This is a genomic window from Myxococcus sp. CA040A (assembly GCF_013336725.1).
Taxonomy (GTDB): Bacteria; Myxococcota; Myxococcia; order Myxococcales; family Myxococcaceae; genus Myxococcus; species Myxococcus llanfairpwllgwyngyllgogerychwyrndrobwllllantysiliogogogochensis.
Map to the genome: position 1 here is coordinate 115,344 of NZ_JABUMR010000001.1, position 55,593 is coordinate 170,936.

53 protein-coding genes (2 of these 53 running past the window's edge) are annotated in these 55,593 nt (G+C 68.7%); 12 read left to right on the forward strand and 41 right to left on the reverse strand.

Translation table 11 applies throughout. The features are described 5' to 3' along the window. Nucleotides 1-170 carry the 5' end (the start) of a right-handed parallel beta-helix repeat-containing protein gene (locus HUA75_RS00455; protein WP_174485260.1) on the reverse strand. The gene continues 1,426 nt to the left of window position 1, outside the view, so only the first 170 of its 1,596 coding nucleotides appear in the window; the start codon lies at nt 168-170; its stop codon lies beyond the left edge, outside the window. A gap of 138 nt (nt 171-308) precedes the next feature. On the opposite strand from HUA75_RS00455, the gene HUA75_RS00460 reads away from it, so the two are divergent. Further along, entirely contained in the window at nt 309-713 is a 405-nt protein-coding gene (locus HUA75_RS00460) for a hypothetical protein (protein WP_141645991.1), read from the forward strand. Between the two features lie 14 nt (nt 714-727). Here the strand turns inward: HUA75_RS00460 and HUA75_RS00465 are convergent, their stop codons facing one another. The 3 genes from HUA75_RS00465 to HUA75_RS00475 form a co-directional block, all read right to left on the reverse strand. Continuing rightward, complete coding sequence (locus HUA75_RS00465) at nt 728-1,906, reverse strand: winged helix DNA-binding domain-containing protein (protein WP_174463161.1); 1,179 nt, start codon at nt 1,904-1,906, stop codon at nt 728-730. 29 nt (nt 1,907-1,935) lie between these two features. After that, nucleotides 1,936-2,244, reverse strand: coding sequence for a hypothetical protein (locus HUA75_RS00470; RefSeq protein WP_174477564.1), 309 nt, complete (start codon nt 2,242-2,244; stop codon nt 1,936-1,938). Nucleotides 2,245-2,369: 125 nt separating this feature from the next. Beyond that, nucleotides 2,370-3,347, reverse strand: coding sequence for an NADPH:quinone oxidoreductase family protein (locus HUA75_RS00475; RefSeq protein WP_174485261.1), 978 nt, complete (start codon nt 3,345-3,347; stop codon nt 2,370-2,372). Between the two features lie 583 nt (nt 3,348-3,930). Between HUA75_RS00475 and HUA75_RS00480 the strand changes: the two genes are divergently transcribed. Beyond that, nucleotides 3,931-6,147 (forward strand): M4 family metallopeptidase, encoded by a 2,217-nt coding sequence (locus HUA75_RS00480; protein WP_174485262.1) that lies wholly within the window; start codon nt 3,931-3,933, stop codon nt 6,145-6,147. 100 nt (nt 6,148-6,247) lie between these two features. Here HUA75_RS00480 and HUA75_RS00485 read toward each other — a convergent pair whose 3' ends face one another. Together HUA75_RS00485 and HUA75_RS00490 are read right to left on the reverse strand one after the other, a co-directional pair. Then, nucleotides 6,248-7,081, reverse strand: coding sequence for a metallophosphoesterase (locus HUA75_RS00485; RefSeq protein ID WP_141645996.1), 834 nt, complete (start codon nt 7,079-7,081; stop codon nt 6,248-6,250). A 64-nt stretch (nt 7,082-7,145) separates the two neighbouring features. Continuing rightward, nucleotides 7,146-7,541, reverse strand: coding sequence for a response regulator (locus HUA75_RS00490; RefSeq protein ID WP_246137506.1), 396 nt, complete (start codon nt 7,539-7,541; stop codon nt 7,146-7,148). Nucleotides 7,542-7,649: 108 nt separating this feature from the next. On the opposite strand from HUA75_RS00490, the gene HUA75_RS00495 reads away from it, so the two are divergent. Further along, nucleotides 7,650-8,021, forward strand: a complete 372-nt coding sequence (locus tag HUA75_RS00495) for a helix-turn-helix transcriptional regulator (RefSeq protein WP_141645997.1) — start codon at nt 7,650-7,652, stop codon at nt 8,019-8,021. A 14-nt stretch (nt 8,022-8,035) separates the two neighbouring features. On the opposite strand, the gene HUA75_RS00500 is transcribed toward HUA75_RS00495, so the two are convergent. Both HUA75_RS00500 and HUA75_RS00505 read right to left on the reverse strand, forming a co-directional pair. Further along, complete coding sequence (locus HUA75_RS00500) at nt 8,036-9,253, reverse strand: DUF790 family protein (protein WP_174485263.1); 1,218 nt, start codon at nt 9,251-9,253, stop codon at nt 8,036-8,038. A 447-nt stretch (nt 9,254-9,700) separates the two neighbouring features. Continuing rightward, nucleotides 9,701-11,080, reverse strand: coding sequence for a DEAD/DEAH box helicase family protein (locus HUA75_RS00505; protein ID WP_174485264.1), 1,380 nt, complete (start codon nt 11,078-11,080; stop codon nt 9,701-9,703). Between the two features lie 126 nt (nt 11,081-11,206). Between HUA75_RS00505 and HUA75_RS00510 the strand changes: the two genes are divergently transcribed. Together HUA75_RS00510 and HUA75_RS00515 are read left to right on the forward strand one after the other, a co-directional pair. Then, nucleotides 11,207-11,653 (forward strand): DMT family transporter, encoded by a 447-nt coding sequence (locus HUA75_RS00510; RefSeq protein ID WP_141646000.1) that lies wholly within the window; start codon nt 11,207-11,209, stop codon nt 11,651-11,653. Between the two features lie 12 nt (nt 11,654-11,665). Then, complete coding sequence (locus HUA75_RS00515) at nt 11,666-12,079, forward strand: DNA-binding response regulator (RefSeq protein WP_141646001.1); 414 nt, start codon at nt 11,666-11,668, stop codon at nt 12,077-12,079. 4 nt (nt 12,080-12,083) lie between these two features. Here HUA75_RS00515 and HUA75_RS00520 read toward each other — a convergent pair whose 3' ends face one another. Then, nucleotides 12,084-12,710, reverse strand: coding sequence for a hypothetical protein (locus HUA75_RS00520; RefSeq protein ID WP_141646002.1), 627 nt, complete (start codon nt 12,708-12,710; stop codon nt 12,084-12,086). Beyond that, a complete protein-coding gene (locus tag HUA75_RS00525; protein WP_174485265.1) occupies nt 12,707-13,861 on the reverse strand; it encodes a hypothetical protein in 1,155 nt (384 codons plus the stop codon). The genes HUA75_RS00520 and HUA75_RS00525 overlap by 4 nt, the downstream gene beginning before the upstream one ends. Before the next feature lie 647 nt (nt 13,862-14,508). Between HUA75_RS00525 and HUA75_RS00530 the strand changes: the two genes are divergently transcribed. After that, on the forward strand, nt 14,509-15,123 hold the full coding sequence (locus HUA75_RS00530) for a hypothetical protein (RefSeq protein ID WP_141646873.1): 615 nt from the start codon (nt 14,509-14,511) through the stop codon (nt 15,121-15,123). 28 nt (nt 15,124-15,151) lie between these two features. Here the strand turns inward: HUA75_RS00530 and HUA75_RS00535 are convergent, their stop codons facing one another. From HUA75_RS00535 to HUA75_RS00560, 6 genes are all read right to left on the reverse strand, one after another. After that, nucleotides 15,152-17,371 (reverse strand): Bd3614 family nucleic acid deaminase, encoded by a 2,220-nt coding sequence (locus tag HUA75_RS00535; protein ID WP_174485266.1) that lies wholly within the window; start codon nt 17,369-17,371, stop codon nt 15,152-15,154. 221 nt (nt 17,372-17,592) lie between these two features. Then, nucleotides 17,593-18,561 carry a hydrolase gene (locus HUA75_RS00540; protein ID WP_141646875.1) on the reverse strand — a complete coding sequence of 323 codons (969 nt, stop codon included), beginning with the start codon at nt 18,559-18,561 and terminating at the stop codon, nt 17,593-17,595. A 52-nt stretch (nt 18,562-18,613) separates the two neighbouring features. Then, nucleotides 18,614-18,961 (reverse strand): YkgJ family cysteine cluster protein, encoded by a 348-nt coding sequence (locus tag HUA75_RS00545; RefSeq protein WP_141646871.1) that lies wholly within the window; start codon nt 18,959-18,961, stop codon nt 18,614-18,616. Nucleotides 18,962-18,981: 20 nt separating this feature from the next. After that, the gene (locus HUA75_RS00550) at nt 18,982-20,130 is read right to left on the reverse strand and encodes a hypothetical protein (protein WP_174485267.1); all 1,149 of its coding nucleotides are present in this window, start codon (nt 20,128-20,130) and stop codon (nt 18,982-18,984) included. Between the two features lie 20 nt (nt 20,131-20,150). After that, the gene (locus HUA75_RS00555) at nt 20,151-21,107 is read right to left on the reverse strand and encodes a GNAT family N-acetyltransferase (RefSeq protein WP_174485268.1); all 957 of its coding nucleotides are present in this window, start codon (nt 21,105-21,107) and stop codon (nt 20,151-20,153) included. A 51-nt stretch (nt 21,108-21,158) separates the two neighbouring features. Next, on the reverse strand, nt 21,159-21,824 hold the full coding sequence (locus HUA75_RS00560) for a hypothetical protein (RefSeq protein ID WP_174485269.1): 666 nt from the start codon (nt 21,822-21,824) through the stop codon (nt 21,159-21,161). Nucleotides 21,825-22,009: 185 nt separating this feature from the next. Between HUA75_RS00560 and HUA75_RS00565 the strand changes: the two genes are divergently transcribed. After that, on the forward strand, nt 22,010-23,014 hold the full coding sequence (locus HUA75_RS00565) for a DUF481 domain-containing protein (protein ID WP_174485270.1): 1,005 nt from the start codon (nt 22,010-22,012) through the stop codon (nt 23,012-23,014). Between the two features lie 84 nt (nt 23,015-23,098). Here the strand turns inward: HUA75_RS00565 and HUA75_RS00570 are convergent, their stop codons facing one another. From HUA75_RS00570 to HUA75_RS00650, 17 genes are all read right to left on the reverse strand, one after another. After that, complete coding sequence (locus HUA75_RS00570; RefSeq protein ID WP_141646866.1) at nt 23,099-23,557, reverse strand: cytochrome C oxidase subunit IV family protein; 459 nt, start codon at nt 23,555-23,557, stop codon at nt 23,099-23,101. 13 nt (nt 23,558-23,570) lie between these two features. Further along, entirely contained in the window at nt 23,571-24,236 is a 666-nt protein-coding gene (locus tag HUA75_RS00575) for a cytochrome c oxidase subunit 3 family protein (protein ID WP_141646865.1), read from the reverse strand. Beyond that, on the reverse strand, nt 24,226-25,893 hold the full coding sequence (locus HUA75_RS00580) for a cbb3-type cytochrome c oxidase subunit I (RefSeq protein WP_141646864.1): 1,668 nt from the start codon (nt 25,891-25,893) through the stop codon (nt 24,226-24,228). Before HUA75_RS00580 ends, HUA75_RS00575 begins: the two co-directional genes overlap by 11 nt. Continuing rightward, nucleotides 25,877-26,923 (reverse strand): cytochrome c oxidase subunit II, encoded by a 1,047-nt coding sequence (gene coxB, locus HUA75_RS00585; RefSeq protein ID WP_141646863.1) that lies wholly within the window; start codon nt 26,921-26,923, stop codon nt 25,877-25,879. The genes HUA75_RS00580 and coxB overlap by 17 nt, the downstream gene beginning before the upstream one ends. Next, on the reverse strand, nt 26,920-27,801 hold the full coding sequence (locus HUA75_RS00590) for an SCO family protein (protein ID WP_141646862.1): 882 nt from the start codon (nt 27,799-27,801) through the stop codon (nt 26,920-26,922). The genes coxB and HUA75_RS00590 overlap by 4 nt, the downstream gene beginning before the upstream one ends. 35 nt (nt 27,802-27,836) lie before the next feature. Next, nucleotides 27,837-28,298: a hypothetical protein gene (locus tag HUA75_RS00595; protein WP_174477570.1), complete on the reverse strand. Its 462-nt coding sequence runs from the start codon at nt 28,296-28,298 to the stop codon at nt 27,837-27,839. Beyond that, entirely contained in the window at nt 28,295-29,530 is a 1,236-nt protein-coding gene (locus HUA75_RS00600) for a hypothetical protein (RefSeq protein WP_141646860.1), read from the reverse strand. Before HUA75_RS00600 ends, HUA75_RS00595 begins: the two co-directional genes overlap by 4 nt. Next, nucleotides 29,527-30,120, reverse strand: coding sequence for a cytochrome c (locus HUA75_RS00605; RefSeq protein ID WP_141646859.1), 594 nt, complete (start codon nt 30,118-30,120; stop codon nt 29,527-29,529). Before HUA75_RS00605 ends, HUA75_RS00600 begins: the two co-directional genes overlap by 4 nt. Beyond that, nucleotides 30,117-30,662 (reverse strand): DUF3341 domain-containing protein, encoded by a 546-nt coding sequence (locus tag HUA75_RS00610; protein ID WP_141646858.1) that lies wholly within the window; start codon nt 30,660-30,662, stop codon nt 30,117-30,119. Before HUA75_RS00610 ends, HUA75_RS00605 begins: the two co-directional genes overlap by 4 nt. A 4-nt stretch (nt 30,663-30,666) precedes the next feature. Beyond that, on the reverse strand, nt 30,667-32,067 hold the full coding sequence (gene nrfD, locus HUA75_RS00615; protein ID WP_141646857.1) for an NrfD/PsrC family molybdoenzyme membrane anchor subunit: 1,401 nt from the start codon (nt 32,065-32,067) through the stop codon (nt 30,667-30,669). A gap of 2 nt (nt 32,068-32,069) precedes the next feature. Then, the gene (locus HUA75_RS00620) at nt 32,070-35,234 is read right to left on the reverse strand and encodes a TAT-variant-translocated molybdopterin oxidoreductase (RefSeq protein ID WP_141646874.1); all 3,165 of its coding nucleotides are present in this window, start codon (nt 35,232-35,234) and stop codon (nt 32,070-32,072) included. Further along, nucleotides 35,231-35,893, reverse strand: coding sequence for a cytochrome c3 family protein (locus HUA75_RS00625; protein ID WP_141646856.1), 663 nt, complete (start codon nt 35,891-35,893; stop codon nt 35,231-35,233). The genes HUA75_RS00620 and HUA75_RS00625 overlap by 4 nt, the downstream gene beginning before the upstream one ends. A 492-nt stretch (nt 35,894-36,385) precedes the next feature. Next, nucleotides 36,386-36,751: an HNH endonuclease gene (locus tag HUA75_RS00630; RefSeq protein ID WP_141646855.1), complete on the reverse strand. Its 366-nt coding sequence runs from the start codon at nt 36,749-36,751 to the stop codon at nt 36,386-36,388. A gap of 1 nt (nt 36,752) precedes the next feature. Then, nucleotides 36,753-37,406, reverse strand: coding sequence for a ligase-associated DNA damage response endonuclease PdeM (gene pdeM, locus HUA75_RS00635; protein ID WP_174485271.1), 654 nt, complete (start codon nt 37,404-37,406; stop codon nt 36,753-36,755). Beyond that, a complete protein-coding gene (locus HUA75_RS00640) occupies nt 37,376-39,949 on the reverse strand; it encodes a ligase-associated DNA damage response DEXH box helicase (RefSeq protein ID WP_174485272.1) in 2,574 nt (857 codons plus the stop codon). Before HUA75_RS00640 ends, pdeM begins: the two co-directional genes overlap by 31 nt. Then, nucleotides 39,936-41,531: an ATP-dependent DNA ligase gene (locus tag HUA75_RS00645; protein WP_174485273.1), complete on the reverse strand. Its 1,596-nt coding sequence runs from the start codon at nt 41,529-41,531 to the stop codon at nt 39,936-39,938. Before HUA75_RS00645 ends, HUA75_RS00640 begins: the two co-directional genes overlap by 14 nt. A 3-nt stretch (nt 41,532-41,534) precedes the next feature. Then, nucleotides 41,535-42,560: a ligase-associated DNA damage response exonuclease gene (locus HUA75_RS00650; RefSeq protein ID WP_174485274.1), complete on the reverse strand. Its 1,026-nt coding sequence runs from the start codon at nt 42,558-42,560 to the stop codon at nt 41,535-41,537. 313 nt (nt 42,561-42,873) lie between these two features. On the opposite strand from HUA75_RS00650, the gene HUA75_RS00655 reads away from it, so the two are divergent. The 3 genes from HUA75_RS00655 to HUA75_RS00665 all read left to right on the forward strand — a co-directional run bounded on the left by HUA75_RS00655 (nt 42,874) and on the right by HUA75_RS00665 (nt 45,566). After that, nucleotides 42,874-44,367, forward strand: coding sequence for an anthranilate synthase component I family protein (locus HUA75_RS00655; protein WP_174485884.1), 1,494 nt, complete (start codon nt 42,874-42,876; stop codon nt 44,365-44,367). Then, a complete protein-coding gene (locus tag HUA75_RS00660) occupies nt 44,364-44,927 on the forward strand; it encodes an aminodeoxychorismate/anthranilate synthase component II (RefSeq protein ID WP_141647862.1) in 564 nt (187 codons plus the stop codon). Before HUA75_RS00655 ends, HUA75_RS00660 begins: the two co-directional genes overlap by 4 nt. A 159-nt stretch (nt 44,928-45,086) precedes the next feature. Then, nucleotides 45,087-45,566: a hypothetical protein gene (locus HUA75_RS00665; RefSeq protein WP_141647861.1), complete on the forward strand. Its 480-nt coding sequence runs from the start codon at nt 45,087-45,089 to the stop codon at nt 45,564-45,566. A gap of 21 nt (nt 45,567-45,587) precedes the next feature. On the opposite strand, the gene HUA75_RS00670 is transcribed toward HUA75_RS00665, so the two are convergent. Then, nucleotides 45,588-46,184, reverse strand: a complete 597-nt coding sequence (locus HUA75_RS00670) for a histidine phosphatase family protein (RefSeq protein ID WP_174463177.1) — start codon at nt 46,182-46,184, stop codon at nt 45,588-45,590. Between the two features lie 139 nt (nt 46,185-46,323). Between HUA75_RS00670 and HUA75_RS00675 the strand changes: the two genes are divergently transcribed. Continuing rightward, complete coding sequence (locus HUA75_RS00675) at nt 46,324-46,740, forward strand: hypothetical protein (protein WP_141647859.1); 417 nt, start codon at nt 46,324-46,326, stop codon at nt 46,738-46,740. Nucleotides 46,741-46,917: 177 nt separating this feature from the next. After that, the gene (locus HUA75_RS00680) at nt 46,918-49,245 is read left to right on the forward strand and encodes a hypothetical protein (RefSeq protein WP_174485275.1); all 2,328 of its coding nucleotides are present in this window, start codon (nt 46,918-46,920) and stop codon (nt 49,243-49,245) included. A 58-nt stretch (nt 49,246-49,303) separates the two neighbouring features. Here the strand turns inward: HUA75_RS00680 and HUA75_RS00685 are convergent, their stop codons facing one another. The 7 genes from HUA75_RS00685 to aroF form a co-directional block, all read right to left on the reverse strand. Continuing rightward, on the reverse strand, nt 49,304-49,891 hold the full coding sequence (locus HUA75_RS00685; protein WP_174485276.1) for a hypothetical protein: 588 nt from the start codon (nt 49,889-49,891) through the stop codon (nt 49,304-49,306). A 223-nt stretch (nt 49,892-50,114) separates the two neighbouring features. Then, nucleotides 50,115-50,906 carry a tryptophan synthase subunit alpha gene (gene trpA, locus HUA75_RS00690; RefSeq protein ID WP_174463178.1) on the reverse strand — a complete coding sequence of 264 codons (792 nt, stop codon included), beginning with the start codon at nt 50,904-50,906 and terminating at the stop codon, nt 50,115-50,117. Next, entirely contained in the window at nt 50,903-52,108 is a 1,206-nt protein-coding gene (gene trpB, locus HUA75_RS00695) for a tryptophan synthase subunit beta (protein ID WP_141647855.1), read from the reverse strand. The genes trpA and trpB overlap by 4 nt, the downstream gene beginning before the upstream one ends. Before the next feature lie 5 nt (nt 52,109-52,113). Continuing rightward, nucleotides 52,114-52,752 (reverse strand): phosphoribosylanthranilate isomerase, encoded by a 639-nt coding sequence (locus HUA75_RS00700; RefSeq protein WP_174485277.1) that lies wholly within the window; start codon nt 52,750-52,752, stop codon nt 52,114-52,116. Continuing rightward, nucleotides 52,749-53,507 (reverse strand): indole-3-glycerol-phosphate synthase, encoded by a 759-nt coding sequence (locus tag HUA75_RS00705; RefSeq protein ID WP_174485278.1) that lies wholly within the window; start codon nt 53,505-53,507, stop codon nt 52,749-52,751. Before HUA75_RS00705 ends, HUA75_RS00700 begins: the two co-directional genes overlap by 4 nt. Before the next feature lie 56 nt (nt 53,508-53,563). Then, nucleotides 53,564-54,580, reverse strand: a complete 1,017-nt coding sequence (trpD, locus tag HUA75_RS00710; protein ID WP_174457620.1) for an anthranilate phosphoribosyltransferase — start codon at nt 54,578-54,580, stop codon at nt 53,564-53,566. A gap of 3 nt (nt 54,581-54,583) precedes the next feature. Continuing rightward, nucleotides 54,584-55,593, reverse strand: the 3' portion of a protein-coding gene (gene aroF / locus HUA75_RS00715) for a 3-deoxy-7-phosphoheptulonate synthase (protein WP_141648895.1). It continues 16 nt past the right edge of the window; 1,010 of the gene's 1,026 nt are visible here — the last part of the coding sequence; its start codon lies off the right edge, out of view; the stop codon is at nt 54,584-54,586.

Sequence of the window (55,593 nt, forward strand, 5' to 3'; positions counted from 1 at the left end):
GCATAGGGCGTCGGGCGGGCATGGATGAACACCGTGTCACCGGGCTGGAGCGACTCCCAGGGCACGGCGCCAATGCTGGCGAGAGGCTGGCCCGGGCCCACGCGGTACTCGGCGGCCTGGGCGACGAGCGACTGAAGCAGGACGAAGAAGACCCATCGGAAGCGGTGCATTTCACGGAGTGTGACGCGGCTCCGGTGGGGCGGTCCACCGGGCGTCGTGGCGGGGCGGGCGACGCGGGGCCGCCTCGTGGGAAAGGAGGACAGGGGGACTGGATGATTCCTCCGGCCCGGAGTGTAGTTCTCCCCCGCATGCCCCTTCTGCGTCAGGTCATCGTCCTCCAGTCCCTCCGCGAGCTCGGTCGCCTGGCCCCGGACCTCGCTCGCAATCGGGCGGAGCGCTCACTGGAGGCCAGCCTCCAGAGTCTGCGAGAGGCCAGCCTCACGACGCTCGGCATGGAGCTGGATACGCTGACGCTGTTCGACGCGCGCTCCGTCGTGCGGTTGTTCGCGCACGCGGAGCAGGCGCGCATCCTCGCCCACTTGATGGACGAGCGGGCCCGCACCCTCGCGGAGCATGGCGACTTCGTGGGGGCGCTGTCGGACACCGTCTACGCGGGGCAGCTCCTCGCGTGCTCCCGTCAGCGCTTCGGCGTCCTGCGGGACGCGGGCGCGGCGGATGCCCTGGAGCGCGAGCTGCCCAAGCCGCCGACCTGAGCGGCCTTGAGGGCTCAGGACGCGGCGCGGGCGCGGGGCCTGCGAGCGACCTCCGCGCCACAGGCCACCGCGTGGCGCGCGAGGGCTTCGTCCAGCGCCGCGTCGTCCAGCTTCACGCCCTTCTCGCGCCAGAGATTGTCCACCTGGAGCACGCCCTCGCGCACGCGGGCTTCCAGTCGCCCCACGAGCTGTCCCCGGTGCAGCAGCGGACACACGTACCAGCCCCACTGTCGCTGCGCGGCGGGCTTGTAGACCTCCCAGATGTAGTCGAAGCCGAACGCCACGCTCACCAGCCCCCGGTCCCAGAGCACCGGGTCCAGCGGTCCCAGGATTCGCATCCGAGCGTCGGGCTCCGGGAACTCGCGCTCCCGAAAGCCCAAAGGCGCCAGGTACCGTCGGGGCGAGCCCGGCACGGTGACTTCCTCGAGGAGCCCTTCGGCGACGAGCGTGTCGGGCAGCGCCGAGGTGCGCACGTCGGACAGCATGGACCAGTGCGGTCCGCTGGCGCGGCTCAAGAGGCCAGCGGCCTCCACTCGTTCGCTCAGGGCCCAGCGCTCGAACGTGTGTTTCACCCGGGCGTCGGCCATCCGGGGCAGGGCGCGTCCAGGCACGTCGTACACCTTGCCGCCGGGGCCGCGTCCGCACACCACCACCTGGCAGCGCGTCCAGAGCACCTCCAGCGCCATGGCGGTGGCGCGCGCGGTGCCCTTCCAGCCGCTCCAGTCGATGGGCACCACCGCGCCGTGGTCCTTCAATTCGCGAGAGGAGGACGGGCCTCGCTGCGTCACCTCGTCCAGCACGGCGTGCAACACTGGCTCGGGGATGCGCTTGAGCCGCTCCTCCAGTCGCCACCAGGGCGCCTGGGCCGCGCGCTCGCGGTAGTACGGGAAGGCGCTCGCGGGCAGCAGGCAGCGCTCCTTGGCGAAGTGCTCGAAGGCGTGGCCCGGCAGCAGGTGGCGGTACACGTCGCCGCGAGCGATGCCCTCCACGCGCGCCAGCGCCACCAGGTCCGCGTTGGTGCCGATGACATCCAGCGGGTCCAACTGGATGCAGCGCAGCGACTTGAGGAGCGCGCGAACTCCGCGCGCCCCGGGAGGAAACAGGGGGCGCGCGAGTCCCAGTTGTCCGACGAGGTAGCGCCGCGCCTCGTCGGGCTGCAGCACGGTGGGAACGGGAAGCGAAGTCGAGGGCACGGCGCGGACGTTAGTCGCTGCCCCCTGGCTCAGTCGCGCTCTGGAGGTGCGTCTTCTTCCTCTTCCTCGACGGCGCGGCCCGAGGGCTCGGGCTCCAGGCGGGCTTGCCGCTGACTGGCCTCCCAGGACTCCTCCGCGTCGTGGGCGTGGACGACGGAGGCCTCCGCGTCATCTTGCGCGCTCGCCCAGGTGGTGTGCCCTCCGGCGTAGCCCTCCAGGGGCCGAGCGCCTCGTCGCGCCTCCACCTCCAGGTCCTTCTGCTCCTGCTCGCGCAGCCGCTGTCGCTCCTGCTCGCGTTCGCGCTGGTGCTGCCGGTCGATGATGGGGTCGTCCGCCATGGCGCTGACACCTCCTGTCAGCAACCTGCGGACGACGCCCGAAGACGACAGCGAAGCGGTGCACGGGGCCGAAGGGACGCATGCTCGGTGGGCGAGCGGTATTCCCCCGCTCGCCCCCGCGTTGCTCAGCCCGGCCGCATGCGCAGGACGACCTTGCCCGTCGCGCGCCGACTCTCCAGTTCGCGCAGGGCCTGCGCTCCTTGTTCCAGCGGGAAGACGCTGCCCACCACCGGCTCGAGGATGCCCTGGTCCGCCATCGCCTCCAGGTCCTTGGCGATGGTCGCCGTCACCGACGGCTCATGGAGGAGGAAGCCGCCCCAGGCCACGCCCACGACGTCGATGTTGCGCAAGAGCAGCCGGTTCACCGCCACCTCGGGAATGCGGCCTCCCGCGAAGCCCACCACCAGCAGCCGTCCCTCCGGCGCCAGCGCCTTGAGGCTCTTGTCGAAGATGTCGCCGCCCACCGGGTCCACCACCACGTTGGCGCCCAGGCCGCCCGTCTTCTCCTTCACCTGCGAGAGCCAGTCCCCGCTCGACAGCAGCGCCTCGTGCGCCCCGGCCTTGCGCGCCACCTCCGCCTTGCGCTCGTCACTCACCACCGCGAGCACCCGCGCCCCCGCGCCGCGCGCCACCTGCACGGACGCTGTTCCCACACCGCCCGCGGCGCCATGCACCAGCACCGTCTCGCCGGCCTTCAAGCGCCCGCGCCGGTGCAGCGCGAAGTGCGCCGTGTGGTAGTTCATCACCACGCCCGCCGCCGCCTCGAAGCTCCACCGCGCGGGGATGCGGAACACCATGTCCGGCGAAATCGCCGCCACCTCCGCGAAGCCTCCCAGGCCGAAGCTGAACGCCATCACCCGGTCGCCCGGCTTCACCGTCGCGCTCGCGGGCGCGGAGCGCACCACGCCCGCCACCTCCACGCCCGGCACGAAGGGCACGGGCGGCTTCATCTGGTACTGCCCCCGTGTCAGCAGCAGGTCCGGAAAACTCACCCCCGCGGCCACCACGTCGATGAGCACCGCATCCGCCGCGTCGGGCTCCGGCACCTCCACCAGCGTGAGGCCCTCGGGTCCTTCCAGTCGCTGCAACTGAAGTGCGCGCATGTCCCTTCCTCCCAGCGCGGGAGCCTCGCGCACCCCAGCGCATCCGCAAAGGGACACACGGTGGCTGCCCCGTGGAACTCCCCGTCAGGCGCGGCGCGCGGCGCGCGTCTCCCGAGAGGATTTCCGGCGTCCGGCCGGTACAGCCCTACACGCCACGCCCAGGAGGCTTGAAGTCGCTGGTTCGAACCCAGCTCTCCCGACTGTCTTCCGGGAGATAGCTCAGTGGTAGAGCGCGAGCCTAAAACGCATGGCCGCACCACTCGGACGCCGGAATCCCTCCCACCCTCAATTCCTGTCGAAATTGCCGCCGAAATTGCCCGGGGCCTCGCGCGCGGACCCTGGCTGACTGTCTTCGGTCACGCTTTTTCCGGGAAATTCTGAGGGGGCTAGGGTTACCCACTACGTCGCATGAATCCGTGAAAGCAGTGGGTAGGGCACTCATAAGTCTTTGAAATACATGGGTATTATTCCCGAAACTCGTAATTTAAGAATAGGCTACTTAGTGAAATTATCGCGCAACCTTGAAATACGTAACCATCCCGTGGCACTGTGCTTCCTAATCTTTCCGCTTAGGAGGATTACAATGGTGAATCAGCGAGTGCGCGGTGCACTTGGTGTTGCGGCGCTGTCCTTCCTTGTTGGTTGCAATGAGTCCACCCCTGCTCCCGAGGCCAAGCCCCAGGAAACCGCAAGCAAGACCGCGGCCCTGGAGTCCGGGACGAAGATTCTCGCGCGGGATGCTTCCGACGTCCCGACGTTCATCACGGGCAAGCTGAGCCCCATCGCGATTGCGCCCGCGGGCGCGGCGTCCATGCGTGAGGCCGAGCTGGCCCCCGCGGTAGCCGCCGTGGCTCCCCTGTTCCACCTGAACACGGGCGACCTGTTCCTGAAGAAGGCCTACACGGACCTTCAGGGTGACAGCCACTTCCGCTATGGCATCCGGGTCAACAACATCCCCGTGCTGGGCGGCGAGCTGCGCATCCACGCCCGCAATGGCGAGGTCTACGCGGCGAACACCAACACCCGCAGCGACCTGAAGGCCGAGACCAAGGCCGGCGTCGATGTGTCGGTGGCGAAGGCGTCCCTCCAGGCCGACCGCGAGACGCACGAGGGTCTGGTCATCCAGGAGGAGAGCGAGCTCGTCTACTGGCGCGACTCCGACCAGCTCATCCTCGCGTACAAGCTCACCCAGACGGGTGAGAAGCGCGACGGCACGCCGGTTCGCGACGACGTGCTCGTGAACGCGAAGAATGGCGATGTGATTGCCCGCCTGCCGCGCGTCCACACGGCGCTCAACCGCCGCCTGCACAACGGCAACAACACCACCACCCTGCCGGGTGCGCTGGCTCGTTCCGAGGGGCAGCCCGAGCACGCCGACGAGGTCGTCAACACCAACTACGACCACCTGGGCACGGTCTACGACTGCTACCAGGAGCTGTACGGCCGTGACTCCATCGACAACACCGGTGGCGTCCTCATCAGCACCGTGCACCACCGCGTCGCCTACGTGAACGCCTTCTGGGACGGTACCCAGATGGTGTACGGCGATGGCGACGGCGTGAACGCCAGCAACCTGGCGAACTCGCTGGACGTGACGGCGCACGAGCTGACCCACGCCGTGACGGAGCACGAGTCCAACCTCACCTACTCCGGTGAGTCCGGCGGCCTGAACGAGTCCATGTCGGACATCTTCGGCGCGGTGTGCGAGTGGTTCGGCGACGGCAAGGTCGTCAGCAACCGTACGTGGCTGGTGGGCGACGACATCTGGACCCCGTCCATCCCGAACGACGCCCTGCGCTACATGGCGAACCCCACGCAGGACGGTGACTCGCTCGACTACTACCCGGACTACTCCTCCGGCGTGGACGTGCACTACAGCTCCGGTATCTCCAACCTGGCGTTCTACCTGCTCTCGCAGGGTGGCACGCACCCGCGCGCCAAGACGACGACGGTGGTTGCGGGCATCGGCATCGAGAAGGCCGGGCAGATCTTCTACCGCGCCAACCGGGACATCCTCCTGGCCGGCTCCAACTTCGATGCGGCCAAGCTCGCCACCGAGCAGGCCGCGGCGCAGCTGGGCTACACCGCCGCTGAAATCGAGTCGGTGAGCAACGCCTGGAAGGCGACGGGCGTCGGCGTGCCCATCATCGTCGTCTCGGACCCCATCGAGAAGGACGTCCCCATCTCGAACATCTCCGGTGGCCGCGGCGAGAAGAAGTACTGGGATGTCACGGTGCCGGAAGGCGCGTATGACCTGACGTTCACCATCTCCGGTGGCACGGGCGACGCGGACATGTACGTCCGGTACGGCAATGCTCCCACGACGAGCCTGTACGACTGCCGTCCGTACCGCTCGGGCAACGCGGAGAGCTGCCCCTTCCCCACGCCGAACCACGGCAAGTGGTACGTGATGCTCAACGGCTTCAGCCCCTACACGGGCGTGACGCTGACCGTCACCTGGAAGGGTGGCTACGTGCCCGTGCAGAGCGGCGTGGCCGTGAAGAACCTCTCTGGCGCGGCGGGTTCGTCGCGGGTGTTCACCATCCAGGTTCCGGAGCGCAAGCCCGGCACCGGCACCAACAGCCTGTACATCCAGACGGGCGAGGGTGAGGGCAACCCGGACATCTACGTGAAGCTCGCGTCGGCGCCGTCGAAGTTCGACTACGACTGCCGCAGCGTCAAGGAGCACCAGTCCGAGGTGTGCAACCTCATCAACGTGCCGGCCGGCAAGTACTACATCGAGGTCTTCGGCGCCAAGGGTGGCTACGAAGGCATCGCGTTCATCGCGTCGCACAAGTAAGCACCTGACGTAACCGGCGCGGCCTTCGGGTCGCGCCGGACCAGGCCCCGGTCGTCCGTTTCCTCACGGACGTCCGGGGCTTTGTCATGTGCGGGGTTCGTCAGAGCGGGCGGACGGCGGGGCCCGGCAGGATTTCGCGCAGGCACCGCTCGATTCCGCCCCGGTGCTTCCATTGCTGGGGGTAGCCGAGCGACACCTCCTCGAAGCGCACTCCATCCCGCCACTGCGTCAGCGGGATGTGGAGGTGGCCGGTGACGACGACTTCCGCCCGGTAGCGCGCGTGCCAGTCCTCGGTGCGCTTGGTGCCGCACCAGATGGAGAAGCGGGGGATGCGCGGCAGGCGCACGTGCTCGTGGCGCAGCGGGTAGTGATTGACGAGCACGGTGGTGCAGCCCGCGGGCAGGGCGTCGAGCCGCGCCTGGGTCGCCTCGACGCGCGCGGCGCACCACGCGGAGCGGGTGGGATAGGGCTCGGGGTGCAGCAGCACCTCGTCGGTGCACAGCAGGTCATCCTCCCAGGCCCACTCCAGCGCCTTGTCCTCCGGCACGTGGTCCGGGCGGAACGAGTAGTCGTAGCCCAGGAACATGGGGACGATGACGCGGTGCGGGCCCTCGCCGGGCCAGCGCGGGTAGGGGTCCTCGGGGGTGAGCGCGCCGTGGCTGCGGCACAGCGCCACCAGTCGCTGGTAGCGCGCGTCGCCTTTCAGCGGGGGCTGCTCGGAGGGCAGGGTCCACAGCTCGTGGTTGCCCGGCACCCAGATGACCTGTCGGAAGCGCGCCGTCAGGGTGCGCAGCATGAAGTCCATCTCGGACAGGGTTTCGCCCACGTCGCCGGCGACGATGAGCCAGTCGTCCGGGAAGAAGGGGAGGGTCTGCAGGGCCAGCCGGTTGTCGGCGTGGCGCAGATGCAAGTCGCTGATGGCGTAGAGCTTCATGGCGGAGCGGGGGCCACCTTAACGCGGGTGGCGGAGGCGCGCCGCACCGTGAGGTGTCCCTGTCTCAGGCCGAGCACGTCCAGGGGCGCGCGCCCAGGGCCCGCAGCAGCGCATGCACCTCCGAGGGCGGCGCGGCGCGGTCCATCCAGGTGATGCCCCGGAGACACGGCCTGGCCGGAGGGCGCACCGCGTGGAGCGCGCAGGCCGTACACGGGTGGCGCGCGCGCACCTGCTCCAGCAGGCCCAGTCCATCCCCATCCGGCAGCAGGTCTCCGCTCACCACCACGCGCGGCGGTTCCTCCTGCACGAGCGCGAGCGCTTCCGTCATGTCGCGCGCGAAGCGCTTGTCACCTGGCAGGTCCCTCGCGAGTCGCCGCAGCGCCGCGAGCGCGAGCGGGTCTTCGTCCACGAACAAGAAGGTGAGTACGGGCTTCGCGGTCATCGGTTTCGACGCCGTCACGGTGAGGGGAACGCCTCAGGTCAGGTTCCCATAAGACTACCTGGGAAGTTCTTGGATGCCAACCTCTCAAGTCATATCGACATGGGCGGACCCGGTAGGTTAACGAACATGGAAAAGACCCTCGCATCCCGCCTCGGAGGAGCTGCGCGCCTCGCACGGACTCGCCTGAATCTGACGCAGGCCGACGTCGCGGAGCGCATCGGTATCGCGAGTGAAGTCTACGGGCGACTGGAGCGCGGCCACATGTTGCCGAGCATCCAGACCTTCCGCCGGCTGTGCGTGGTGCTCTCCATCTCCGCGGACGAAGCGCTGGGCCTCAAGCCGACCCAGGACGTGAAGTGGGCCGCGGAGCCTCCCAGTGAGTATGGCGAGTCCGGTGAGCTGCGCCGCCTGCTGCGTCGGGCCAAGCAGTTGGACCGCAGCGCCATCCGCCTGCTGAGTGTCCTGGCCGCGCAGTTCCGGCCCAAGGGCAACGGCTGACGCCCGGCCGTGCGCTACGTGCTGGCGCGCGCGGCCTCCAGCTTCCCCAGTCGCTCCCGGAGCTTCTTCGCGGAGGGGAACCCGTGGAAGAGCACCACCTGGGGGTGGGCCTCCAGCGTCTCGCGTTCGGTGGGCTCCTTCGACAGGAGCGCGCGGTCGACTCCGAGCAGGAGTCCTGTGTCCGGTCGCGTGCGCAGCTCCGCGAGCCTGCGTGTCAGGGCGCTCGCGTGCCAGGGATGAAAGAGCTCCAGCGCGACTTCCTGGCGCGACGCGCGGTGACGGAAGGTCAGGTCCGGCACGCACAGGCTCGCGGCGCCCACGTGTCGGGGCAGGGGCGTCAGGTCCAGCTCCCACGCGTCATCCGCGAAGCTCGCGGACAGCGACATGACTTCCTCCGGCACATGGCCCAACGCGGCGGGTAGGGGCGAGACGAGCGGGTCCTTGTCGCTCAGGGTCAGCGTGGCCTGCCGGCGCGAAGGCTCCACGGTGGCCTTCAGCTCCCAGCGCTCCAGCACCGGGACGACCGACAGGAACGAGGCGAGCTGCAGGCCGTACTTCTTCTGCATCGCCAGCATGGCGCCGGGCCCTTCCACCTCCAGCTCCCAGTCCGGACCATCGCGGCGCACCTCCGCGACGAGGCGGCAGAACTTCAGCCATCGCAGCACCTTGCGCACGCGCAGCAGCTCCGGTGAGCGAGCCCGCAGCGTCAGGCGCCTTGCCGACAGCAGCGGCCCCTGGGCCAGCGCCAGGTTGTAGCGGTCCACGAGCACTTGCGCCGTGGGGGCTTCGCCATCCCAGCCGAGGAGCTTTCGATTCCCAGGCAGGTCCGCGTAGAGCGCGGCCCGTGCGTCCGTCAGGGGCACTCCGAGGGTTTGCTCCAGCCGTGCCTCGTAACCCTCCACGGAGGTGTCGGGGGGCAGCGTGCGCAGGGTTCGGGCGGCCGTCGTGAATCGCTCCCAGCGGGCTTCGGAGGCGCCGGGCGCGGGCTCTTCGAAGACGAGCCGGTCCAGGACGAGCTTCACCAGTCCGCGCGCGATTTTAGGGCGGGTGAAGGCCCCGGCCGACAGGCCCAGGGTTTCCTCCACGTCGTCACTCGTCTCGCCCCGGGATGACTCCACGGTGGCCAGCAGCTCCGAAGCCAGGGACAGCAGTGCCTCGTCGTCGCGCTTCACGAAGGCGGGGCGCAGCACGCCCTTGCTCACGCGGAAGGCGAGCAGCTCACGCGTCAGCATCTGCAGCCTCGTGGCAGGACGCGGCGAGCCAGTTCATCCCCGATGACAGAGCGTGCGAGTGCCAGCACCTCAGTGCTCCTCCCGATAAGCTTCGTGCCGGTCCCCCGCTTGAGATGGTGGTACGCCATTGCGTCCCCGATGCTGGAGCATGCGGGTGTCAGCACCGCACGTTCCTCCCGATAGGCGTCGAGCCATCGCAGCCGCGCGAGGAAGTAGCGAGGCAGTCCATCCCCGACGGTGAGTCGCGCGGGTGTCAGCACCGCTGGTTCCTCCCGATACGCTTCGTACCGCCGCCGCGCGAGGAAGCGGCGCGCCAATGCATCCCCGACGGTGAGTCGCGCGGGTGTCAGCACCGCTGGTTCCTCCCGATACGCTTCGTACCGCCGCCGCGCGAGGACGCGGCGCGCCAATGTCTCCCCGACGGTGAGTCGCGCGGGCATCAGCACCTCAGGGTTCCTCCTGATACGCGTCGTGCTGACGTCGCCGCTCGCTGATGCCGCTCTCCGCCGTCTGCGCGGAGCACACCTCGTACAAGAGCGCACGCTTTCCGGGGCGCTTGCGCAGGATGCGTCCCAGCCGCTGTACATGTTCGCGCACGCTGCCGCTGCCGCTGAGCACCACGCCCACGCGCGCCTCGGGCACGTCGACCCCCTCGTTCAGCACACGCGAGGTGAGCAGCACGGGCAGTTCTCCGGAGGAGAAGGCCGCCAGCAGTGCCTTGCGCTCCGGCACGGGCGTGTGATGCGTGAGGGCGGGAAGCAGCAGCCTTCGCGCCAGCGTGTACACCGTCTCGTTGTCGTCGGTGAAGACAAGCACGCGGTCCTCGCGGTGCTCCAGGAGGATGCGCCACAGCACCTCCTGTTTGCCGCTGGAGGTGAGGGCGATGCGACGCTGCTCGCGGTAGGCGCGATACGCGGCCCGGCCCTCGTCGCTGCGCTGGCTCTGCGCAAGGAAGCGCGCCCACCCGTCCGGCGCGGACAGCCGCACGCCCAGCTTGCGCACGAAGTTGAGATAGAGCGCCCGTGCCTCGTCGTAGCGAGCCTTCTCGTCCGCCGTCAGCGGCACCGCCACCTGCTTCACCTCGTAGGGCGCCAGGTACTCGCCCTGAAGCTCGCGGATGTCGGTGCGGTGTACGCGCGGGCCCAGCAGCTCCTCGCACACCCGCTCCCCACCGTCCGTGCGCTCCAGCGTCGCGGTGAGGCCCAGCCGGTAGGGCGCCAGCGAGCCCTCCGCGATGAAGCGGTAGCTCGGTGCCGGCAGATGGTGACACTCGTCGCAGACCAGCAGGCCGAAGCGGTTGCCGTGGAACTCCGTCTGCATCGCCGCCGAGTCGTACGTCGTCACCGTCAGCGGCTGTCGGTCAGTCACCCCTCCGCCCAGCATCCCCACCGGCACGGAGAAGTGGCGCGCGAGCACGCCCTGCCACTGCGTCATCAAATCCAGCGTCGGCACCACCACCAGGGTGGGCCGCTTCACGTGGGCGATGGCCAGCACCGCCAGCAGCGTCTTGCCCGCGCCCGTTGGCAGCTCCACCAGTCCCCGTCCCCCTGCCTTCGTCCACGCCTCCAACGCCGCGCTCTGGTGGGGAAACGGCTGGATGGGAACGGTCAGCGCCACCTCGAGTGGCTCGAAGCGCTTCGCCCGGTCCTCGTACCCCACGCCCAGCTCCCGCAGCCGCAGGACCACGTCGCGGTAGTGCCACGCCGGCGCGCGGTACACACCCGTGCGACCATCCTTCTGGAACAGGGCGAGCAGCCGCGCGTCATCCGGCAGCGTGGGAGCCACCAGCGTGCCGCAGTCGAAGTGGAGCTCGCAGGAGCCGTCCATGGGCGCCGATGGGACCTAGCCGGTCAATCCACGTTCCGCCAGCCACATCGCGAAGGCGAGAGGGAAGTCGTGGCCGCGCATGTCTCCTTGCAGGAGGCCCCGCGTTCGGGATACCCACCCGCGCCCATGCGTTTTGTCTCGCTCGTTCCCTTGCTGTGTGGGCTGGCAGTCGTCGCCCAGGGTGGTCTCAACAAGCGCTTCGCCGGCCAGTGGGGCCTGCTGGGCGCGGTGTTGATGAACATGGTGGTTGCGACGGTGGCCACCTTCGCAGTGTACGCGGTGGCGCGCTCCGTGCCCGGCTTGTGGCCCGAGGCCGCCGCGCAGGGGCGCTTCTCCGGCTTCACCTTCTGGCACCTGCTGCCCGGGTTGTGCGGCGTCGTCATCGTGGTCGGCATGCCCTGGGCCATTGGCCGCGTGGGCGCCGTGCATTCCGTCCTCCTGCTCATCGCCGCGCAGCTCGCCACCAGCCTTGTCTGGGATGCGATGGTGGAGAACCGTCCCGCCACGCTCGCCCGGGTGCTGGGGTCTGCGGTCGCCTTCTCGGGTGCGGCCATCGCGGTCTGGAAGGGTTAGGTTTCCAGTCTGATGCGTCGCGTCCTCATCGCCAGCCCCCATGTCGCTTCCCGCGAGCTGCTGCGCCGCGTCCTCGCGGTCGACGATGAGAGCCTGGCCATCTCCGCCACCGGCGACACCGACGACGCGCTCGCGTCCATCACCTCATCACCGCCCGCGCTCGTGGTGGTGGACCTGCGCAGGCAGGACGAGGACCACCCGCTCTTCCTCGGGCTCTTGCGCAAGCGCTACCCGACGCAGCCGGTCATCGCGCTGGTGCCGGGCCGCATGCGCGTCTTCGACGGCAGCCACGAGCGCGTCATCGACGCCCCGGGTGACACCACCGAATCCCTTCATCACCTCCTCGATGCGCTGAGGACCGCGGTCCGGGACCTGGTCGCCCAGGAAGTGTTGAGGGTGCTGCGCCCGCCGGTGGGACGGGCCTGAAGCCTCACAGGCGCAGGCGGTAGCCCAGGCCTCCGGCGAGGAAGCCTCCGACATTCACATCGCCCGTGGTGACGAAGTCCAGCGGGGCCAGGTGGTAGTGCGTTTCGAAGAAGAGGCCGCCGGGGCCCAGTGGAAGCTCCAGCCCCGCGAGCGCTTGCAGGCCCAGGCCGCCACCGCTCTCCGACGCGGTGGCGCCGAAGAGGTCGGACGTGGCGCGGTGCAGGTACAGCCCGGGGCCACCTCCCACGTACGGCGTCAACGGACCCAGGGCCCGTTCGAAGCGGAAGACCGCCGACAGCAGGAAGGCCACCTCGCGCACCGCGAGCGTGTAGCGGCCATCCGGAGGCGGCGCGCCGAAGCCCCCCAGCTGTGAGTCCGTGAGCGCACCGGAGGCCTGCGGCCGGTGGTAGTTCACCTCCAGCACCACCGCGAGCCGTCGCTTCAAGAGCGGCGTGACGTAGCCCAGCTCCAGGCCCAGGTAGAGGTCTCCCCCCAGCGGCGCGGTGGACTTGAAGAAGCCCACCTTCGGCGCCAGCAGCACGCGGCCTCCTCCGACACCTTCCGTCGAGGCGGCGGACTTCGAGCCGGAAGCGGCGAGCGCGGTGAGCGCGACGAGCACGAGTGCGTTCATGGCAGGAGGGCTCCAGGCAGGGGCGGGGCCCCGTCGTCGGAGGTGCGCGTCGCGGTCGGCTCGGCCACCACGGTGAAGCCCTCCGACGCGGGCACCGCTCCCACCGCGCCGCTCGGGTCGATGACCTCGAGCGCATAGGGCCCGCCAGGGGCGAGGCCATTGGGACACTTGGGGTCGCTGACAGGCTCCTCGAAGCCCGAGCACGTGGGCAGCTCCGCGGTGACCTCGTTGGCCGACACCCGCCTCACTGCGCGCAGCGGAATGCGCTGCAACACGGAGGGGGCTGTCTTCAAGGGCGCCAGCACGAAGAGCTCCGGCGCGTCCGTGAAGCCGCGCTGGTCGCCCGTGGGGGCATTGAAGAGGCGGATGGAGGTGTTGCTCAGCTCGCCGCCGGACCTGGGCGTCAGCGTGAGTGCCCCCAGGTGGGGATAGCGGAGGTCGACCGCGCCAGGAGCGATGTCCGCGCAGCCCTCAGGCTGGGTGACCACCAGGTCATAGAGGCCCTCGGGAGTGCCCGGCGGAATCTCCGACTCGATGCGCGTCGTCGAAACGACGGTGACGAAGAAGAGCGGCAGGTCGGTCTCGCCCTCGCGGCGCAGGACGATGATGGGGGACGAGCCTGGCTGGAAGTCGCTGCCCTCGATGACGATGGGATTGGTGCCCGTGGCCGTGTACCCATCCACCGGAGGCACCACGCGAGTCACCGTGGGCGGCGGCACCACCCTCACAGCGTCCGGCAGTGAGCCGGTGCCACCCAGGGGATTGGCGACCTCCACTTCATAGGTGCCCGGGGCGAGCTCCACCGGAGGTGTGCTGTCGCGCGTGGGCACGTTGAGCACGAGCAGCTCCGGACGCACGTAGAAGACCTGGCTCCGCGTCAGCGTGTACGTGGACGGCCCTCGCAGCGTCACCACGGGCAGCTCCACCGTCGGCGTGTCCGTGAGCGCCTCGCCGGGGACGGGCGTGAAGCGCTTGCCCACCACTTCCAGGCTCCAGCCTGTCTGCCCGCCCTGCGCGTTGCAGAGCTGGGGAAGCTCACTGACGCGGGCGCGGGGGTTGACGATGCGCTCCACCGCGGGCGAGGGCCCCTCCGTCGTGCGTGAGCACGCGCTGAGGGCGAGCAGGGCCGTGGTGACGACTTGCAGGCGCAAAGCGATTCCTCCCCTTCGGCAAACAACGGGCACGCACGTTAGGCCGCCCACCCTGGAGGCCCGGAGATTTTTCCGGTTCCCACCGGTGGCCTCATCCCCAAGGCCGATGGCCTCCCCGCAACTGCGCGTACTCACTGGCTTCGAGCGCCCCGCAGGCGTCGGCACGGCGAATGCTATGGGTTCAGGCAGCGGGGGATGACGCGGTCCGGTGGGGGGCGATGGGGGCGGGGACGCGTCGTGCAAGGGGTCGGGTGGGGACAAGTCGGTGCCTGGAGTGGGGAGGCAGGGCTCGTCGGTGGGTTGGAGCAGGACGGGGGCCGGTGAGGGGGCGTGGTTGCGACAGGCGCGGCGGGGCTTCGGGACTCGCGAGCGGTGGCGCAGGTGGATGGGGGACGGGCGGCGGGAAGGGCGAGCCGGGCTCTGGTGGAAGCGGGGGTTTCCACCGGAGCCTGATTCACCTCGGGGATGGGGGCCACGACGGGGTGGCACGCGCGAAGGCGTCGTCGCGCGGTGGAGGGCGGGGCAGGGTGGTGCCAGGGGGACGTCACCTGGGAGGGCAAGGGGCCGCCGGAGCTGTCCGGTGGGTGTTGGTTGGCGATGACGGGGACCGCGGAGCGTCGCGGCGGGCTGGGGTGGGGACTCGACGCATGGGGATGCTGTCCACGTTGACCGCGCTGTTGTTCGTGCTCGTGGCGCGCGTGGCGCTGGCGGCGGATGGGGTGGAGGTGCGCCGGAGGGCGGCACAGGACCCCGAGCGGCTGGCGCCTTTTGGTTTGATGCTGGATGCGGGTGTGACGGAGGGCGCGGGCCTGTCCATCTCGTTCCGTCCCACGCACGCGGTGCGGCTGCACCTGGGGGCCACGCACAATGGCGTCCGTGCTGGCGCGCGCGCGGGGCTCACGCTGCTTCCCATGCGCGGCAGGCTTTCGCCGGCCTTCACGCTGGACGTCGGTCATGCGCAGCCCGCGGACGTGCAGGGTCTGGAGCGCAGGCTCGCGGACCTGTCCCTGCCGCCCCTGCCGTCGATGGAGCGCGTGGGCTACAGCTACGCCAGCGCGCTCGTGGGGCTGGAGCTGAACATGCCCGGGCGCATCACCTTCTTCCTGCGCGGCGGCGTCAGCTTCATGGAGCTGTACGGCCCCAGCATGAAGGACCTGGACGAGTCGCTTCGCGGCTCGGTGGGGCCTGGGGAAGAGCGCTCGTGGATGCTGCGCACCGTGCGGCCCACGGCGAAGCTGGGCTTCCTGTTGTCCTTCGGCTGAACCGCGCTTCGGTTCTCGGGGGCTTGCTTCACTGCCGATGGCAGTGGGGGCAGGCATTGAAGCCCCTGGCATCTCCATACTGCAGGGCCATGAGGCCCTCTTCACTCTGGAAGGTGTAGCGGACCAGGCTCATCTTCGGGCAGTTACCAACGTGGTAGACGAGCGCCTTGGGAACCTTGCCCGGAGGCCGCACGGTGCGCTGCTTGGTGCGCGTCAGATGCACCCTCATCATCTCCACGGTGGTGTAGGGCTGCCCGCCATCCATGAGCGGAAACGAGGGCTGAGTGTTTGTCTGCGCCCGCGGCGCCGGGTGCTCCACCCTTCTCTTCTTCTCCACCGGATTCGTCGTGTGTTGCCTGGAAGGTTGCTGCCCGAAGATGTTGGGTGGGCCGTTCATCTCCTCCAGGGACCGCTTCAACTTCGAGGGCTTCGTCAAACCCGACGCGGGGGGGGCGACCTCTTCATCGTCCCCGGCGATGTCGAGGATGAGGGTCGAGGCCCGCTGCCGAGGTGGGTCCTTCCTTGGAGGCGGGAAGCCCGCCTCATCGTCACTGGTGATGTCGAGGAAGAGGCTCGCGGCTCGAGGCTGAGGAGTGTTCCCCTTCCGAAGCGGGAAGGCCTCCTCATCATCCGCGGTGACGTCGAGGAAGATGGCCGAGGCCTTTTTCTTCTCCTCTTGCTCCGGCCGGGAGCTGAAGCGCGGAATGCCCTGGCTCGGCGCAGGCTGGGGGAAGACCGAGAGGAAGGAGAAGGGCCCGTTGTTGAGGTCGCTCGGTGAAGGGATGATGCTCGGCTGAGGTGGGGGCGACGGGAACTCGAACGGGAGCATTTCAGCGTCGTCCTCACGCAGGTTGGTCGCGTGTAGGAATGCGGGCGCAGTGAAGTGTTGGAGTTTGCCTTCGTCCCAGTTCGACGTGCTTCGGGTCGAAGTCACCGTGCGCTGGGGCTGAGGCTCACGAAGGCCCATATGGGTCAGCCATTGAGACAGATACCGGGACAACTGACTCAGGTTCTGGCGGACTTCGAAGAGATCGGTGTCGTCGAACTCCCGGTCGAGGTACTTGCGCAGCTTGAGCTTCAATGCCTCCCAGGCCTGCTCGATGAGAACGGGGCCCGGGTAGTACCCTTCCTCGTCGAAGACAATCTTATCCTGGCCTTTTCTTCCCAAAAGATAGACGAGCCGTGAGTGGACCTCCTGCTCGCCGGCCTTGCGGAAGCTCTTCTCCAACTCGTCGGGCATGTAGCGCGATGAAGTCGGGGCGAGTGATTTGGGCAGTCGAACGGCCTTGGGTTTCCCACCCGAATACTTCTCTGTCGAGTTCAGATAGAGCTGGGCGTTCTTCTCGTCGAGCACCGTCCGCCCCCCCGAGTAATGGGTGTCGTGTTCGCCATAGACGACCTGGAGTTCATGTCCCTGCTCAATCAACCCCGCGATGAGCCCCGCACACATGTGGCAGGGCTGGAGCGTGGTGTAGAGGATCGCGAACCCGTCCGGGAGTTGCTGGTGTCGCCCGAGGTAGGCGTGCAACAGATTGACCTCGGCATGAAAGCAGGCGTTGTCGTAGGCGGTGTTGACGGACCACGAGAGAATCTTTCCCGTGCCATCCACCAGGACCGCGCCCACGCTCTGGCCCTTGCCCTCTTGCGCGAAGACGACCAGTCCCTGGAGGAGCTCCCCGCGGTGATGGAGGAGGCTGAACGCCAGCATCATGTAGAAGCGATGCGCGCGGATCGCGGTCGCATCCCATGCGCCCGGCTTTCGAAGGTTGAGCGAGGGGCCCACGATGCTGTCTGGAGCCGGAGCTCTGAAGCGCGCCAGGGGCTGGTAGTTCGTGATGCCGGCCCTTTCCATCGTGAACAGCCCGCGCGGCTCCGCTTTCAGGAACGGGATGAGGTTCCAGTCGGCCCCGGCCGTGGGGTAGGAAACGAACAGATAGGGGGTCACATCTCCCTCGATGAGCGCGACTTCCTCGACCGTGTACCGGAGGAACGTCCGGGTCCCCTTCTCCCAGTGCGTCGGCGTGTAACCTGCTGGCACGTGGATGCGGTTGAGCCCCTTGCCTCGAAAGGCCATCTGCAGGGCGACGATGGGAGGGATGGGCAGGCGGCCATCGAGCCCAGTGGAGTAGCAGACCAGGGCGCCATACCTCTTCGACTTGTATGTCAAAGGGCCGTCGATGACGCAAAACGCGAAGCGAGCCATTCCGGTCAGCTCCGCGATGCGGTGGGCGAGTGCTTGATGGCTCATGGGGCTTGCGAACAGCAAGGCCCATACCAGGGCGCCCACGCGTCGGAGGATGAGAGGCGGGCGTGGGCCGCTGCCGGCGTGCGAGCCGCGTGTCCCGTCGGGACGCAGCCGCGTCCTGCCGGGACGTAGCGTGGGCTGAAGGTCAGCGTGCGCGAAGGTCTGTCCGACGTCCCGCTTCTTCTCGCCCCCGCCCTGTCACGCCGCGAGAGGGCGGCACGCGCTCAGCGGAACGTCGCGAAGTACTCCAGCACCTGATCCTCGGCCCAGAAGCGGGGGCGGTGCGCGCGGCCGGCGACGAAGCCCACGTGTCCGCCGTGCTCGGTCAACACCACGCTCAAGCGCGGATTGTCCTTCGCGTTGGGCGGGATGACGGGGGCCTCCAGCATCGGGTCATCCGCGGCGCTGATGAGCAGCGTGGGCTTGCGGATGGCGTGCAGCTTCGGGCCCGCGGAGGACTCGGCGTAGTAGTGCTCGGCGCTGTCAAAGCCGTGCAGCGGCGCGGTGACGGCATGGTCGAACGCCCGCACCGTGCGCGCCGCTTCCATGGCGCGGCCGTCGAAGGCCTTGGGGAAGCGCTTGAGCTTCGCGCGCGCCTTGCCCTTCAACGTCCGCAAGAAGCGCTCCCGGTACACCAGGTGGATGGGCCCGGGGCCATCCAGCTTCTTGCAGCAGGCGTCCAAATCATACGGCGCGCTGACGGAAGCCGCGGCCTTCACGGGTGCGTCCTCGCCCTGGTCCTCCAGGAGCCGGCACAGCACGTTGGCGCCCAGGGAGAAGCCCACGGCGAACAGCGGCCCGGTGGCGCGCTCGCGCAAGTCGCGCAAAAGGCCGAGCGCGTCGTCGATGTGGCCCGAGTGGTACGTGCGCGCGAGCCGATTGGGCTCACCGCTGCACGAGCGGAAGTTGAGCGCGGTGGCGCCCCAGCCTCGCTCCGCGGCGCCCCGGAGGATGGCGGTGATGTAGCCGGCCCGGGACGAGCTCTCCAGGCCGTGCAGCGCCACCACGTGCGGCGCGCCGGCGGGGCCGTCGAAGGTGTCCAGGTCGACGAAGTCCCCGTCGGGCAGTTCGCGCCGCTCCCGCCTCAGCGGAGGGACATGACGGGGACGCACGAGGTTCGCGTAGATGGTCTGCGCATGCTCGTTCGTCAGGCCCGGTGCGGCGACGAAGGGCTCGGTCGGCTGGAAGTTCACGACTCCGGGATAGCCCCCTGAGGGGACGGGGACAAGGGCCCGTGTCGGCCCGTCAGCGGGGTCGTTCTCCACCGGGCGCTTGGGTGGGTGACTCGGGCCCCGCTGGCGGCGACTGGAGTCGGGCCCGCTTCATGGACGCACAGCCCCGCGCCTTCACGGCCTTCGCCTCGTCCGTGAGGTCGAAGAGGGCCAGGTACTTGCCCACGCGCTCCTCCAGCGTGGGGGCCTCGATGAGCTTGCAGACCTCATCCGCCTGGTAGTCGCGGCAGATGCTCGGCCGGTTCTCGTACATGGAGCAGAGGTTGTCCTGGGTGAGGTGCGGACAGCGCAGTCCCAGCGGCTTGTCGAGCGCGGCGATGTCCGGAGCCACGCAGCAGGCGCCACAACGGGTGCATTCCATGAGAGAGGTCCTTCCGTGACTCAGCGTGGGACGACCTGCTTCAAATCCCCCGAGTTCGTCACCGTGACGACGACACCCTGGCCCTTCTTCCACCTCAGGAAGTCCCGCTCCGTCTTCGGCATGAGCACGGTCTCCTTTACGCCGTCATCCTCGTAGCGGATGTGCACGGTGTACTCCTCCGAGCGGTGCTGCCGGTCCGTGGCGCCTGGCTGGAGCGTGGGCCACGCGGGCTGGCCGTCCAGCCCCGTCGCCTCGCGGCGGTCCACGGGCTTCCACTCATACGTGTCATACGCGCACTGGCGCGCGTAGACGGGCTCGTTGCGGTAGCGCGTCTCGTTCTGACAGTCCTCGTAGCGCTCGTTGCAGTACTTCGTGATGTCCTCGCAGACCTCTTCGACGAAGCCGTTGCCCTTGTCCCGCCGGCGGCACTTCTCCTCGGTACCACACGCCACCCGGCGCGTCTTGGAGCGGCACACCCGCTCTGTTCCGTCCGCCACCTTTCGAGTGCCTCGCTGGCGCTCCACGCAGTCCCGCACGTTGTCCACGCCCGCCACCTCACCCGCGCCGTTGACGGGCATCCGCGCGCTGCTCCGCCGCAGCTCATCCGCCCAGCCCGTCTTCTGCACGGCGGTGAAGCGCTCCTGCGTCACGGCGACCTTCCACGACGTGCCGGTGATTTCCCCGGGGAAGTCGTGCGGGGTCCGGGCCCACATGGCGTACAGGCCCGAGCTGAAGCAGCACGAGAACAGCACGCCCAGCCACAGCCACTTCTTCGTGAAGCGCGGCTTCGTCTCCGGCGGTGGCGCGGCGGGAGGCTTCCTCTCGGGCGTCTCGAACGCCTGGAGCGGCGCGGCCTTCGCGTCCACCGAGCGCTCCGCGCCGCAGTGCTTGCACCGGGGCTGGTCCCCTCGATTCGCGGCGCCACAGAAGGCGCAGAACCAGTCCTCGCCCGCGCCCGCCAGCTCCAGCGCCTTGTCGTCCGTCACCCCTTCGCGAAGGGACTTGCCGCTCTGCGCGTCCACGTCGCCGAAGTCGAAGTCCGACTCGTCGCCTGACAGCTCGCGGGGGTTGTTGCAGGTCGGGCAGCGCTTGTGTCGGGCCAGGATATCCTTGGCGTCGCACGACGTGCAGTTCCAGGTGCCCTCGATGATGCGCGTGCGCTTGGCCATGCGCGCATCCTATCCGGGCGTCACACCCAGAGCGCGCGGGAGAACGCCACACGCTCGGCGGGTGGCAGGTCAGGACGCAGGGGCCGCATCATGGGGAGCGAGCCATCTCGCGCCACGCGGAGGGCGCCGGGCACCCGCGCCACCCAGGGCAGGGTGGCGGGCTCCTCCCAGATGACCACGCGAGCCAGTCCCGCCCGGTGGGCCACGCCTCGCGCGGCTTCCAGCAGGGCGACGGCGTCCTCCACCGACTCCGCGTCGAGCAGCAGCACCACCAGCTCGCCATACCGGGCCATCATCGCCCACAGCGCGGAGGAGTTGCCCACCGTCGCGCCGCACGCCTCCGGGCGGGGCCGGTGCAGGAGCTCCGAGTAGATGCGCTCCCGCTCCAGATGCCAGTCCATCTGCGCGGCGCTCGGCCAGAGGAGGAAGGGCACGTCCGGACGCTGCGTCCTCGCCACGACTCCGGGCACGTCGCCGTCACATAGGAGCGCGTCCACCGCGTGCGTGGACAGGCCGCCGACAGCGGACAGCTGCCAGTCCCACGCGGGTGCCTCGTGATAGCCGGAGCGGCGGTAGAGCGCCGGGCCCACGTCGGAGAAGAGGAGGGCGGCGTGGTGGTTGGGAGACTCGTGCTCCAGTCGGGCGGCGACCTCGTCCATCAACCGCGTCGCATACCCGTGGCCCCGCAGCGCGGACTCGGTGAAGACGCTGGCGATGGCCTGGCTGACGCCGCGCGTGGCCACGCCGTCGGGGCCTCGCAGGTAGCTGTCCGTGTGGAACGTCTCGCACGAGGCCAACACCTGGCCCGCGTCGTCGAGCCACAGCCAGGTGCGCATCCCCTCCCGACACCAGGGGTGGGCGCGCAGTCGCAGCTCTCGCTGGTGGAACTGCTCCACGGAGAGCGGCGAGCCCCAGGCGGCGTGGGTGACGCGGTCCCGTTCGGCTTTCTGCGCATCGGTGGCGAGGGCCAGGTGCATGTCACGCCAACGTAGCGCCACCCAGGCGTCCGGCGCATCCACCCGGAAGGCTTACAGGTGCGTGGTGTATGGGAATCGGACGTGGAGCTGGAGGTACGCCTGGCCCACATGGAAGATGCCATCGCGCACCCGGTCCGGCAGGCCCAGGCTCCCCAGCGACTGGGGAACGTAGAGCGCGGACTCCCAGCCCAGGCTGACGAGGAAGTTCTTGGAGAATTGCAGCTCCAGGTCCACGCCCAGCTCGGCGCCCGGCCGCAGGAAGTGCGTATTCGCCAGCGTGTCCGAGTACAGATAGGCATACGTCAGCAGGAGGCCGCCTCCCACGGAGAACCGCACCGGCCCCGAGCTCAATGGCAGGCCCAGTCCCAGGGGCTTCCAGGTGACGCCATACATGCCGGTGTTCTTCAGCTTGGGGGAGATGATGAACGAGTCGGGGATGAAGATGGACGGGGAGATGCGGACCTCGTCCACGCTCTTCGCGTACTTGCGATAGCGCGTGGGAATGGCGCGCTGGTTCTTCTTCAGCCAGTCCTTGTCCAGCACCGCCTCCACGGAGAGCTTCACGCCGGTGTGGATGGGCTGGTCGTCGAAGACGGGCCCGAAGAACATGTACGCGGCGGGCCCCACGCCCACGTCCACGGGGACGGTGACGCGCTGGGCGGCGGCCAATGCGGGCAGAAGCAGCGTGCACAGCAGCGCGACTCGGGCGGTGCTCATGAAATGCGAATCTCCTGGGTGTAGCGGGCCCCCCCTGGAATTAAGCACAACCACGACAATCAACCATTGCCGCACGCTGCGTGTTTGAAGCAGGAAGGGAGCCGCGCCGGCCCCGGGGGCGGCAAAGGACGCATGGTGCTCTCCGGGACTCTGTCCGCCGGCACCGCGAAGACCTTGGAGAACCGATGCTTTCCGCAGCCCTCTTGATTGCCACGTCCCTGCAGGCCCAGACGCCCGCGCCGACTGCTCCCGCCCAGGAGCCCGCCCCGCAGGCCGCTCCGGTCGCCGCCACGCCGGAGGAGCGCATCGCCGCCGCCGCCGAGCGCGCGGCCGCCGCCGCCGAGCGCGCCGCCGAGGCCAGTGCCCGCGCCGCCGAGGCCGCCGAGCGCGCCGCTGGCATCGCCGCCGGCGCCACGCCCGCGAAGCCGGCTGATGCTGACGCAGCCGCCGCGGCCGCGGCCGCCGCGAAGAAGAAGGAGGAGTGGGACATCGTCGTGGGCCTGGGCCTCATCTCCCTGACGGGCAACGCCTCCACCCTGACGTTCAGCGGTCTGGCCAGCGCGTCGCGCACCACCGAGCACTGGATTTATGGCGTGAAGGCCTTCGGCAACTACGGCCGCAGCCGTCCGCCGGAGGTGTCGGGGGAGGAGGCGGAGTCGCAGCTGGTGGCCCTCAACGCGGGCGTGGAGCTGCGCGGGGACCGGCGCTTCACGAAGATGCTCAGCGGCTACCTGCTGGCGGGCGCGCTGACGGACCACGTGGGCAGCGTCGAGTCGCGGACCTCCGGCGAAGGCGGTCTTGGCGTCCTCTGGTGGGACGAGAAGTCGAAGGACGAGCGTGAGTCCTACCTGCGCACGGACCTCGCCTTCCGCTACGCGCGCGAGACGCGCTTCCAGTACTACCCGTCGCGGATGGACCTGCCGGACGTGGACCTGGGCGGCCCGCGCTTCGGCGTGGCCTTCCGCTACGGCATCACCAAGGAAGTCCTCCTGAAGGAGGACGCCGAGGTGCTGCTGAGCGTCATCGGTGACTCCCGCGTGCTGGCCAACAGCCAGACGCAGCTCTCCGTGGGCCTGACCGAGTCGCTGTCCCTGGGCGTCAGCTTCCTGGTGAAGCACGACAGCAAGCCGCCCGAAGGCAAGGTGTCCACGGACACCGCGCTGGCCTTCAACCTGGAAGTGGCGCTGTAACCGGACAAAAGCAACGCGGCGCCGGGGAAGTCTCCCTCGGCGCCGCGCGGTTGAAGCAGGGGCCTTATGAAAGGCCCCGGGATGTCAGTGGTGCCCGGGTTCCGGAGTCTCGGGGGTGTCCTTCGTCTGGTGCGGCCTCAGCCCACCGCCGAACCGGCCGCGCTGCGCGCCCGTGCCGATATCGGGGGGCTGCAGGTCGCTGTACTGCGAGCCGGGCGGGTTGGCGCCACGGAAGCGGGTGCCGAAGTCCGCGAGCGGGATGATGAGCATCAGCACCACGAAGACGATGGAGACGCCAAAGACGATGCGGTTGGCGCCCCGGTGCTCGGCCAGGTGCATGAAGTACAGCGTGACGAGCGTGCCCTTCACCGTGGCGATGACGAGCGCGAGCAGCAGGCCGAAAGACGGCAGGTGCATGCGGCCGGTGACGACGGTGACGACGGTCAACACCAGCAGGACACCCCAGATGAGCCAGTAGCGGCCCGCTCCGTGGTGCGCGTGCATGTTCTTCTCTTCCTGATGGGATTCGTTGGCGATGGCCATGGTGGTGTCGCCCTCAGACCAGGTACAGCATGGGGAACAGGAAGATCCACACCAGGTCGACGAGGTGCCAGTACATGCTGCCCAGCTCGACCATCGTGTAGTTGTTGGGGCCGAAGTCCTTCTTCTTGAACGCCCGGACCATCGCCACCGCCAGCACCGTCATGCCGATGATGACGTGCAGCGCGTGCAGCGCCGTCGAGCAGAAGTAGACCGTGAAGTAGAGGGTGATGCCGGGCATCTGCATCCCCTCGTAGAAGTAGTACCGGCCCGGCAGCGTCCCGATGTGGAACTTGTGCGCGTACTCGAAGTACTTGATGACGAGGAAGCCCACCGCCATCACGAGGGTCAGCGCGAACATCACGCCCACCATCTTGTTCTTCCCCTCCTTCGCGTAGTGCACCGCGAGCGCCGCGGTCAGCGAGGAGGTGATGAGGACGATGGTGTTCACCGTGCCCATCGTCAGGTCCAGGCTGCGGCTGCCCGCCGCCCACGCTTCCGGGAAGAGGAAGCGGTAGCAGCCGTAGCAGACGAACAGGCCGGCGAAGAGCAGGATTTCCGTCGCCAGGAACAGCCACATGCCCAGACGGGCGGCATGGTTCTGCACCTCGAGCGACGCGAAGTGTTCCGCCAGGCGCGGCACGTTGGCCGTGCCGTCGGCGGTGTGGGCGCTAGACTGCATCGGGAACCTCGGCCTTCTTCGGGTCGACGTAGAAGTGGGGCTCCTCGGGGAAGGTCACCTGCGGGCCCACGAAGTTGTGCGTCGGCGGAGGCGACTCGCTCACCCACTCGTAGCCCTTGCTGCGCCACGGGTTCTTGCCAGAGGCCTCGCCGAACACCAGCGCGTACGTCAGGTAGCACGCGATGATGATGAAGCCGAAGGCGAGCAGCGACGCGCCCGCGGTGGAGGCCACGTTCAGGGCCTGGAAGCGCTCCGGGTAGTCATAGTACCGGCGCGGCATGCCGTTGTTGCCCACCAGGAACTGGGGGATGAACGTCGCGTTGAAGCCCAGGATGATGAGCGCCGCGGACACCAGGCCCCATCCCTCGTGGTACGTCTTCCCGAACATCTTCGGGAACCAGTAGTGGAGGGAGGCCAGGAAGGCCATGATGGTCGCTCCCACCATGATGAAGTGGAAGTGGGCGACGACGAAGTAGGTGTCGTGCCACGGGACGTCCAGCGACACCGTGCCCAGCGCGATGCCCGTCATGCCACCGAACACGGTGAAGAACAGGAAGCCGCAGAAGTAGGCGAACGGCGTCTTGAAGTCGACGGCGCCCTTATAGACGGTGCCCACCCAGTTGAAGACCTTGATGGCGGTGAACACACCCACCAGCATGGTGAGCACGCCGAACACGCCCGCGTCGAAGGTCGACTGACCGGACACGAACATGTGGTGGCCCCAGGCGAAGAAGCCGACGAAGGCGATGCCGAGGCTGGAGTACGCCACCGCGCGGTAGCCGAAGATGTTCTTGCGGCTGTACGTGCTGACAATCTCGCTCATCACGCCGAAGGCGGGCAGCACCATGATGTACACGGCCGGGTGGCTGTAGAACCAGAACAGGTGCTGGAAGAGCACCGGGTCGCCGCCGCGCGCCGGGTCGAACATGCCGAAGCTGAACAGGTTCTCCACCGCGACCAGCACCGTCAACAGACCGATGACCGGCGTCGCGAGCACCTGGATGCAGCTGGTGGCGTAGATGGCCCAGACGAACAGGGGCATCTTGAACCAGGTGATGCCGGGCGCGCGCATCGTGTGGCAGGTGACGATGAAGTTGATGCCCGTGGCGATGGAGCTGAAGCCGATGATGAACGCGCCGAACATCACCGGCGCCACCGTCGTCGTCGTGTGCGTGCTGTACGGGGTGTAGAACGTCCAGCCCGTGTCCAGGCCGCCGTTGAGCATGCCCCAGAGCATGAACACGGCGCCCGTCAGGTAGATGTAGAACGAGGCGAGGTTCAGCCGGGGGAAGGCCACGTCCTTGGCGCCCAGCATCAGCGGCAACATGAAGTTGCCGAAGACGGCCGGAATCGCCGGAATCATGAACAGGAAGATCATCACCAGGCCATGGAGCGTGAACGTACGGTTGTACGTCATCGCGTCCATGATGGTCGGACCCGGCGTCAGCAGCTCCACCCGGAGGAGCATCGCGAAGATGCCGCCCACGAGGAAGAACAGCAGGATGAAGAACAGGAACATCACGCCGATGCGCTTGTGGTCCACCGTCAAGAGCCAGCTCTTGATGGTGGTGCCATCCACCAGATAGCTCGGGTGGTCGTCGTGGTGCTCGTCGTGCGGGGCGGCCCCCGCCGTATCGAGGCTACTGGATGGGGTCATAGGCGGGTCCCTCGGAGGCGCCCTCGCGGACGTTCGGAGTGCGAAGCGACTTGATGTACTCGACGATGGCGGCCGTCTCGGGGCCCTGCAGCTTGCCCTGATACGTCGGCATCACATTCTGGTAGCCCGACACCAGGTGGGCTCCAGGGTCCATCATCGACTGGGTGATGTAGGCCTCGTCCACGCGGATGGTCTGTCCGTCATCCAGCTTCTCCACGCGGTCATACATGCCAACGAAGGTGGGGCCGATGTGCGCCGAGCCATCCACCGAGTGGCACTTCAGGCAACCCTGCGTCCCGGCCAGCACCTGGCCCTGGTCCACCATGCGCGCCACCGGCGGCACCAGCGAGGTGTCCGCGAGCGCGTCCTGGCGGTCCTGCAACCGGCCGCGGCGCTGGTCCTTGATCCAGACGTCGTACTCCTCCTGGGGGAGGACCACGACCTCCGCGAGCATCTTCGAGTGCGACAGGCCGCAGTACTCGGTGCAGAGCACCTGGTACGTGCCGGGCTTGGTCGCCTCGAACCAGATCTGCGTGTAGCGACCCGGCAGCGCATCCATCTTGATGCGGAAGGCCGGCACGTAGAACGAGTGCAGCACGTCCCGGGAAGTGATGAGCAGTCGCACCGGACGGTTGGCCGGGACGTGAAGGACGTTCACGCCGTTGGGGCCCTCCGGGTAGGCGAACTTCCACATCCACTGCTTGCCCATGACGTAGACGTCCATCGCGTCCTTGGGCGGCGTGGTGACCCAGGTGAAGTCCCTGAAGCCAATACCGAACCAGGCCAGGAAGAACACCAGCGGCACGGAGACGAAGAGGAACTCCGTCTTCAGCGTGGGGACGACGTACTCGGTTGCCTGGTCGGGAATCCGCCGGCGGTACCGGAAGAACATGAACAGCGCCGCGAGGCCAACGCCAGCCGACATCACCATCGTCGTTCCCACGACGAAGTGGTGCAGCAGGTCGACCCGTTCCGCGAACGTGGACGCGCTCTCCGGGAGGAACAGAAGGTTGTTGAGAAGCTCGCTCATGCCGCCGCGCCTTTCTTCAGCTCGCGCCTCCAGAAATAGATCAGCATCGTCGCCAGGGCGAGGAAGACAGCCATGCCGCCCAGGCGGATGAACCCGAAGATGTAGAAGCCATACCGCCGGGTCGCGGTGTCATACTTGAAGCAGGACATCACCACGCGGTCGAAGCTGGTTCCGACGCGGCCACCGGCCGCCTCCAGCAACGCCAGCTTCATGTCCTTGGCGGGGAAGTCCGTCCCGTACAGATACCGGGAGATGCTCCCCTCCGGCGTGAGCACCATCACCACCGCGGGGTGGGCGTACTGCTTCGTGCTCGCGTCATACGTGTACTTGAAGCCCACCGCGTCGGCGATGCGGTGGATCTGCTCGTCGGTGCCCGTGAGGAAGTGCCAGGGCGCGCTCTCCGGCTTCCCCATGGACTGAAGGTGCTTGCGCCGGCGCTCGTTGCTCATCGCCGGGGTGTCTTCGGGGTCGACGCTGATGGTGACCGCTTCGTAGTCGCGGCCCAGCTCCAGCCCCAGCTCCCGCATGGACTTCACCTGGGCGTTGAGCACCAGGTTACAGAGCATGGGGCAGTTGTAATAGACGAGCGTCAACAGGGTGGGGAGTGTCTTGGGCAACACCGAGCCCAGCGTCACGTCCTGGCCGTTCACGTCGATGAAGCGGGTCGTCAGGGGCACCGGTTCACCCAGGTGCTCCTCCACGTCCACACCCTTGAGCTGCGGGGGCGCGTCCTGCTGTGCTTCAACGATGGCGCGGGGCGTCTTGCCCCCACCCGGCATCGCGGAGGCCGGGAGCGCCGTGGCGACGAGCAGCGCCACGACGGCGAGCATCCCCCGGCGCGGGGCACACGGGGAGATGTAGGAGAGGATGGACATCATCGCGGACGGCTCTTACGCGAGGCAGGTGAGGGAAGCTACTGCCGCGGCGCCGGAGTGGGCTCCGGAGCCGGCGGCGGGGCGGGCGCGGGAGGCGCCGGGGGCGGGTTGCGGCTCTTGGCGATGACGGACTTCATCGCCTCGTCCAGGTTGGGGTGCGCCTTGACGCCCGGCTGGTCGCCCCAGCCGGCCTGCAGGGCCTGCTGCTGGCCGCCAATCTTCTCCTCGGCGTGCCAGTCCTGCTCGAACAGGCGCTGGTTGACGATACCCACCTCGTACTGCCCCATGGCCGCCGGACGCGGAGGAGGACCGTCCGGCTGGGCCTCCTTCATGGTGCGGACCTGGATGGCGTACGCCCAGACGATTCCCACCGCGAAGATGACGAGCGAGCCGGCGCCAATGCCCACCACCTTGCTCATCACGATGTGGTCTTCCTCGGCGGCCACACCGTGGGCGCCGACGATGACACGCGACTCGAGCTCAACCTGGGTCTTCTTCATGGCTGCACGTACCTCAGGGACTCCGCGATGTAGGGGTCCTTCACCGGCATCGTGTAGTTGTTGCGCGCGTTCATCAGCGCGAAGCCCACCGCGATGCCACCCACACCCAGGAACGCGGTGATGAGCGTCCAGTGGAAGGTGGGGCCGTTGGTCCCCGTCAGCGCCGGCCAGATGAGCCAGTACAGGTCCACCGCGTGAATGGCCAGCAGGTAGACGGCCACCACCGACAGCTTGCGGGGCTGCAGCTTCAGATTCCGTGACAGCAGCACGAAGAACGGCAGCACGAAGTGGCCGAAGAACAGGGCGATGGACATCGGCTTCCACGCGCCGAAGATGCGCAGGCCGTACCAGGGCGCCTCTTCCGGGATGTTGGCGATCCACACCAGCATGAACTGGGAGAAGGCGATGTAGGCCCAGAATGCCGTGAAGGCCAGCATCAGCTTGCCCAGGTTGTGGAAGTGGGCGGGCGTCACCACGTTGCCGTAGAGGTCCTTGCCCCGGGCGTTGGTGGTGGCGATGGTCAGGATGCAGAAGGCGGCGAGGAAGCTGCCCGCGAAGTAGTAGACGCCGAAGATGGTGGACTGCCACAGCGGCGTGAGGCTCATCAGCCAGTCAAACGACGCGAAGGTGATGGTCAGCGCCAGGAAGGGGAGGATTCCGGGGGAGAAGCGGCGCATGCGCACCGTGAGGTCCAGCCCGCCTTCCGCGTCCTGCTTCAGGCTCAGCCCGCGCAGCTTCCACGCCGCGAAGGCCCACACCACGAAGTAGATGACATGGCGCACGAGCGTGAACTTCCAGTTCAGGTAGCCGTGCTCCTTGTGCGACAGGTGCTCGGACTCCAGGCCGGTGATGGCGGCGCGCAGCGGCGAGCCCGGCCACCAGGGGTACAGGTAGCCCGCCATGAGAATCACGGGGATGATGAGCAGGATGAAGACGGGGACCGCGGACGCGCCCGTCTCCATGGTGCGCCGCAGGACGATGAGCCACTTGGCCTTCGCCGTGTGGAAGATGGCCACCATGATGAGGAAGGCCACGCTGATGCCCACCCAGTAGACGAAGGCGAGCAGGTAGCTGTGGGCGGCCGCACCCTTGGCATAGGCATCGCTCGAGGCGAAGAAGCCGGCCAGGGTGGCCAAGAGGCCCAGGGCGCCCAGGCCGAACGCCGGCACCATCAACTTCGGCGTGCCGGTGTAGCGCTCCAGGGGGGCTGAGGCTTCGGCTGCGGGGGTCATCGGTTCTCCTGCGGAACGGGCTGCTGCCCGCCCGTACGGGTGTTGCGGGCTTCCTGAAGGGCTCGCACGTAGGCGACCACGGCCCAGCGCTCGCGCACGTCGAGCTCACCAGAGAAGGACGGCATCACGCCGTAGCCCTCGTTGATGGCCGTGTAGAAGTGGCCCGCTGCCTTGCTCTCCAGCTCCAGCAGGGACGGCGGCAGGCGCAGGGCCATGTTCTCCGCCACCACGCTGTTGCCGTCGCCGAGCACGCCATGGCACTGCGAGCAGACGATGTTGTACTTCTTCTGACCCAAGCTCAGCAGGCCCTGGTCCACCGTCACGGGGATGGTGGCCACGGGTTGGCCGTTGGCGCGGCCGCTGAGGGCCGTCTGCCGGGCGACGGGGTCCTTGAGCTCCGGGAGCTTGTCGAAGCGCTCGCGGGGCACCGTTCCGGCCGGGGGCGTGCGCATGGCACGGCCGTCCGCCCAGAAATCAGAGGCCTCGTAGTACTCGTACTTGGCCTGGTGCTCCATGCGCTGGAGGAACTCCGAGGGGACGTCGCAGCCCGACAGGGCGACGAGTCCGGCGGCGGGGATGAGCCACCTCATTCCTTCTCTCCCGTGACGACGGTCACCTGGGTGGCACCCAGGGCCTTGAGCTGGTCAATGACGGCCGCGGCGTCCTGGCCCGTCGCATGCGGCACGCTCAGCCAGAAGCCGTGCGTGGACGCGGTGCGGAAGGCGTCGGACTCGAAGACGGGGTGGTACGGCTGCGGCAGCCGGCTCAGCCCCAAGAGGCCGAAGAAGATGCCGAACGCGGCGAACAGCACGCTCAGCTCGAACGTAATCGGCACCCACGCCGGCAGGGACAGGAGCGGACGACCACCGATGTTCAGCGGGTAGTCGTACGTGTTCATCCAGGTCTGCATGGCGAGCGCCGTGGTCAGGCCCGTGAGCCCACCGCACAGCGCGATGAAGGGGACCTTCGAGGGGGGCAGGCCCAGGGCCTCCGAGCCGCCGTGCAGCGGGTACGGAGAGTAGGTGTCCATCCCCTGGAAGCCCTTCTCCCGCATCTGACGGGTGGCATCCACGAGGACATCTGGCGTCTCGAACTCGGCCAGCACCCAGGAATCGAGGACAGTGGCTTCCATGACTCTAGTGCGCTCCGTGGGATTTCTGGTGGGCGGCGTGCTTGAGCTCCAACTGCAGCTCCTTCACTTCGCTGATGGCCACCGCGGGCACGAACTTCAGGAACAGGAGGAACAGGGTGCCGAACAGGCCCAGCGTGCCGATGTAGATGCACCAGTCCACCCAGGTCGGGGTGTAGATGCCCCACGAGGATGGCAGGAAGTCCTGGCTCAGCGACGTCACGATGATGATGAAGCGCTCGCACCACATGCCGATGTTCACCGCGATGGAGGCCACCCACATGATGGGCACGCTGGTGCGGCACTTCTTGAACCAGAAGATGTTCGGGGTGATGACGTTGCAGGCAATCATCAGCCAGTACACGCCGGCGTAGGGGCCCGTGGCGCGGTTCACGTAGAAGGTCCAGAACTCGAACTGGTTCTGCGAGTACCAGGCGATGAAGTGCTCCATCATGTACCCGTAGGACACGATGAGGCCCGTCGCGAGGATGACCTTGTTCATGTTCTCCAGGTGGCGGTCCGTAATCACGTCCCGCAGACCCAGGTACTTTCGCGCCGGGACGATGAGCGTAATCACCATCGCGAAGCCGCTGAACACGGCGCCGGCCACGAAGTAGGGCGGGAAGATGGTCGCGTGCCAGCCGGGCAGCAGGGACACCGCGAAGTCGAACGAAACGATGGTGTGCACCGAGACGACGAGCGGCGTGGAGAGGCCGGCCAGGAGCAGGTAGGCGATCTTGTAGTTGTGCCAGTGCCGACCGGAGCCGCGCCAGCCGAGCGCGAACAGGCCGTAGATGGTGCGCTGGAGCTTCGTCTTGGACGAGTCACGCAGCGCGGCCAGGTCCGGGATGAGGCCCACGAACCAGAACAGCGCGGACACCGTGAGGTACGTGGAGATGGCGAACACGTCCCACACCAGCGGGGAGCGGAACTGCGGCCACGCGCCCAGGGTGCTGGGGTAGGGGAACAGCCAGAAGGCGAACCAGGGACGGCCGGTGTGCAGCAGCGGGAACAGACCGGCGCACATGACGGCGAACAGCGTCATGGCTTCCGCGAAGCGGTTGATGCTCGTGCGCCACTTCTGCTGGAAGAGCAGGAGGATGGCGGAGATGAGCGTACCGGCGTGGCCGATACCGACCCACCAGACGAAGTTGATGATGTCGAACGCCCAGCCGACCGGCTGGTTGTTGCCCCACACGCCGATGCCTCGGGCGAGCGTGTAGGTGACGCCGACGACGAGCAGACCCAACGCGCTGAGCGTCAGGCCGAAGAGCATGAACCAGCCCTTGCCCGGCTTGCGCCAGACATGGTCCAGCAGCGTCTCGTTGAGGGACTTGTCGTCGTGGTGCGGCGGGATGAGGTCCCGGGGCTCAAGCGGATCGAGCGGGGTGGCGGCGGTCTCGGCCATGATTAGTGGCTCCCTTCCTTCGTCGCGGCCTTGGCCGGCTCGAGGGCGGTATTCGGGTTGCGCACGCGGATGAGGTGCGAGGTGCGCGGACGGGTGCCCAGCTCGTGCAGGAGCTTGTAGGCCCGGACGTCCTCGGTGAGCTGGGTGACGAGCTGGTTCTCGTCATTCAGCGAGCCGAAGACGATGGCCTGGGCGGCGCACGTCTGCTGGCACGCCGTCTTGAGGTCCGCTTCCTTGATGAGGTGCTTGTTGACGCGCGCGTCGATGCGGGCGCGCTCGATGCGCTGCACGCAGTACGTGCACTTCTCCATGACGCCGCGGTTGCGCACCGTGACGTCCGGGTTCATCAGCATCTTCTCGGTGGCCGTCTTGCCCGCGGTGTAGTGCAGGTAGTTGAAGCGGCGGACCTTGTACGGGCAGTTGTTGGAGCAGTACCGCGTGCCGACGCAGCGGTTGTACACCATGTCGTTCAGGCCCTCGTCCGAGTGCACGGTGGCGTTCACCGGGCACACGTACTCGCAGGGGGCCTTCTCGCAGTGCACGCACATCACGGGCTGCATGACCATCTTCGGGTCGTTCTCGGGACCCTCGAAGTACCGGTCGATGCGCAGCCAGTTCATCTCACGGCTGCGGCCCACCTGCTCCTTGCCCACGACGGGGATGTTGTTCTCCGCCTGGCAGGCCACCACGCACGCGCTGCAGCCCGTGCAGCGGGACAGGTCGATGGCCATGCCCCACTTGTAGCCCTTGGAGTAGTCGAAATCGACGAGGTTGTCCTGGATGCCCGGCTTCAGCTCGCCCTTCACGCGGTGCAGGGTGTGCTGCGTCTCCGTGGACGGGTGCTCCAGCTCGGAGATGGGCATGTCCAGCGCGATGGGGCGGTTCTCCATGCGCCAGTGCGTCTGCGTCAGGCTGAACTTGTAGCTGCCGCGCACCTTGGTGAGCGTGGCGCCGCCGTCGAACCAGGGGTTCTTGCTGGTGCGAATCGGGTTGACGTTGAAGCCCACGCCCTTGGCGACCTGCTCATGCAGCCCGTTGCGGCCGTAGCCCAGGGCGATGGTCACCGTGTTGTCGGCGTGGCCCGGAACCACCCACACCGGCACCGTCAGCTTCTGGCCGTTGTAGGTCAGCTCCGCCATGTCGCCGGGGGCGAGGTTGAGCGCCTTCGCCGTGTCCGGACCCAGCAGGGCGGCGTTGTCCCAGACCATCTTGGTGATGGGCTCGGGCAGCTCCTGCAGCCAGGAGTTGTTGGCGAAGCGGCCGTCGTAGACCTTGTAGTCGTTGACGAAGTTCAGCTCGAGGTCACCCGAGGCCGGGGGCGTGTAGCCCGCGACCAGCGAGGCGGCGGCGCCGAAGTCCGGCGAGCCCGCGACGGGGTTGGACGCGGTGTTCTCGATGAAGCCCTGGGCGACCCAGGACTCCCAGCGGGCCTCGAAGTCCGCCGCGTTCGCCGTCTGCCCGCGCCAGTAGTCGCGCAGGAGCTGGTAGGCGGGGCGGAAGGGCTCGTCCAGGAACATGGCGAGCAGCTCCGACTCCGGCATGCCGTTGAAGAGCGGCTGGATGAGCGGCTGGGCGATGGAGACGGTGCCCTCCACCGAGCGGCCGTCGCCCCACGTCTCCAGCGGGTGCGCCGCGGGGATGAACCAGTCGACGTGCGCGCTGGTCTCGTCCTCGTAGAGCGCCGTGTAGAGGACGTTGAGCCTGGCGCGAGCGGGGTGGTCCTTGCTGAGCACCTTGCCCAGGCCCACGTCGTCCGGCAGCGTGAAGACGGGGTTGTAGGCGGTGATGACCAGCGTGTCGACGCGGCCGGCCTCGATGTCCTGCACCAGGGTGCGGACCTCGGACATGCCCGTCGCTTCCGCGATGGGGGCCTGGATGTAGCGGACCGTCTTGTCGCCGTTGCCGAGCGCGTTGTTGATGGCGTGGGCCAGCGCGTGGACCGCGGCGGGCTGACGCTCACCCGCGATGACCAGCGACCGGCCGGGACCGGCGGCGCGCAGGTCGGAGGCGACCGCCTGCACCCAGTTGCCCAGCTCACCGCGCAGCGGCGACTTCGCGGCCGCGGCGCCCGCCAGGGAAGCGGCGCTGCCACCGATGGCCTGGGCCACCGCGGCGGCGAGGCCGAGGACTTCCTGCGACTTCAGGCGCAGGCGGTGGTCCGCCATGCCGCCGGTGATGGAGAAGCGGGCCTCCGCCATGTAGAGGCGGTTGAGCTTGCCCTTGCGCGGGTCGCGACGGTCCGCGAACTCGCGGATGTTGCGCAGGTTGCCCGGGCAGCTCTCCAGGAAGTCCGCGTCCAGCGACAGGACGATGTCTGCCTGGGAGAAGTCGTACAGCGCGGCCACGTGCTGCCCGCCGAACAGGGTGCGCAGCGTCTCCGCCTGCGTGTCCTGGTTGGACGAGGCGCTGTGGAAGCGCGCGTTGGGCAGCTTCTTGATGATGTGGTTGCGCAGGTCGCTGGTCAGCGGCGAACCCACCGCCTCCGTGAGGAAGCGAACGCGCGAGCCACCGTTCTCCGAGGCGGACTTGCCGACCAGGGACGCGATGGTCTCGTTGAGCACGCGCTGGGCGCGGGGCGTCTTGCCCTGGCGCAGCACACGCGCGCGGCTCGGGTCATAGAGCGACAGCAGCCACGCCTGCTCGAAGGTGCAGGCGGCGCCCTGGTTGACCGGGTGGTCCGGGTTGCCCTCGACCTTCACCGGGCGACCCTCGCGGGCGGTGATGAGCAGGCCGGAGGTGTGACCGGACAGCGTCATCGCGGACGCGTAGTGCAGGGGGTTGCCGGGAGTCACTTCCGGCGGCGTCTTCGTGTACGGCAGCAGCTTCTCGTCCGCGGGACGGGTGCTGCAGGCCGTGGCGCCGGCCAGGGCCAGCGACGCGCCGAGCAGCTGCATGAACTCGCGGCGGATGAAGCCCGTGGGGGGCAGGTCCGCGCCCACGGGGAACTCCGGGCGGGACTCCTCCATGTACTCGGAGGTGCCCAGCTTCTCCTCGAGGCTGCGCCAGTACGACTGGCCGTAGCCGTGCTCGGCGGAGTCGGCGTTCGCTGCGGCGTGCTCCAGTGCCTCACCGACGGCGTCAGGCGCCGCGGCGGGCCGGTCCGACACGACCGGGAGCGCGAAGGAAGAGGATTCCTGCGACGGCGCGCCGTCGCGCTTCGTGTTCATCGGTGGCATGTGGAGCAGCTCGTGCGCGAGTGGACGTCGTACTCATCCTTCAGCTTCTCGCCGAGCGCGATGGCCTCGGCCTTGTCCGACGGCGGAGTCCACGTCATCGACGTGATGAACTCCGAGGGCCGCAGGTGCGGCTCGGGATTGCGGTGACACTCCAGACACCAGGCCATGGTGAGCGGAGCGAACTGCTCCACCGCGCCCATCTGGTCGATGCGGCCGTGACAGCTGGCGCATCCCACGCCCTTGTTCACGTGGATGGCGTGGTTGAAGTAGACGAAGTCCGGCAGGTTGTGGACGCGGACCCACTGGATGGGTGAGTCGGCGAAGAAGGCCTTGCGCACCTCGGTGAGGTACGGGCTCTTGTTCCACACCTGGGCGTGGCAGGACATGCACACGGTGGTGGACGGGATGCCCGCGGAGGGCGCCTTGTCCACACTCCAGTGGCAATACTGGCAGTCGATCTTCTCGTCCCCCGCGTGGTGCCGGTGGTCGAATTCGATGGGCTGCTCGATGGGCATCTGCTGGTTGGTGACGTACGGAGACCGTACGTAAGCCATGAGGCCGCCGATACCGATGGCGGGCACGGCAAGAAGCGCCGCGGCGGACAGCCGAGACACCGTGTTCGTCCAGCGTGGAAACAGAGGGCCGCTCATACCAGGACCATGGGCAAGGGGGCTTCTACAACTGCGGTGACAGAAGAAGAGGAAGAGGCGCGGATGTGGCCGAACGCGAGAAGCGGCGGGGCGATCCCGGCCCCGTCGGGGCGGGGGGGCGGCTCCTGGCACGCGGAAGGCGAAGCAGTCACGTCCAACGAAACCTCTATGGATGTTGCCGCGGGCAGGTCCCTCCTCCAGGCCCAACCCAACGCGGCGCGGGACCATCGACCATCGACACCGCAGTGTCAACCATTCTGATGTTGTGGCCGTGGGATACCACTTCCTCGCGCGGAGGCGGGAAATCGCGGTCCGGAGGTGATGAATCTCTCTTCTGGCGGGAGGAAGCGACGTTGAGCCTTTGCCCCTCCACGGTGGATCATCGCGCGCCCTCGGATGGCTCGGCGTGATGCTCACGCGACGTATGGGCAGACCTGCGCGCGGGTTCAGCTTCGGACAGAGACATGTCGTCGACCGAGACTTGCGACAGGCTTACTCGGAGTCCGCGCCGTCGGGCTCCCGCCAGCGCTGTTTTCGGCGGGTGAGCAGCTTCTCCACCAGCTCCCGGGCGCGCGCGTCCCGGTGGTAGTTCGGGTCATGCCGGCGGCCCTTGCCCTGGTTGCAGCGGGCGCAGGCCAGGCCCAGGTTCTCCGGCGCGTCCGTCCCTCCGGCCGTCCGAGGGAGGATGTGCTCGATGGTGGCCCGGCTGATGGGCTCGCCATCCAGCCCCACCACGAGATGCGCGTTGCAGTGCAGGCACTTGCCCAGCCAGGCCTCTCGGCCCCGGTGCTCGGTGCGCTCGAAGGTGGTGTCCGTGGCGATGATGCCCAGAATCCTGCGGCGCTTGGAGTCGCTCATCCTACACCTCGACCACGGAGGGGCCGGCGAGGGCGAAGACACGCTCCCCGGGCCGGCGCTTCAGGTCGAGCCCGCCGGTGAACGCGCTGAAGGCGGGGAGCACGCCCACCTCTCGCCCCAGATGGAAGCATGGGAGACGGAGGCGGTCCGCGCCAGCCGCCAGCCTCACGGTGGGGTGGAGATGACCGGCCCACACGTACCGGCCCGCTGAGGGGGTGGGGTGGTGGGCGAAGCGGAAGGGGCCCTCATCCAGGTGGGACTCGTGGACGTCCAGGTGCCACTCCGCTGGCAGGGGTCCCGCGCGGAGGTCATGGTTGCCCCGGACCAGCACCAGCTCCACGTCGGCGTGGGAGGCGCGCCAGTCCGCGAGCCTTCGGATGAGCGCGGGGGTGAGGCCTTCCCTGGAGTGGACGAGGTCTCCCAGGACGAGCAGCCGACGGGCGCCCGTGGTGGTGAGCGCCGAGGACAGGCGGGCCAGGTCGTCCTCGAGCACCCCCAGGGGAAGGGGGATGCCGTGTTGTTGGAAGCTCTCCGTCTTGCCCCAGTGCAGGTCGGCCACCGCGAGCGTGCGGGCTTCGGGCCAGTGCAGGGCTCGTTCTGGAAGAAGCTCCAGCGGGGTGCCGCCTACGCGGACCTGGCATCGTCTCGCGTCCATCGCTCCTTCATTCGCTCCACCCGCTCCAGCAGGGACTCGCTGGAGAGGCTCGCGCTGATGCGCTCGACGACGAGCGGAAAGGCCAGGGGCGTGGGCCTCCGGACATGGAGCAGCTCCAGGGGGCTCGACTCCAGGCGTTCCAGCGCGCGCTCCAGGCGGCCCTGCTCGAACTGCTGCTCCAGCACCTCGCGGCGGGCCTGGGTGAGCAGCAGGTGCCCCGGGTCATAGCGGGCGAAGACATCATGGAGGAGGGCGGCGCTCGTCTGTACCTGCCGCGTGGATTTGCGCGCTCCGGGGAGCCCGGGCAGCACCAGGCCCGCAACGCGGGCGATGTCCCGGAACTGACGCTTCGTCAGCTCGCCCACGTTGACGCTCTCGAGGACATCTTCCACCAGGCGCTCGCGCGTGAAGAGGCGGGGGTGCAGGGCTTCTTCGAAGGGAAAGGGTGCGGGGCTGAGCAGCTCCAGGCCGTAGTCATTCACGGATACACTGAAGGTGGCCTTCTGGAGTCGCGTCAGCCGCAGTGCGAGCAGGGCCGCGAGTCCTTCGTGCACCCGTCGTCCCTCGAAGGGATAGAGGAAGAGGTGGTGCCCGTCGCGCGTCTGACACATCTCCGCCAGCAGCGAGCCCGCAGCGGGGATGCGCGACAGTCGCTCCTGGGCCTCCAGGATGGGCCACGCGGCGGCGAGCTCGTCGGAGGTGACGTCGCCGTGGCGCGCGGAGTCGAGGGTGCGGCGGACGGCGGCGGCCAGTGAGGTGGACAGTGGAAGGCGACTGCCGCCCCAGCGCGGGGTTCGCGTCACCTTCGATTTCGCGGGCCGCACATACGCGGTGAGACCCTGGAGTCGGCCGAGCTCCAGCTTCTTGCCGGCGAACTGGAAGGTGTCTCCCGGGCGCAGCCGGCTGACATAGGACTCCTCCACGCTGCCCAACCGTCCCCCGCTCCAGTAGCGCAGCTCCACCACGGCGTCGGAGCTGATGGTGCCGATGTTGAGGCGGTGCAGCCGGGCGACGCGGGCGTCCTTCACGACGAAGCGTCCCTCGTGCTCCTCGACTCGGCGGAACTCCGGGTAGGCGGTCAGCGTGGGGCCGCCTTCACGGACCAGCGTGAGCGTCCAGTCGAACTCCTCATCGGTGAGGTCCGCGTAGGCCGCGGCGCCGCGCACCTCATGGCGCAGGGCTTCTCGGGTGAAGCCGCCTCCGAGCGCGCATGTCACCAGATGCTGGGCCAGCACGTCCAAGGGCTTGGTGGGAGGCTCGCGCGGCTCGACTTCCTTGCGTGCGAGGGCCTCCCGGGCGGCGGCCATCTCCACCAGTTCGAGTGCGTGCGTGGGAACGAAGAGGATGTTGCATGTGGCCTCGGGGCGGTGGTCTCCACGTCCCGCGCGCTGGAGCGTTCGACCGATGCCCTTGGGGCTGCCCACCTGCACCACCCGCTCGACGGGGCCGAAGTCCACGCCCAGGTCCAGCGACGAGGTGCACACGACGATGCGCAGGGAGCCGTCCTTGAGTCCGCGCTCCACGCGCTCCCGCTCGTCACGGTCGATGGACCCATGGTGCAGCGCGAGCAGGTGTTCCCACTCGGGACGCGCGAAGCGCAGGCCCTCGAACCAACGCTCCGCCTGGGAGCGCGTGTTGGTGAAGATGAGCGTGGATTGCGCCGGGTCCAATCGCGCGGCGACGCGGGCCAGCATGGTGAAGCCCAGATGTCCCGCCCATGGAAAGGTGTCCACCTCGTCCGGCAGCAATGTCTCCACGTCCACCGGGCGCTCCAGGTCCGCGCTGACGAGGGTGGGGCGGACGCGGGTGCCGACCGCGTGTCGGGCGGCTTGCTCCAGGTTGGCCAGCGTGGCGGACAGCGCCCAGGTGCGCATGCGTGGCGCGAAGCCTCGCAATCGCGCCAGGGCGAGCTCCGTCTGCGTGCCTCGCTTGGAGCCAAGCAGCTCGTGCCACTCGTCCACGATGACGGCGCGCAGCGAGGAGAACAGCTCCGGTGCGCGCTCGTTCGACAACATCACCGAGAGCGACTCCGGTGTGGTGATGAGCACTTCGGGAAGGCGCTGCCGTTGTCGCTGTCGCACCGAGGAGGAGGTGTCTCCGGTGCGGCTCTCCACTTCGAGGTCCGCATCCAGCACGCTCAGCGGCTCGCGAAGGGCCTGCTCCACGTCGCGTGACACCGCGCGAAGCGGCGTCACGTAGAGAATCTGGAGCCCCTTTTCTCCGTGCTCGGCCACCTCCGCCAGCGGCGCGAGATAGGCGGCGTACGTCTTTCCCGCGCCCGTGGGGACATGGATGAGCCCACTGTCCCCGCGCGCATACGCGGCCCAGGCTTCCTCCTGGAAGGCGTAGGGCGTCCAACCCTTCGACGTGAACCAGCCGCGAAGTCGCTCCATGGGAGGGCTTCTCACGGCCGGAGGTGAGCGCGCTCCTGGGCGAGGTTTCTTCCTCCGCGGGGGCGCGGGAGTCGATGCCGTGTCGCCATGGCGTGCCTTTCTCCTGGCCTGGAGTTGGGCTCGGAGCGAGGGCGACCTACGCGCCGGCATGGAGCAGCTCCTTGAGCGAGTCCAGCGAGTCGGCGTCCCCTGGTTTCTTGTCCGTGCGCCAGCGGGCGATGCGAGGGAAGCGCAGCGCGACGCCCGACTTGTGGCGGGGTGACTTCTGGATGCCCTCGAAGTGCAGCTCGAAGACCTGCTCGGGCTCCACCGAGCGCACCGGTCCAAACTTCTCGCGCGTGTGCGCGCGAATCCACCGGTCCAGTCGGCCAATCTCTTCGTCCGTGAGGCCCGAATACGCCTTCGTCACCGGCAGCAGGTCCGTGCCGTTCCACACGGCGAAGGTGTAATCGGTGTACAGCGAAGATCGTCGGCCGTGTCCCGGATGCGCGTAGAGCAGCACCGCGTCCACGGTGAACGGGTCGATCTTCCACTTCCACCAATCGCCACGCTTGCGCCCCGTGAGGTACGCGGAGCTCGAACGCTTGAGCATGAAGCCCTCGACGTTCCGCTCACGTGCCTCGCTTCGAGTGTGCGCCAGGGCCTCCCACGAGGACGCCTCCACGGCGGGGGACAGCGGGAAGGCGGGATGGTGCTTGAGCAGCGCGGCCAGTCGCTCGCGACGCTCGCGCAGCGGCAGCGCCCGCAGGTCCTGTCCGTCCTGTTCCAGCAAATCGTAGGCGATGAACGCGGCGGGAGCCTCCGCGAGCACCCGGGGCGTCAGCTTCTGCCGACCGATTCGACGCTGGAGCCGCGCGAAGGGCAGGGGCTTGCCGTCCTCGTACGCCAACACCTCGCCGTCCAGCACCGTGCCTTCGGGGAGGGCCTTCGCCGCGTCGGTGATTTCGGGGAAGCGGTCGGTGATGAGCTCCTCTCCCCGACTCCAGAGATAGACGTCGCCCCGCCGATGGATGAGCTGGCCTCGAATGCCATCCCACTTCCATTCGACCAGCCACTCGGAGAGGTCGCCCAGGGACTCCGGCGGTTGCTCCAGGGGAGACGCCAGATAGAACGGATACGGGCGCGAATGGTGCCCATCCGAGACGTCCGGCGAGACGAGCTGCTGGAAGAACTCCTTCGAGGGCGTCCAGGTCCCCATCAACCGGTGCGCGACGTCCGGCGCGGGAAGCCCCGCCACCTTCGCGAGTGCGCGAACCACCAGGGTGGATGAGACGCCCACGCGCAGCTCCCCGGTGAGCATCTTGTTCAACAGGAAGACTTCGCGCCGGGGCATCGACAGCCACCAGGACACCACCTGCTCGCGCTGCGCTGATACCTCCAGCTCACGCAAGGGCACGAGTCGCTGGGTGAGCCACAGCGACAGCGGGAGTTCTTCCGGTGCGCTCGGTCGCTCCAGGTTGTCCAGCAGCAGGGCGATGACTTCCGCCAGGTCCCCGACGGACGCGTACACCTCCGCGAACAGCCAGTCGGGAATGCCCGTCAGCTCCTGGGTCCATCCCACCAGCAGCTTCGTGGTGAGCAGTCGCTTCAGCTTCTGTCCCGTGAGGAAGTACAGCGCCCACGCGGCGTCTTCGGGGGGCGCTTCCTGGAAGTAGCGCGTGAGGGCCTCCACCTTCGCGTTCGTGGAGGTGGTCTGGTCCAGGCGTTCGTACAGGTCCGCGAGTCGTCGCATGGGTCAGTCCTCCGCCTCGCCCTCGAACGGGGTCGCCAGTGGGGATGCGTCCACGCCTTGCTCGCGGAGGTAGCGCGCCAGGGGCTCGGCGGAGCCGTGTGTCGTCAGCACCCGCTCCGCGCCTGTGTCCGCCACCGTGCGCAGCAGCGCGGGCCAGTCCGCATGGTCCGACAGCACGAAGCCCCGGTCGAAGCCTCGTCGCCGCCTGTTGCCGCGCACGCGCATCCAGCCCGAAGCGAAGCCTGTCTCCGCCTCGCCGAACCGCCGCATCCAGGTGGAGCCGCCCGCGCTCGGAGGCGCCAGCACCAGCGCGCCCGCGAAGGACGTGCCCTTCTCCACCTCCGATACGAGCTGCGTGGGCAGCATCTTCACGCCCGCGTCCCGGTAGGCCTCCACCAACCCGTGCAGCGCGCCGTGGATGAAGGCGGAGCGGTCCGTCAGTCGCGCCAGCTCCGCGAGGATTCGCTGGGCCTTGCCCAGGGCGTAGCAGAACAGCACCGCCGAGCGTCCCACCGCGCGATTCGCGTCCCACCACCGCAGCATGTCCTCCGCCACTTCGCGCGCATCGTCCCAGCGGAAGATGGGCAGGCCGAACGTCGCCTCGGTGATGAAGGTGTGGCAGCGCACCACCTCGAAGGGCGCGCACGTCGGGTCCGCCGCCCGCTTGTAGTCGCCAGAGACGACCCACACCTCGCCCTGGTGCTCAAGGCGAACCTGCGCGCTCCCCAACACGTGGCCCGCGGGGTGGAAGCTCACGGTGACGTCGCCGAGCTTCAGCGACTCGCCATACTCCAGGGTGTCGATGTGTGAGTCGGCGCCCACTCGACGTCGCAGCAGGGCCTCGCCCGCTCGGGTGCCCAGGTATCGCTGGTGGCCCGAGCGCGCGTGGTCCCCATGCGCATGGGTGATGAGCGCCCGTTCCACCGGACGCCAGGGGTCGATGTGGAAACCTCCAGGCTCACAATAGAGCCCGTGGGGCGTCACTGTGACGAGCGGCCTTCGGGCCTGGAAGGAGACGGAGGCGTCCACGGTCCTTCAGAAATAACGAGGGCTTCCGAGCGCGACTACCGGGGTGCGCAGGCCTCTTACCCGCCCTGGTTCCTGGGATGGTCGCCAGCCGCCCGGTCATCACTCCCCGCCTTGACGGCTTCACCGGGAATGGCGGCCCAGGGGCTCGCCGATGGTCCTCGCCGGGACACGTCCGCCGCGCTACACCGAGGACCGCGCTACGGGAGCGCGGCTTGCGTGCGCTTGAAGGTCGCGCGGGAGTCTCCACCCGGAGCGAAGTCCTCGGTCGTCTGGAGGACGGAGACAATGCGGTAGCGGGGGAGAGGTCATGACCATGGATGCACAGGAGCGGAAGGCGGCCTACCGCCAGCGCGCGGAGCAGGGCGAGGCAGTGCCGGTCTCGGTGGAGTTGCCGGCGGACCTCGACACGCCGCTGTCGGCGTATCTGAAGCTGGGCGGAGGCTCGCGCGGTTTCATCCTCGAGTCGTGCTACGGCGGCGAGCGCTTCGGGCGCTACAGCCACGTGGGCACCCACGCCGCGGGTCGCGTGCGCCTGGACGCGCACGGCGCCACCGTGTGGCGTGGCTCGCGCGAGGAGCGGCGCGACGGCAAGCCGATGGACGTGCTGCGCTCCTTGTGGCGTGAGCTCTCGGTGGCCCGGCTCCCCGGTGAGGCCCCGTTCCTCGGCGGGCTCGTGGGGTACATGGACTACAACTGCGTCTCGTGGATGGAGCCTACCGTTCCGGACCGGCACCCTCGCGACACGTCCTTTCCGGACTCCGAGTGGCTCATCTCCGAGGACTTCGTCACCCACGACTCGCGCACGGGGACGCTCAAGGTCACCGCCATCGCCCGGCCCTCGCTGCATGCCAGCGTGGCCGTCGCGCTGAAGGACGCGGAGGACCGCGCGCAGTCCATGGCCGAGCGACTCCTCAAGCCGCTGCCTCCGGAGGCCTATGCACCTTCGCCTCGCATGAAGGGCGATGGGGAGCCCGTGGCCTGCTGGGACCGCGCCAGCTACGAGGCCGCGGTGGAGCGCTCCAAGGAATACATCCGCGCGGGCGACATCTTCCAGGTGGTGCTCGCGCGACGCTTCGAGTCGCGAGGCGCGCCTCCTCCCTTGTCGCTCTATCGCGCGTTGCGGCGCGTGAACCCCTCGCCGTACCTGTTCCTGGTGGAGCTGGGCGAGGCGCGCGCGCTGGTGGGTGCATCGCCGGAGCTGCTCGTGCAGGTGCGCGACGGGGACGTGGTGGTGCGCCCCATCGCCGGCACGCGGCGGCGCGGAGCCTCCGAGGCGGAGGACCTGGCGTTGGAGAAGGAGCTGCTCGCGGACGAGAAGGAACGCGCCGAGCACATCATGCTGGTGGACCTGGGCCGCAATGACGTGGGTCGCGTGGCGGCGCCGGGCTCGGTGCGCGTCGAGGACCTGATGGTCATCGAGCGCTACAGCCACGTGATGCACATCGTCTCGCAGGTGCGCGGGAAGCTGGACTCGAAGTTCGACGCGCTCGATGCGCTGGCCAGCACCTTCCCCGCTGGCACCGTGTCCGGGGCGCCGAAGATTCGCGCGATGCAGATCATCGACGAGCTGGAGGTGCAGCGGCGCGGGCCCTACTCGGGCGCGGTGGGCTACCTGTCCTTCTGCGGCACGCTGGATGTGGCCATCGCCTTGCGCACCTTCTTCGTGGATGGAGACCGGACCATGTGGACCGCGGGCGCGGGACTGGTGGCGGACTCGGTGCCGTCGAAGGAAGCCGATGAGACGGAGGCCAAGGCGGGCGCCATGGCCGCCGCGCTCCGGCTGGCTCGTGAGGGAGGTGGCCGATGATTCTCGTCATCGACAACTACGACTCATTCACCTTCAACCTCGTCCAGCTCCTCTACACGCTGGGCGCCGAGGTGAAGGTGGTGCGCAATGACACGCTCGATATCGCGGGTGTCGCGGCCCAGGGGGCCTCGCACCTGGTGATTTCCCCGGGCCCCTGTACGCCGCATGAGGCCGGAATCAGTGTGGCCGCGATTGCCCAGTCCCGCGTGCCGGTGCTGGGCGTGTGCCTGGGACATCAGTCCATTGGCGCGGCCTTTGGCGGCAAGGTGATACGCGCACCGGAGCCGGTGCACGGCAAGTCCGCGCGCATCCAGCACGGAGGCTCGGGTGTCTTCACCGGCGCGAGCCAGGGGTTCCAGGCCGCGCGCTACCACTCGCTCATCGTGGAGGCGTCCTCGCTGCCGTCCGAACTGGAGCCCATCGCGTGGAGCCAGGACGGGCTCGTCATGGCGCTGCGCCACCGCGAGAAGCCCGTGGTGGGCTTCCAGTTCCATCCGGAGAGCGTGCTGACTCCCGAGGGACCCACCCTGGTGAAGAACTTCCTGGAGGGGCGCCTGTAGAGAAGGGAATCGCCCTGTGGGGCTGGGTCATTGTCGCTCGACTGACTCTGTCTGGATTGCGACGAAGCAGGGCTCCAGGGCGTGGAAACCCGCATGCGTAGCATCGCCCTTCCGGCGACCGAGGCCCCCTCCCGGGGTCGGCGCCGGAAGGGAGCCTCGATGAGAAACCGAAGCGTGGTGTTGCGCGGTCTTGCCGTGGTGTTCGGCGCGCTGATGCTGGGCGCGTGCGGAGGCGCGTCGTCCGCGGAAGGTGGACAGGGCGTACCGGTGGAGGAGATGGAGCTGACCAGCGTGGACTCGGCGTTGGGCATGTGCCCGGGCTACGACTCCTGCGCGAACTGGTCTCCCTGGTACTCCGTGGGTGGGAGCTACTGCGGCATCAATTCCGCCTGTGGCACGCGCTGGGTCTGCGAGGAGGACCCCTGGGGCTGTCCGAACGGCGTCGCCGCCGAGGCGCCTCCCGCGAAGGACGGCGCGGAGTTGCTGCCCCCGTGTTGCGGCATCCTCTACCGCGAGCCCAACCCCGCGCTCATGGGCGCGCAGGAGCGCTATCGCGTGTGCTTCAATCCGGCGGGCGCCTCGTGCACTGACTACGAGCAGACGAGCAGTGGTTCCGTGCTGAGCTGCGGAGAGTGCTGAGCCCGCGCCGCGTGGCGTGGCTCACCCCTTGAGGTGGGTGGTGTCGTTCCAGCCGGCGAGTGCCGGCTGGGCGGCATCTCCGTCGGAGCCGAGCACGCTGATGGAGCCGGTGCTCAAGAGGAACAGTCGGCCATCATCCGGCGGGAGGCCCAGCCACCGCGAGGCGAGCACGCGCAGGAAGTGGCCGTGGGAGAAGATGAGGATGTCTCCCTTCTCCTCGCGGGCATCGGCGATGACCTGGTCCGCGCGAGCGCCCACCTGTTGCACTGTCTCGCCGTGGGGCACTCCGTCCTTCCACACCGTCCAGCCGGGGTGCTCCACGCGAATCTCCGCGCCGGTGCGGCCCTCGTGGTCGCCGTAGTCCCACTCCATGAGGTCATCACGCCGCTGGGCCGCGTCGCCGTAGCCGGCCAGCGCGCAGGTCTCGAAGGCCCGGCTCAGGGGGCTGCTCCACACCTGGGAGAAGGTCCAGGCGCGCAGGGGGGCGCCGAGCAGCGCCGCCATCTTCCGACCCTCCTCCAGCAGCGGGACGTCCGTGCGCCCCGTGTGCTGGCCACTGCGGCTCCATGCCGTCTCTCCGTGACGGACGAGCACCACCTGCGGACCCCGCGTTTTCATTGGTCGGATTGTGCCATCCACGCCGTGCCAGGCGCGCGCTTCATCTGGTCCGCTGTCCAACGACGGACGCGCGTGGCTTGAACCCGTGCGTCGTCCACCGCACCCTGGGGTGATTCACGTTGCTCCCGAGGAGTCACGCATGCGTCACCTCCGCCCCTTGCCCCAGGCTTCCACCGTCCTCGCGTTGCTCCTGGCCTCGACGCTGGCCTTGCCGGGACATGCGCAGGCTCCCGCGGGGAAGGGGGCCAGCACGGACGGCACGATGTTGCTGACCATCTTCATGAAGCACGACCAGGGCAAGACGCTGGAGGAGATCAACGCGCACCTGGACCGCACGGGCTTTCGCAAGAGCTTCCCGCCGCCCGGCGTGGAGGTGGTGTCCTGGTACGTGATGATGGGCGTGGGACAGGTCGTCACCGTGCGGCTTCCTCCCGAGAAACTGCGCGAGGTGAACCTCGCGTTCGAGAAGGGCGCGTGGGGCGCGTTCCGCACGGAGTTCTACCCGACGTATGACTACCGGGCCATCTGGGAGAAGGCTCGCTCGGCCTCTCCTTGAGGTGGCGAGGTGCGGTGCTTCTGCCGTGCCGGGCACGCGTCCTGAACTATGCTCGCGCCGGGCGATGCCTCGCCCAGGGCTGCTCGCGTGTCCTCTCCAGAATCCACTTCCCCCGCCCTTCCTTCGAGTGAGCCTTCGCAGCGCGCGCGCGTACATTCCGCGCGGTCCGAGTGGCTGTTGCTGGTGGCCTGTGCCCTGGGCCTGACGGCGCTCTACTTCCACCGGGTGCCGCTCACGGGGGAGATGTTCAGCGAGCGCGATTCGCTGCACGTCTACCTGCCGGTGTTCCACTACTGGCGCGAGGCGGTGCTGGCGGGCCGGTTTCCGGAGTGGCTGACGCTGGATGGGTTCGGTCAGCCCTACGCGGGCACGCTGGTCGTCGCGCCTTTTCATCCGAGCAAGTTGCTGTACCTGTTGCTCTCGCTGGACCAGGCCTTCAACGCGAACATCCTGCTGTGTTTCCCGGTCGCGCTGCTGGGGGGATATGCGCTGACTCGACTGTGGGAGGTGCCTCGGCCGGGCGCGTTCCTGGCGGGGATGGCGTATGCCTTCAGCGGCTACCTGGTCTGCATCACCAACAACCTCTGCTACCTGATGGCCGCGGCCACGGTTCCATGGGCGCTGTGGGCGTCGGAGCGACAGCTTCGCGCGCCGGGGCCGCGGCGGTTGTTGCTCGCGGGAGCGTTGCTCGCGCTCGTGTTGTTCGCGGGGGACGTGCAGGCCTTCTGTGTGACGTATGGGCTGGTGGTGTTGCTCGCGCTCTCCGGGCCCGCTGTCGCTCAGCGCTCCCGGCTGTTGGCCATGTTGGGGGTGCTCGGGGTGGGGACTCTGCTGGCCGCGCCGCAGTTGTTCTCGTCCGTGGCCTTGATGGGAACGGCTGAAGCGGGGGGCCGGACGCTCGACATCGCGCAGGAGTTCTCGCTCCATCCACTGCGGCTGCTCGAACCGTTGCTGGGGCCGTATCTGGTGTTTCCCGAGCAGGTACCAGAGGCGTCGACGGCCGTCGTCATCAAGCTGGCTCCCTCGGGCTTCGCGAGCTTCTGGGTGAGCTCCATCCACCTGGGGGTGCCCGTGCTCCTCCTCGCGGGGGCGGGCGCGTGGCGACATCGTCGTTCACGGACGCTGTGGCTGTGGGGGAGCGTGTGGCTGCTCGCCCTGGGGCTTTCGCTGGGGGATGCGCTGCCGCTCTACGGGGCCGCCTATGCGTGGGTCCCTCCATGGCGCGTGTTCCGCTACCCCTCCAAGCTCGTTCCCTTCCTGGGGCTGGGTGTTTGTTTCCTGGCGGCATTGGGATGGAAGGGCGTGTTCCAGGGCGAGGCTCGACGGGCCTTTCTCCGGCTGGCGGTGACGGTGGTGGTGGGGTGTCTCGTGCTCGCCGCGGCCGAGCGGTGGGGTCAGGCCTTCACCTCGGGATTGTTGGTGCCTCGCTGGCCGGAGATGCCGGAGGACCTTCGCGAGTTGCTCTCGTCGCGGTTCGTCGTCGTCTGTCTCGTGGCCTCGGCGGGCGCGGCGCTCTGCGGGGGCGGGATGCTCCAGCCTCGCTGGAGCGCTGGGGTGTTGCTGGTGACGCAGTTCGTGTCGAGCGCCGTGGCGAGTGAGGGGCTCTATGAATTGCTTACGCCCGAGGTGCTGTCCACGCCGCCTCCGTTCGTCGAGGAAATCCTCGCGCGCCCTCGCGTGGAGGAGCGGGTGCCCGTTCGGGTGGCCTCCCACTATGACGTGGCTGGGCTCACGTCGAAGATAGAGGGGCTTGATCCGCTGCAGCGGCGCTCGCTCGGCTCGGTGCAGACGCTCATGCCGGACACGCCGGGCCTGTGGGGACTGGAGAGCGCGGAGGTGCACCTGCCCGGCGGGAGCCGGCGGGTGCGCGCTATCGTCAAGGAAGTGACGCCGTGGTTCCTCGTACGAGCCCCCCTGTTCTCGGTGGCCTATTCAGTCCACCCGGTCATGGAGTGGAAGCCACTCGAGGCCGCGGGAAGGAAGCTCGTGGGAGCGGACGCTTCGCTGGGGGCGGTGATGGTGGAGCACCCGGGAGTCCTGCCGCGTGTGTTCCTGGCGAATGCCCGCTGTGTCGACTCGTATGAGACCGCGATGCCGCTGTTGGAGGACACGCTCGTTCGCTCCGGTCGGGTGGCGCTCGTCGAGTGTGGTGCGGCCGGGCCCGGCCTGGCCACGGGGGACACGTCCGCCGTGGGAGGGCAGGTGAGGGTGGAGCGGTACGAGGCGGAGTCCCTGGTGTTTGAGGTGGAGAGCGCTCGCGACGCGGTGCTCGTCGTGAATGACGCGTGGTTCCCGGGGTGGACCGCGTCGGTGGATGGCGTGGAGGCTCCGATTCTTCCAGCCAACGTCGCGGTGCGTGCCGTGCCGGTGAAGGCGGGCCGCCATCAGGTGACGATGGTCTATCGAGACCTGCCCGCGCGGTGGGGCCTGGGCGTCTCCGCGCTGACGTTCCTGGGGCTGCTTGGAATGGTTGTGGCTCGCGGGCGACGAGCGCGGTCCGCGTGAGGCGATTCGGGTGGGACACCCCTGGATTTCCGCCGCGTGCTCGCGCCTTGCTGGCGGGTCAGCGCAGGCCCTCTCGGAGCATCCGGTTCGCAACGCGATGGATGCCGTAGGCGCGCAGGTAGAACGGCTCCTCCGCTTTCGTGTCCACGGCGGTCCCCTTGTGCGTAGCGGTCCCATAGGGAAGATCGGGAAAGACGTCCGCGTAGCAGGTGGGGGCGCTAAGCACAGTGGTCTGCCAGCCGGCGGCGCTCCGGGTATCGCAGCTCCACTCAAGGGCCGCCCGATAGCTCCCATTGTCTCCGCAATCGGGCGCTGTCTCTTGCTGGGTGGCTGCATCCACCAGCTCGCGGACCATCTGGTATCCGGCGATGGGTGAGAGCGTCCGCTGTGACACTCGGAGGCTGAAGTAGAGCCCTGAGTCGTATCCTCCTTCAATCTTCGCCACGAAGGGCGTCAGGACGAGGTTCACCGTCCCCGACTCGCTGAAGTAACAGCGATTGATTTCGAAGTGGATTCGGAGCGCCCCATGCGATGCCGTGAGCAGGCACGCCAGTGGGGAGACTGCTTGTGGTTCCATCTGCGCGTGCGTGGGGCTCGCCGCGAGCAGTGCCGTCGCCATCACTCCGGCCCAGCTGTCACATCTCATGAAGGACTCCTCTCCAACTCCGTCGGAAAGGCCGTCATGAGACATGGCGAGGGCTTGGGGTTCCTCACGGTCTCATCACGATTCCTACATGGCAGGTGCGCACCCTTCGCCATGCAGATGGTCCAGGGTGACGCGTCCCGATAGTTTCGCGTGCGGTACGAGAGAGGCGATGCGCGAGGACGGGTTCCTCGCACCGTTCTCCCTCGTATCCGAGCCTCTTCGCTCAGCGCTTCAGGCCGCGCTTGATTTCAGCGCAGAGCGCCTTGGCGGCCTGAGGCCCGTCGGCGTGCGCGGCCCGGACGATGGCGCTGCCCACCACCACGCCGTCCGCATGCGCCGACAATGTCCGCGCCTGGTCCGCGCTGGAGATGCCGAAGCCCGCGACGACCGGCACCGGCGAGGCGTTGCGCACCAGGTCCAACCGCTGCGACAGGTCCGGCGGCAGCTCGGCGCGCATGCCCGTCACGCCCGCCACCGACACGCAGTACACGAAGCCGCGCGCGTCCTTCGCGATGGCCTCCGCTCGCGCTCGCGGCGTCGTCGGCGCGCACAGCGGAATCAGGTCCACGCCTGCCGCGTCGAACGTGGCGCGCAGGCTCCCGCTCTCCTCGGGCGGCAGGTCCGGAAGGATGGCTCCCGACACGCCGCGCTCACGCGCCAGCTTCGCGAAGCGCTCCTCACCCATCGCCATGATGACGTTGACGTACGTCATGATGACCAGTGGCGTCTCCGGGCAGCGCCGACGAACCTCCGGCACCACCTCCTCCAGCACGCGCTTCAACGTGGAGCCCGCCTTCAGCGCGCGCTCCGCGGCGCCCTGGATGACGGGCCCGTCGGCGATGGGGTCGCTGAACGCCACGCCCACCTCGACGATGTCCGCGCCACCCTCCACCAGCGCGGTGAACACGTCCACCGAGCGCGGCAGGTCCGGGTCTCCCGCCATGGCGTACGCCACCAGCGCGCCTTCACCCCGCGCCTTCGCCCGTGCGAACGCCTTCGCGATATCGCCGCTCACGCCTTCACCCCCACCGCGGGCGGGACGCCTCGCGCGGAAATCGTCGCGACGTCCTTGTCCCCTCGGCCCGAGCAGTTGATGACCAGGTACCTACCCACGCCCAGCTCCCGCGCCAGCTCCCTGCCTCGCGCGAACGCATGCGACGTCTCCAGCGCGGGGAGGATGCCCTCCATCCGGGCCACCTCGTAGAACGCCGCCAGCGCCTCGTCGTCCGTGGCCGTGCGCACTTCCATGCGCCCCGTCTTCGCCAGATGCGCCAGCTCCGGCCCCACGCCCGGATAGTCCAGGCCCGCCGAGATGCTGTGCGCCTCCTGAATCTGTCCGTCCCCGTCCTGCAACACCAGCGAGCGCGAGCCGTGCAACACGCCCTCCGAGCCCAGCGTCAGCGACGCACCATGCTGACCCGAGTCCAGCCCATGGCCTCCCGCCTCCACGCCGATGAGCCGGACGCTCGCGTCGCCGATGAACGGATGCAGCACGCCAATCGCATTCGAACCGCCACCCACGCACGCCACAATCGCATCCGGCAGCTTCCCGAAGGCGGCCTGCGCCTGCGTGCGCAGCTCCTTGCCGATGATGGCCTGGAAGTCGCGCACCACCGTCGGATACGGATGCGGCCCCGCCGCGCTGCCGATGACGTAGTGCGTGTCCGATACCTGCGACACCCAGGTGCGCATGGCCTCGTTCATCGCGTCCTTCAGCGTCCGCGAGCCCGACTCCACGGGGCGCACCACCGCGCCCAGCGCGCGCATCCGGAAGACGTTGAGCGCCTGCCGCTCCACGTCCAGCGCGCCCATGTACACCTCGCACGGCAGGCCAAAGAGCGCGCACGCGGTGGCCGTCGCGACGCCGTGCTGGCCCGCGCCCGTCTCCGCGATGATGCGCTTCTTGCCCATGCGCAACGCGAGCAACACCTGCCCCACGGTGTTGTTGATTTTGTGCGCGCCCGTGTGCGCCAGGTCCTCGCGCTTGAGCCAGACGTGCGCGCCCCCCCACGCCTCGGTCAGCCGGCGCGCGGGCGTCAGCGTCGTGGGCCTGCCCACGAACTCGCGCAGCACCCGCGCCACTTCCGCGTCGAACGTCGGGTCCGCGCGAGCCGCCGCGTACGCCTCTTCCAGTTCCATCAGCGCCGGGACGAGCGTCTCCGGCACGTAGCGCCCGCCGAAGCGCCCGAAGCGACCGGCGGCAGTCTCCGTGTTCATCCCTGTCACTCCCAGAGGTTGATGGACTTCGCGGCCCGCACGAAGGCGCGCACCGCGTCCATGTCCTTGATGCCCGGGGCCGACTCCACCCCGCTGGCCACGTCCACTCCGTACGGCCGCGTCGCGCGCACCGCCTCCGCCACGTTGGAGGGCTTCAATCCACCCGCCACCAACACCGGCACGCCATGCCCCGACAGCCCCGCCACCAGCGACCAGTCGAAGCCCACGCCGCCCCCGCCATACCCCGGCGCCGCCCCGTCCAACAGCAGCCCGGCCACGTCTCCCACTCCCAGATACGTCCGCGCCCGCGCCACATCATCCGGACCCTGCACGCGCAGCGCCTTGATGACCGGCACTCCGTACCCCGAGCAGGCCTCCGGAGGCTCGTCCCCATGGAGCTGCACCGCCGTGAGGCCGCACTCCCGCACCTTCGCCCGGATGTCGTCCGGCGAGGCGTTGACGAACACGCCCACCACCGCGCCCAGCGGCGGCCGGGTCCGCGCCAGCGCCGCCGCCGTGGCCACGTCCACGCACCGGGGAGAGCGCGCGTAGAAGTTGAGCCCGAGCGCATCCGCGCCCGCCTCCCACGCGCCTCGAGCATCCTCCAGCCGGGTGACACCACAGACCTTCACCCGAACGCTCACGGTGACAGGCCTTCCTCGCCGAGCAGCCGCCGCAGCGCCCGTCCAGGGTCCGCGTCGCGCAAGAGCGACTCACCCACCAGCACCGCGTCAGCTCCGGCCTCACGCGCCGACACCAGCTCCGTTACGGACTTGAGCCCGCTTTCGGCCACCAGGACCCGAGCGCGAGTCCGAAGCCGAGGCATCACCCGCAACGCCGTGCCCACGTCCGTCTTCAACGTGGCCAGGTCCCGGTTGTTGATGCCCACCAGCTCCGCGCCCGCCGCCAGGGCTCGCTCGGCGTGCGCCTCCGTATGAGCCTCCACCAGCGCGGCCACCTTCACCGCGCGCGCCGTGGCGAGCATCTCCCGCAGCTCGCCATCCTCCAGCGCATCCGCGATGAGCAGCACCGCGTCCGCGCCCCACAGCGCGCTCTCCTCCACCTCGCGCGCCGCGACGAGGAAGTCCTTGCGCAGCACCGGCACCGACACCGCCGCTCGCACGGCGACGAGGTCCTCCAGCGCGCCACCGAAGTCCGGCCCGTCCGTCAGCACGCTGATGGCACTGGCCCCCGCGGCCTCGTAGGCCCGGGCCACCGCCACCACGTCCGCGTGGGGAAACGCGCCGCCCGAGGGGCTCTTGCGCTTCACCTCCGCGATGACACTCACCAGGCGCCCCGGTGCTCGTCGCAGAAGCGCGTCCGCGAAGTCACGTGGCTCGGGACGCGCGCGCGGCGACAGGGGAGGCCGCTGGGCCAGCTCCCGTCGCTTGCGCGCCATGATGAGGTCCAGCGTCCCCGGCGCGGCCGGAGACGCACTTCCTGAATGTGCCCCGCTCACGACACGGCCCCGTGGATGAGCGAAGCCAGCTTGCGCGCCGCCGCCCCTGAGTCGATGGCGTGCTCCGCCTTCCGAACGCCCTCGCGCAGGTCCGACACCATGCCCACCACCACCAGCGCCGCCGCGGCGTTGAGCAGCACCGCCGTGCGCAGCCCGGAGCGCTCGCCGGCCAAAAGCGCGCGCAGCCGCTGCGCGTTCTCGTCCGCGTCGCCGCCGGCGATGGCCTCGCGAGGCACCAGGTCCAGCCCCGCGTCCTCGGGCCTCACGGTGAACACTCGCACCGTGCCGTCCTCTCGCAGCTCCGCCACCTCAGTGGGGGAGCAGGGCGAGATTTCGTCCAGCCCGTCGTGGCCGTGCACCACCCACGCGCGCCGGCTGCCCAGTCGTCCCAGCACGCGCGCGGTCTGCTCCACGCGCTTGCCGTCGAAGGTGCCCAGCAACTGATAGCGCGCGCCGGCCGGATTGGTCAGCGGGCCCAGCAGGTTGAACATGCTGTGAAAGCCCATGTCCCGCCGCGCCTGGGCCACGTGCCTCAGCGCGCTGTGATGCGAGGGCGCGAAGAGGAAGCCCACCCCGTGCTCGTCGATGTCGAGCGCCACGCGCTCATGAGGGCGCTCCATGGAGACCCCCAGCGCGGCCAGCACGTCCGCGCTGCCACACCGACTGGAGACGGCGCGGTTGCCATGCTTGGCCACCGTCACCCCCGCCCCGGCGGCCACGAAGGCCACCGCGGTGGAGATGTTGAAGGTGTGCGCCCCATCACCCCCGGTACCGCAGGTGTCGAGCACCACTTCCGCCCGGGGAGACAGCTTCGCCGCGCAGGCTCGCATCGCCTCCGCCGCGCCGAGGATTTCGTCCTCCGTCTCCCCCTTCATCTTGAGCGCCGTCGCCAGCGCCCCCACTTGAGCAGGCGATGCCTCTCCCGCGAGCATCAGGCCCATGACCCGGGCCATCTCCTCGCGGGTGAGGTCGCGCCGGCCCACCACCTTGCCCAGCGCTTCCTTGAGTGTCATCGCCTATCCCAGCGACACGACTTCGCGGCCCATCGCCCGCGCAATCGCTCGCACTTCGTGCATGGATTTCTCGAACTCGGGGAAGTCCAACGACTGGGCTCCATCCGACTTCGCGCGCGGCGGGTCCGGGTGCACTTCGACGATGATGCCGTCCGCCCCCACCGCCACCGCCGCCCGCATCATCGCCGGCACCGCCTTGCGCACGCCGATGCCGTGCGAGGGGTCCACGAAGACGGGCAGGTGCGAGAGCTGCTTGAGCATGGGCACGGCGTTCAAGTCCAACGTGTTGCGCGTCATCGTCTCGAACGTGCGGATGCCGCGCTCGCAGAGGATGACCTGGGTGTTGCCTCGGGCGACGATGTACTCGGCCGCCATCAACAGCTCCTTGATGGTGGCGGACATGCCGCGCTTGAGCAGCACTGGCTTGCGGCGCTCGCCCACCGCCTCCAGCAGGCTGAAGTTCTGCATGTTGCGCGCGCCAATCTGCAGGATGTCCGTGGCTTCGTCGACCGCGTCCAGCGTCGCGGTGTCCTTCACCTCGGTGGTGACGAGCAGGCCCGTCTCCTTGCGCGCCTCCATGAGCAGCGCCAGGCCGTCACCCTTGAGGCCCTGGAACTCATAGGGGCTGGTGCGAGGCTTGAACGCTCCACCGCGCAGCATGGTGGCGCCCGCCTTCTTCACCGCGTGCGCGGTGGAGAGAATCTGCTCACGCGACTCCACCGAGCACGGGCCGGCGATGACGTGGAACGACGCGCCGCCGATGGTGAGGTCACCCACGCGCAGCTGCGTGTCCTCCGGCTTCACCTCGCGGCTGACGAGCTTGAAGGGCTGGGAGATGGAGACCGCGTCCGCGACGCCGGGCAGCACTCGGAAGGGTTCGGGTTCCACCGCACCGGGGTTGCCGGTGATGCCGATGGCCGTGCGAGTGCCCCCTGGAATCGCGTGCGGTTGCCAGCCACGACGGCGGATCTCGTCGTTCACACGCTCGATGTCCTGGGCCGTCGCGTCTGGTC

Excerpts from the sequence above, each read along its gene's own strand:
- HUA75_RS00460 (WP_141645991.1), top strand. The coding sequence starts at position 309 with ATGCCCCTTCTGCGTCAGGTCATCGTCCTCCAGTCCCTCCGCGAGCTC.
- HUA75_RS00470 (WP_174477564.1), bottom strand. The coding sequence starts at position 2,244 with ATGGCGGACGACCCCATCATCGACCGGCAGCACCAGCGCGAACGCGAG.
- HUA75_RS00475 (WP_174485261.1), bottom strand. The coding sequence starts at position 3,347 with ATGCGCGCACTTCAGTTGCAGCGACTGGAAGGACCCGAGGGCCTCACG.
- HUA75_RS00480 (WP_174485262.1), top strand. The coding sequence starts at position 3,931 with ATGGTGAATCAGCGAGTGCGCGGTGCACTTGGTGTTGCGGCGCTGTCC.
- HUA75_RS00485 (WP_141645996.1), bottom strand. The coding sequence starts at position 7,081 with ATGAAGCTCTACGCCATCAGCGACTTGCATCTGCGCCACGCCGACAAC.
- HUA75_RS00495 (WP_141645997.1), top strand. The coding sequence starts at position 7,650 with ATGGAAAAGACCCTCGCATCCCGCCTCGGAGGAGCTGCGCGCCTCGCA.
- HUA75_RS00500 (WP_174485263.1), bottom strand. The coding sequence starts at position 9,253 with ATGCTGACGCGTGAGCTGCTCGCCTTCCGCGTGAGCAAGGGCGTGCTG.
- HUA75_RS00505 (WP_174485264.1), bottom strand. The coding sequence starts at position 11,080 with ATGGACGGCTCCTGCGAGCTCCACTTCGACTGCGGCACGCTGGTGGCT.
- HUA75_RS00510 (WP_141646000.1), top strand. The coding sequence starts at position 11,207 with ATGCGTTTTGTCTCGCTCGTTCCCTTGCTGTGTGGGCTGGCAGTCGTC.
- HUA75_RS00515 (WP_141646001.1), top strand. The coding sequence starts at position 11,666 with ATGCGTCGCGTCCTCATCGCCAGCCCCCATGTCGCTTCCCGCGAGCTG.
- HUA75_RS00520 (WP_141646002.1), bottom strand. The coding sequence starts at position 12,710 with ATGAACGCACTCGTGCTCGTCGCGCTCACCGCGCTCGCCGCTTCCGGC.
- HUA75_RS00530 (WP_141646873.1), top strand. The coding sequence starts at position 14,509 with ATGGGGATGCTGTCCACGTTGACCGCGCTGTTGTTCGTGCTCGTGGCG.
- HUA75_RS00535 (WP_174485266.1), bottom strand. The coding sequence starts at position 17,371 with ATGAGCCATCAAGCACTCGCCCACCGCATCGCGGAGCTGACCGGAATG.
- HUA75_RS00545 (WP_141646871.1), bottom strand. The coding sequence starts at position 18,961 with ATGGAATGCACCCGTTGTGGCGCCTGCTGCGTGGCTCCGGACATCGCC.
- HUA75_RS00550 (WP_174485267.1), bottom strand. The coding sequence starts at position 20,130 with ATGGCCAAGCGCACGCGCATCATCGAGGGCACCTGGAACTGCACGTCG.
- HUA75_RS00555 (WP_174485268.1), bottom strand. The coding sequence starts at position 21,107 with ATGCACCTGGCCCTCGCCACCGATGCGCAGAAAGCCGAACGGGACCGC.
- HUA75_RS00560 (WP_174485269.1), bottom strand. The coding sequence starts at position 21,824 with ATGAGCACCGCCCGAGTCGCGCTGCTGTGCACGCTGCTTCTGCCCGCA.
- HUA75_RS00565 (WP_174485270.1), top strand. The coding sequence starts at position 22,010 with ATGCTTTCCGCAGCCCTCTTGATTGCCACGTCCCTGCAGGCCCAGACG.
- HUA75_RS00570 (WP_141646866.1), bottom strand. The coding sequence starts at position 23,557 with ATGGCCATCGCCAACGAATCCCATCAGGAAGAGAAGAACATGCACGCG.
- HUA75_RS00575 (WP_141646865.1), bottom strand. The coding sequence starts at position 24,236 with ATGCAGTCTAGCGCCCACACCGCCGACGGCACGGCCAACGTGCCGCGC.
- HUA75_RS00580 (WP_141646864.1), bottom strand. The coding sequence starts at position 25,893 with ATGACCCCATCCAGTAGCCTCGATACGGCGGGGGCCGCCCCGCACGAC.
- coxB (WP_141646863.1), bottom strand. The coding sequence starts at position 26,923 with ATGAGCGAGCTTCTCAACAACCTTCTGTTCCTCCCGGAGAGCGCGTCC.
- HUA75_RS00590 (WP_141646862.1), bottom strand. The coding sequence starts at position 27,801 with ATGATGTCCATCCTCTCCTACATCTCCCCGTGTGCCCCGCGCCGGGGG.
- HUA75_RS00595 (WP_174477570.1), bottom strand. The coding sequence starts at position 28,298 with ATGAAGAAGACCCAGGTTGAGCTCGAGTCGCGTGTCATCGTCGGCGCC.
- HUA75_RS00600 (WP_141646860.1), bottom strand. The coding sequence starts at position 29,530 with ATGACCCCCGCAGCCGAAGCCTCAGCCCCCCTGGAGCGCTACACCGGC.
- HUA75_RS00605 (WP_141646859.1), bottom strand. The coding sequence starts at position 30,120 with ATGAGGTGGCTCATCCCCGCCGCCGGACTCGTCGCCCTGTCGGGCTGC.
- HUA75_RS00610 (WP_141646858.1), bottom strand. The coding sequence starts at position 30,662 with ATGGAAGCCACTGTCCTCGATTCCTGGGTGCTGGCCGAGTTCGAGACG.
- nrfD (WP_141646857.1), bottom strand. The coding sequence starts at position 32,067 with ATGGCCGAGACCGCCGCCACCCCGCTCGATCCGCTTGAGCCCCGGGAC.
- HUA75_RS00620 (WP_141646874.1), bottom strand. The coding sequence starts at position 35,234 with ATGAACACGAAGCGCGACGGCGCGCCGTCGCAGGAATCCTCTTCCTTC.
- HUA75_RS00625 (WP_141646856.1), bottom strand. The coding sequence starts at position 35,893 with ATGAGCGGCCCTCTGTTTCCACGCTGGACGAACACGGTGTCTCGGCTG.
- HUA75_RS00630 (WP_141646855.1), bottom strand. The coding sequence starts at position 36,751 with ATGAGCGACTCCAAGCGCCGCAGGATTCTGGGCATCATCGCCACGGAC.
- pdeM (WP_174485271.1), bottom strand. The coding sequence starts at position 37,406 with ATGGACGCGAGACGATGCCAGGTCCGCGTAGGCGGCACCCCGCTGGAG.
- HUA75_RS00640 (WP_174485272.1), bottom strand. The coding sequence starts at position 39,949 with ATGCCGGCGCGTAGGTCGCCCTCGCTCCGAGCCCAACTCCAGGCCAGG.
- HUA75_RS00645 (WP_174485273.1), bottom strand. The coding sequence starts at position 41,531 with ATGCGACGACTCGCGGACCTGTACGAACGCCTGGACCAGACCACCTCC.
- HUA75_RS00655 (WP_174485884.1), top strand. The coding sequence starts at position 42,874 with ATGGATGCACAGGAGCGGAAGGCGGCCTACCGCCAGCGCGCGGAGCAG.
- HUA75_RS00660 (WP_141647862.1), top strand. The coding sequence starts at position 44,364 with ATGATTCTCGTCATCGACAACTACGACTCATTCACCTTCAACCTCGTC.
- HUA75_RS00665 (WP_141647861.1), top strand. The coding sequence starts at position 45,087 with ATGAGAAACCGAAGCGTGGTGTTGCGCGGTCTTGCCGTGGTGTTCGGC.
- HUA75_RS00670 (WP_174463177.1), bottom strand. The coding sequence starts at position 46,184 with ATGAAAACGCGGGGTCCGCAGGTGGTGCTCGTCCGTCACGGAGAGACG.
- HUA75_RS00675 (WP_141647859.1), top strand. The coding sequence starts at position 46,324 with ATGCGTCACCTCCGCCCCTTGCCCCAGGCTTCCACCGTCCTCGCGTTG.
- HUA75_RS00685 (WP_174485276.1), bottom strand. The coding sequence starts at position 49,891 with ATGAGATGTGACAGCTGGGCCGGAGTGATGGCGACGGCACTGCTCGCG.
- trpB (WP_141647855.1), bottom strand. The coding sequence starts at position 52,108 with ATGAACACGGAGACTGCCGCCGGTCGCTTCGGGCGCTTCGGCGGGCGC.
- HUA75_RS00705 (WP_174485278.1), bottom strand. The coding sequence starts at position 53,507 with ATGGCGCGCAAGCGACGGGAGCTGGCCCAGCGGCCTCCCCTGTCGCCG.
- trpD (WP_174457620.1), bottom strand. The coding sequence starts at position 54,580 with ATGACACTCAAGGAAGCGCTGGGCAAGGTGGTGGGCCGGCGCGACCTC.